Source organism: Spirillospora sp. NPDC029432 (genome assembly GCF_040703975.1).
Classification (GTDB): Bacteria; Actinomycetota; Actinomycetes; order Streptosporangiales; family Streptosporangiaceae; genus Spirillospora.
Genome location: NZ_JBEZWH010000067.1, coordinates 1 through 41121, shown reverse-complemented (window position 1 = coordinate 41121; position 41121 = coordinate 1). Strand labels below are relative to the sequence as shown.

Below are 41121 nucleotides of genomic sequence, written 5' to 3'. Positions count from 1 at the left end.
GACGCGGGCGGCGCCGGCGACGGCCGCGTCCCCGTGCGCGCCGGCGAGCACCCGCAACGCCTCCCCGGTCGCGCGGCGCCGCCCGGCCGCCTTGGCGAGCGCGGCCGGGACCAGCAGCGGCACGGCGTCCAGCCCGTGCCGCTCGAACCAGGCCAGCGCGGCCGGCCGGGCCGCCTTCGGCGTGAGCAGCCATCCGGCCATCAGCGCCGCCGCCTCGGCGTCCAGGTAGGGAAGCAGCGGGCCCGGGGCGTTCTGCCGCACGGCGACGGGCCTGAAGTCGTCCCCGAACCGGGCGATCAGCGGCCGCCACCAGTCGCCCTGGTACGGGAGCGGCCTCTCCTCCTCCGCCCACAGCGCCAGCAGCGGCCGTACGAGGTCGTCGGGGCCGTGGGCGAGCAGGCTGAGCTGGTGCTCGCGGCCGAGCTTCCCGGAGCGGAACCGCGCGGCCATGCCCTCCAGGTCCGCGTCCGGTTCGAGCGGCGCGATCCGGTGCGCGCCCGCCGCCGCCCACTCCTCGCGCTCGCCGGGTGCCCAGCGCATCGACCGTGCGGCGGGCGGCTCCAGGCCGGGCAGGACGATCGGTTCGCGCCGGCGCGTCCACGGCGGCTCGGCCAGCAGCGCCGGGACCGCGTCCGCCGGGGCGTCCGGCCTGCGGCGGACGTCCGGGAGTCCGTCGCCGGACGCCGCTTCCGGGTGGAGGCGCAGGTGGATCTTGAGCAGCTCGGTGGCGAGCGCGGCCTTGCGGGACGTCCCCGCGGTCGCGGGCGCCAGCAGCCGGACGGCGCGCTCGGGATACCGCTCCATCGCCCCCAGCAGCGCGGCCTGCGCGACCTGGAGGTCGATCCGGTCCACCAGCACGGCGAACGCCTCGTCGGCCGGGATCGTGCACAGCGCGTCCAGGACCTCGGCGTGCCCGGCGGGCGCCATGCCCTCCGGGTACGGCTCCAGCGCGGCGGCGAGCGCCGGGACGGCCGCCGTGCCCAGCCCGTCGGCCATCGTGTGGAAGGTCCCCTCCCAGCAGTCGCCGTAGTCGAGCCGCGGCGGGCCGCCGAGCAGTTCCACATGGCGGGCCGTGCTCAGGGAGGCCAGCAGCAGGCGCCGCCGGCGGGGATCGCGTCCGAGCCCGGCGGCGCAGCACTCGTCCACCCAGTCCGTCCTGGTCGGGACGAGGTAGGAGGCGACCAGCCGCTGCTCCAGGGTCCGGCGGCGCCCGGCCAGGCCGTCCACGGCGGCGGCGTACTCCGCGTCCGCACCGGCGGCCAGCAGCGCCCGGACCAGCCACAGCCCCTCATCGCCGGGCGGCCGGCCCCGGCCGGGCCGCACCGCGAGTCGAAGGTGCGTGGTCACGTCGGCCAGCTCGGCGAGCGCGCAGGCGGCGAACGCCGGGCCGTGCCCGGCGGCCCACGCGGCGGCGAACCGTTCCTCGGCCTCGTCGCGGTCGTCCCGCCGGGCGCACAGCACCTCGGCGACCACCGCCGCGCCCGCCGGATCGGGCTCGCCGCCCAGATGGCGGCGGGCCCGCCGGACCAGCTCCGGATCGGACTCCGGGTGCCCGAGGATCTCCTCGATCTGGTCGCCCTTGCGCTCGACCAGCCGGGCGATCCGCGCGGCCGCGTCCGCCTCCACTTCCACGGGCGGGCCGGGGACACCGCCGCGCCGCGGGTGCACGTACATGTTCATCGGGCGGCCTCCGCCGCCCGCTGCCGGGCGGCCGTCGTGATCGTGTGGTGGGTGCCGGAGGCCGCGATGCCCTCCAGCACGGCCCGGGCGCCGGCGGTGCCGATCCGGGCGATCGCGTCCACGGCCTTGACGCCCCTGGCCCGCAGGCCCCTGGCGACCCATCCGGGGATCAGTTCCGCCAGGTCGCTGGCCGTGCGGTCGTCGCCGAGCCGGCCGAGCGCGGGCAGCGCCCACGCGTCGCCGTGCAGGAACAGCGCCCAGCCGAGGTCGGCGAGCGAGCGCCGGTCGCAGGCGTCCCGGACCTCCGCCAGCCGCGGGTCGTCCTTCCTGGCCAGCGCGACGAGGCGCCTGACCGCATCGGCGGGCAGGGCGCCGGCGGCGTCCTTGAGGAGCACCTGCGGCAGCGCGTCCGGGTCGGCGTACGCGGGCAGCCGCGGCGCCCGTCCCGGTTCGGTCAGCACCGCCGGAAGGTCCCCGGCGGGCGCGTCGGGGACGCGCGGCGGCGCGGGCGGCCCGGCCAGCTCCGGGTGGGCCTCCAGGTGCGCGTGCAGCAGGCCGGCGGCGAGCAGGGCCGACCTGGACCCGCTCGCCGCGACACCTGCCAGCACTCGCGCGGCGCGTACGGGGCAGCGCTCCATGGCCGCGCGGAGGTACGTGCGCGCGTGCTCGCGGTCGTACCGCTCCAGCAGCAGCCTGAACGCCTCGTCGCCCGGCAGCAGGGAGATCAGCTCGACGAACGCCTCCCGCCACGGCTTGTAGATCGTCATCCGGTCCCACGCGTCGACCAGCACGGGCGCGATGGCCGCGCCGGCGCCGTCGGCCATCGTGGCGCGCATCCCGGACGAGTACGCCCCGAAGTCCCACTCCTCCAGGCGCCAGTCCCCGAGCAGCTCCAGATGCCGCGGGGTGCTGATGGACGCCCACAGCAGCGCGCGGTACGCGCCCTCGCCGTGGCCTGTGGCGGGCGGTTCGAGGCAGCATTCGTCGACCCAGTCGTCCCGGGTGGGCACCAGGTAGGAGACGACCAGCCGCTGGGACCGGGTCCGGCGGGAGCCGGCCAGCCGTTCCACGGCCCGCTCGTACTCCTCTTCCGGGCCGAGGGCCAGCAGCCCCCGGACCCGGCGCAGGCAGACGCTCTCCAGGAAGCGGAACAAGTCCGCCTCCAGGCGCTCCAGCCTGGAGGTCGAGTTGGCGATGGTGTTGTGCTCGGCGAGCGCGGCGGCGGCGAAGGCGGGCCCGCGGTCCGCGATCCAGCCGTCGGTGAAGATCCGTGTCGTGTCCCGGCCGCGCCGGGCGCCCACGGCGGCGAGGACGGCGGCCGCTCCGGCCGGGTCGTCCGCGCCGGCGAGGTAGGCGCGGGCGTGCTCGGCCAGGTCCCGGTCGCCGCGGGGGGCCGCCAGCACCCGGTCGAGATGCTTCCGGTGCTCCTCGACCAGCTTCGCGGCCTTGGCGCCGGCGGCGGAATCGGCCGTGTCGCCCGACCGCACCTTGCCTTCGGCGCTGTCGTACAGCCTCGATCCGCCGGGGATCGCGCCGCCGCGGCGGGGGTGCAGATCTTCGCGCAGCGGCTCGGGCAGGACCAGGACGTCCTCGTCCGGGGGGAACTGATCTTCCATGGCCGATCACCGTAGGGGACCCCGGTGACAGTCAGCCGGGGTTCGGGAGATCCTTCAGGCCGCGTTCCACCTCGCGGACGGTACGGGCCAGCTCGCGGGCGAACAGCTCGACGCGGTCGCCGCGGAAGCGGGTGGAGGGGGCGGCGATCGACAGGGCGGCGACGGCCGTGCCCTGGCCGTCGTGGACGGCGGCGCCGATGGCCGACACGCCCTCCTCGGTCTCCTCCATGTTGACGCCGTGGCCGTGCGCGCGCACGAGGTCGAGCTCCCTGAGCAGCCGGGTCCGCTCGGCGGCGGGCAGGGCGTCCGGGGCGTACAGCTCGGCGAGCCGGTCCGGGGGCAGCTCGGCCAGCAGCGCCTTGCCGCCCGAGGCGCGGTGCGCGGGGAGGATGGTGCCGCGCCGGTCGCCGACATGCAGGACCCGCACCGACTCGACGCTGGCGATGAAGCGGACCTCCGCGCCGACCCGGACCATCAGGTTGACGGTCTCCTGGACGCGCTGGCACAGGTCCTCCATGTGCGGCTGCGCGACCGCGCGCAGCTCGCGGACGGGGGTGGCGCCGCCCGGCCCCATCGCGAGGAAGGGGCCGGGCAGGTAGTTGTGGTTCCCGTCCTGGACGGCGAAGTCCCGGTAGACGAGCATCGCCAGCAGCCGGTGCGCGGTCGAGCGCGCGATGCCCAGCTCGCGCGCGGCCTCGCTGACCTTGACCTGCCCCTGGTCGCGGAGCAGGTGGATCAGCAGCAGCACGTTGTCGACCGAGGTCAGGGCATAGGGCGGTTTGTTCTTCATCCGGACCGATTCTGCCGTCAGGACGCGCCGGGGAGGTAGGCGTCCTGGCGCAGCAGCTCGGCCCGTACGGCGGTCGCGTCCGTCGCGCCGTGGCCGGCGGTGAGGGCCGCCGCGATCCCGGCCGCGTGACCGGTCGCGAACGCGGTGCCCATGACGCGCAGCGAGCCGCCGGCGACGCGGTCGCCGTCGACGGTGCGGCCCGCCGCGAACAGGTTGGGCGTGTCCGCGCTGCACACCGTGCCGTACGGGATCTCGTAGTAGCCGTCGTCCTTGATGAACCGCCACTCCGAGGGCTCGCCGGGACCGGGGTGGTACTCGACGGGCCAGGCGCCGAGGGCGATCGCGTCGTCGAAGCGGCCCGCGTCCAGCACGTCGGACTCGCTCATCCGGTAGCGGGCCGCGACGTGCCGGGACTCGCGGGTGCCCAGCTCGGGGCCGGTGGCGACGATGTACGCGCCGGCGCAGCCGGGCAGCGAGCGGATCGCCTCCAGGTACGCGCGGGACTGGGCGCGGGCGGAGATCTCGGCGCGGCTGGTGTCGGCGGCGTCGCGGGCGTCGTACCCCTCGTCGGCCAGGAACGTGATCACGTCGCCGGACACCGGCAGCCGCGCGACCAGCCCGCGCTCGGCGGTCAGCGGGGCGACGCCGCGCCCGCGGGCCGCCTGGACGGCCTCGCGGACCAGGTCGCGGGTCACGGGCACGTCCGCGGGGATGCCGCCGAAGCGGACGGCGAGGGTGCCGTTCTGGACCTTGCCCTCGTTGCCGTACCGGACCTCGGCGCCGGCGTGCCAGGCCAGGTCGGCCTCGCCGGACGCGTCGACGAACGCCGACGCGGTGATCTCGTGCAGGCCGGAGTGGTCGCCGACCCGGACGGCGGTGACGCGGCCCGCGGCGTCGCGGCGGGCGCCGAGCACCATGCTGTGCAGCCGGATCTCCACGCCCGCCGCCACGCAGACGCGGTCGAGGACGCGCTTGGCGGTCTCGGGGTCGAACGGCACGGCGACGGCGGTGAACTTCTGCGGCGCGGTGACGGCGTCCTCGGCCCGCAGCCCGGCCAGCACCTGCTCGGCGACGCCGTACACGACCTGGTCGTACGGCTCGGCGCGGGTGTAGAGGCCGCAGTAGGTCACGACGTTGCGGAGGGTGGCGGCGCCGCCGAGGCAGGGCCCGCGCTCGATCAGCAGGGTGCGGGCGCCGGCCCGCGCGGCCCCCACGGCGGCGGCGACGCCGCCGGACCCGCCGCCCGCCACGACCACGTCGTAGTGCTCGGTCATGCCGGTGCCTCCGTCTTCTTCTCGGTGGTGGTGCCTTCGGGATCGGCGGCGTGGGAGGGCCGCTTCTCCCGGACGAAGAACATCAGGACGGCGCCGACCAGCGGCCCGACGGCCAGCGCGAGGAACGCGGCGTAGAACGAGCCGGTCGCGGAGAACACCGCGCCGATGACGACCGGCACGATCACGCTGCCGAGCTGCCAGACGGCGTTGGTGGCGCCGGCCGCCGAGCCCGCCAGCCGGCCGCCGGACAGGCCGGGGATCATCGCGGTCATCAGCGGGCTGTAGAGGTAGGCGCCGATGCCGAGGAAGGGGGCCACGACCAGGAACCCGGCGGGCGTGCTCATGCCGCCGAAGACCAGCAGCGCGATCACGAAGAACAGCAGCACGCCCATCGTCGGGATCCGCCGGCCCCTGCCGATCAGGTCGGTGACCAGCCCGATCAGCGGCTTGCAGAGGACGGCGGCGAAGGCGAAGATCGACACGACCAGCCCGGCGGTCACCGGCTCGATGTCATTGCCCTTGATCATCAAGGTGTTGGACCAGGTGATGAAGCCGTAGGTGCCCCACAGGCCGCCGAACCCGGCCAGGCCGAGGATCAGCAGGTCCCGGTTGCGCGCCAGCGGGCGCAGGTCGGGCAGCGGGGCGCGCTTGACGCCGGCCGCCTCGGGTTCGGCCGCCGTCGCGGGGCGTACCAGCAGGAAGCACAGCACGGCGACGACCATCGAGACGGCGCCGAACGCGTGGTACGAGGTCCGCCAGCCGCTCGCCTCGATCAGCGACGGCACGATCGCGTTGGCGATCATCGTGCCGAGCGAGGTGGCGGTCATGTAGACGCCCATCGCGAGCCCGCGGTCCTTCTCGGCGAACCAGCCGGTGATGAGCTTGACCCCGGCGGAGTAGTCGGCGCCGGCGAACAGCCCGACGACCGCCTGGAACGCGATGCCGATCCCGGCCGAGTGCGTGGAGCCGAACAGGATCATGAAGCCGCCGGCCACGAACAGCGACCCGGCGAGGATGTTGCGGGCGCCGATCCAGTCGGTGAGGAAGCCGCCCGCCGCGTTCGAGACGACGTAGCCGATGTAGTACGCGGTCACGAAGACGCCCAGGCCGCCCAGCGCGACGCCCAGCGACTCCCCGACCGAGGCCGACGCCGGGCCCCATGTGGAACGGTCCACTGAGGTCATCGTGAAGGCCAGCCAGCTCAGGATGAGGATGACCCAGCGATAGGGGGAACTGGACGCCGCTCTGGCGGGCGGCGCGGCGAGAACGCTCATCGACGTACTTTCCGGTGTCGGAGGTGGGAGCGCCCACCGGGAGTGGGCTGCGCCACGCTACAACCGTGTAGCGCTATAGGGAACAGCCTCTCCCGAGCGTTCTTCTATGTGGAACACCCCCGAACGCCCGCGACCCCGCGGTCAGGCGATCTGCGGCCAGTCGAGCACGCCCGCGACGAGATCGCGTACCGCGGCGAGGAAGCCCAGCCGGTTGGCGCGCAGCGCCGGGTCCTCGGCCATCACCATGACGTCGTCGAAGTACAGGTCGATGGGGTGCGCCAGCGGGAACGCCGCCGTGGTGAACTCCGGCAGCGGCGCGCGCTCCGGCAGCACGTCCCCGACCTTCGTGAACGCCTCGTGCAGCCGGTGCTCGGCCGGCTCCCGGAACAGCGCGGGGTCGTACCCGGCGGGCGTGCCTGCCGGGACGATCCGCAGCACCCGCTGCAGCGCCGCCGTCAGCCGCCGGAAGCGGTCGTCGTCCAGCAGCTTGGCCAGGTCGGCGGCGGCCTGCTCGGCGTACGCGGGCGACCCGGCGTGCGGCAGCACGGCCCGCACGACCGCGACCGCGTGGCCGTCGTCCAGCAGCGACCGCTCCAGCCGCCGCGCGACGAACCGGACGGCCTCGCCGGCCGCCTCGGCGGTCACCTCGACCGGCTGGTGGCGGGCCGCGATCGCCAGCCCCGCCTCGACGGTCAGCGGCGCGAGCCGGACGCCGGACCGCAGGATCGCGGTCACCGCGAGCGCGGCGCGGCGCAGCCCGAACGGGTCGGAGCTGCCGCTCGGCGCCGAGCCGACCGCGAACAGCCCGGCCAGCAGGTCGAGCCGGTCGGCCAGCGCGAGCAGCGCGCCGGGCGTGCCCGCCGGGAGCGCGTCCCCGGCCGACCGCGGCAGCTCCATCTCGTACAGGGCGGTGGCGACGGCCTCGTCCTCGCCGGCGCGCCGCGCGTACTCGCGGGCCATCGTCCCGGCCAGCCCGGACAGCTCGATCACCATGGCGGACGCGAGGTCGAACTTCGCCAGCTCCCCGGCCCGCGCCAGCACGGCCGACTCCGCCGCGGTCAGGTCGATCCGGTCCGCCAGCTCGGCGGCGATCGCGCGGATCCGCGCGGCCCGGTCGGCCATCGAGCCGAGCCGCTCGGTGAACGTCAGCTTGCCGAGCCCCTCCCGGATCTCCTCGGGCGTGCTCCGCAGGTCCTGGTGGAAGAAGAACGCGGCGTCCTCGTAGCGGGCGCGCAGGACGGCCTCGTTGCCCGCCCGCACCGCCTCGTGGTCGCACTCGCCGTTGGCCACGGTCACGAAGTACGGCAGCAGCCCGCCCGCGCCGCCCGCGCCCCGCACCGGCAGGTAGCGCTGGTGCTTCTTCATGACGGTGGTGAGGATCTCCTCGGGCAGCTCCAGGTAGGAGGGGTCGAACGCGCCGAGGATCGCCACCGGCTCCTCCACCAGGTTGACGATCTCCTCGACCAGGGCGCGCTCGCCCGGGAAGTCGATCGCGCCGCCGACCCCGACGGCCAGCGGACCGGCCGTCTCGACGATCTGCGAGCGGCGCCGCTCCACGGCCGGCTCGATGCCGTGCGCGCGCAGCGCCGGGATGAGCGCGCCCGCGTCGGGCACCGACACCGATGTCGTGGTGGCCGTGCGATGCACGCGCGTGATGCGGCCCGCGGTCATGCCGGCCACCTCGAACGGGATCTCGTGCTCGTCCAGCAGCGCCAGCAGCCACCGGACGGGCCGCGCGAACGACAGGCCCGGGGCGTTCCACCGCATGTTCTTGTCGGCGCGCAGCCCCTCGACGATCCCGGGCAGCAGCTCCATCAGGACCTCGGCGGCGGGGCGGCCGGTGATCCGCCGGACGTACCCGGCGTACTCGCCGCCGCCGACCGTGACCGGGCGGACGTCGGCGACGTCGATGCCCTGGCCGCGCGCGAACCCCTGGAGCGCCTTCGTCGGCGCGCCCTCCGCGTCGTACGCGGCGGACAGCCGCGGCCCCTTGACGACCTGCTCGGTGTCGGGCTCGCGCGGCTCGACCTCACTCGCCGTGACGATCACGCGGCGCGGGGTGGCGTAGGTGTGCACCTCGCAGGTGTCGCCGTACAGCCCGGCCTCCTCCAGGCCCTGGACGAGGCGTTCGGCCACCGCGTCGGCCGTGCGGGAGACCTCGTGCGGCGGCAGCTCCTCCACCCCGATCTCCAGCGCGAACGAGGCGGGCGCGACCAGCGTCGGCGGGGCGGGCGCGAACGGCCGCTCCTCCGCCGGGGCGGCCGGGCGGGCGGCCGCGTCGCCGAGCGGGTGGCCCAGCTCCGCGCGGCGCTCGACCCACAGGCCCGCCACGTCGTGCGCGAGGCGGCGCATGCGGGCGAACGCGCGGGCGCGCTCGGTCGTGCCGATCGCGCCGCGCGCGTCGAGGACGTTGAACGCCTGCGAGCACTTCAGCACGTACGAGTGCGCGGGGACGGGCAGCCGCGCGTCCAGCATCCGCCGCGCCTCGGCCGCGTACGCCTCGAACAGCTCCCGGACGGTGCCGATGTCGGCGTCGTCCAGGTAGTAGCGGCTCATCTCGTACTCGGCCTGCCCGAACGCCTCGCCGTAGCTGATGCCGGGCGCGTACGCGATGTCCTTGAAGTGGGACACGCCCTGGAGCGCCATGATGATGCGCTCCATCCCGTAGGTGATCTCGACCGCGACCGGGTCGAGGGTCAGCCCGCCGGACTGCTGGAAGTAGGTGAACTGGGTGATCTCCAGCCCGTCCAGCCACACCTCCCAGCCCAGCCCCCACGCGCCGAGCGCCGGGGAGGCCCAGTCGTCCTCGACGAACCGCACGTCGTGGGCGCGCAGGTCGATGCCCAGCGCCTCCAGGCTGCCCAGGTACAGCTCCTGCGCGTCGCCCGGCTCGGGCTTGAGGACCACCTGGAACTGGGTGTGGGTCTGCAGCCGGTTGGGGTTGTCCCCGTAGCGCGCGTCGTCGGGCCGCACGCTCGGCTCGACGTAGGCGACCCGCCACGGCTCGGGACCGAGGACGCGCAGCGCGGTGGCGGGGTTCAGCGTCCCCGCGCCCACCTCCGTGTTCATCGGCTGGGTGATGAGGCAGCCGTGCCCCGCCCAGTGGTCGGTGAGCCGGATCAGGGCGTCCTGCATCGTCAACACGGTCGTTCCTCCGGTACGGGTCTCGGGTGCTCAGCCTACGGCGGTCAGCCCCCGAGACCTCGCCGGATCGCCCCGGCCACCGCAGAGTCCGCGGCGGGCGCGTCGCCCGCGGGCAGGAGCGGCGGCTGCGCCATGAACCGCGGCCGGGTGCCGTGGTGCTTCTGCGCCGCGTGCACCAGGAACGGGTGGCACAGGTACACGTCGCCCGCGCGGCCGGTCGCGTACGCGGTCGGCCGGTGCTCGGTCGCGGGCACCGCCTTCCCCGCCAGCTCCATGAACGGCAGGCCCGCGTCCCCGGCGGGCTCCAGGATCGGCGGCACGTCCAGGTGGGAGCCCACCCGGACCCGGGTCGGCGCGTCCTCCTCCGCCACGTCCGAGAACAGGAACAGCATCAGCAGGGCGCGGCCGCGCGAGGCCAGGTTGACCCGGGCGGACATGAAGTCGGCCGGGTCGTCGCCGGGGAAGCTCGCGTCGATGTGCCAGCCGTCGTCGCCGGGCTCGTCCGGGCTCGGGAACCGCACCGGCCACGTGCCGAGGCCGGCGGCCGGCGCCCATCCGCCCGGGCCGGCGAGGGCGTCGTACGCGGCGGTCAGCCGCGGCGTGTTCGCGGCCAGCCGGAACGGCTCCTGCGCGTAGCCGCCGAGCCGCACGACGGGCCGCGTCCAGGTCGCCGGATCGTCCGGATCGCACCCGGTGTCGCGCCAGAGGATCGCCAGGCACTCCTCGACGAGGTCGCGCGGAACGGCCCCCTCGACGCGGACGAACCCGTTCTCGACGAAAGCGTCGACGTCAATGCCGGTGTCGGTGTCGGTGTGCATCTGCCCAACCCTGCCGGTCAGGGGCGGTACGGGGCCAGCGAATTAACGCCGGACGATGCTCAGCTCGACGCCGCCCACGACCCGCCCCCGCAGCACTTCGGCGAGCCGGTCCGACACCCGCTGGACGACCGCGCGCTCGTCGTGGCCGGGCGCGATCGCGAACCGGATCGCCAGCTCGGCGGCCGTGCCCTCGGCGATCCGCACGCCGCTCACCGCCTCCTCGGGCCCCACCGCGGCCTCGACCGCCGCCAGCACCTCTGGGTCCTCGTGCGGCGGCGGGACCGCGCGGCCCTCGGCCAGCAGGTGCAGCCGCAGCCCGTCCACCGCGAACGGCACCGGGCCGGCCACGTCGACGACCAGCGCGTGCGCGCCCTCGTCCAGCGCGGCCAGGCACGCCTGCCGGGCGTGCACCGCCACCGGGCGGGCGTCCGCGCGCCACGCCTTCATGGTCTCCATCGAGGTGAACCCGAGCACGCCCCGGCGGCCGTCCTCGCCGACGAGCGTCGGCAGCGCCATGTCGCTGGACTTCTCGCGGCGCAGCTCGCCGGGCGCGACCTCCTCCTCTTCGGTGAGCACGGCGACGACCGGCACCAGCAGGCGCGCGTCGTGCAGCTCGCCGAGGACGCGGTGCGCGCCGACGCGGCCGGCCGCGTAGCCGGCCAGGGCCTCGCGCAGCCGCGGGTCGGCGGTGCCGTCGTCCTCGGGGAAGGCGGGTTCGGGAATGGTCAGTCCGGACACGGCAATGAGGCTATAACCTCCCGACCCCGCTTACCGCGCGACTCCGGATACTCTTCGCAACGATCCTGTTACGTTCGGTACACGAACGGCGTCAGGGGGCGACGATCGCGGCGACCGTACCGCCGCCCGAGGGGCCCTGGTGGACGGCCGCGACGGACACGAACACCGCCGGGTCGCCGGTCACCGAGGCGGCCACGCCGCCGACGCACGCCTTGATCTGGCGGTGCCAGTGCACGTCGGAGTCGTCCAGCATGATGTTGCGGCGGCCCCGCACCGATCCGGACGGGTCGGCCTCGCACTTGATGAACGCGTTGACGAGGCGGCCGTCCAGGTCCTCGGCGCGCGGCCGGTCCGGCAGGTCGAGCCCGGCCGACCGGATCGCCGCCCAGATGCCGTCGGCGTCCAGCGCGTCCCGCATCACGCCGTGCCCGGCCCGGTACCGGCCGCCGATGCCGCGCACGTTCCCCACCAGGACGATCTGCGCCCGGTCCAGTTCCACGCCGGACGAGCAGGACGCGACCGACGAGTACAGCGTCAGGTCGCGGTGGATCCGGTCCGCCTCCGGCATCTCGATCTCGCCGAGCGCCACCGCGATGCCGAGCGCCGTCGTCGAGTTGGAGATGTCCATCGACTTGAGGGTGTCCTCGGTGACCACCGTGTTGCCGCGCGACCTCGCGTCGTTGATCGTGTCGAGGGTGAGCAGCGGCGTCTTGGTCTGCACGTAGTGCACGTCGGCCGGGTCCTCGATCCCGGCGGTCTTCATCGCCTCGCGCACGCCCGCCGCGACCGTCTCCACCATCGCGGGCCGGCCGATGTCCTCGGGCAGGATGATCTCGCTCATCGCGACGCCGACCGACAGGCGCGGCTCGTCCGAGGCCGGGACGGTGGCCGGGTCGGCGGTCGCGAACACCGTCGCGTGCGGGCTCAGCACCCCGTCGGTGCCGCCCGACCACACCAGCGGGACGCCCCGCACCTCCTCGGCGGTACGGGTGCCGCGCGCGGTCAGGACCTCGCGGAACGCCCGGTCGGCCAGCAGCCGGGTGTAGTCGTTGACGCCGCCGTTGCCCTCCGTCTTGCCGACCACCGCCAGCACCCGGTCGGCCTCCAGCACGCCGTCGTCGATCAGCCGGGCCAGCCCCGCGGCGTCGGTCACGCTCTCGATGGGGATCTTGCGCACTTCGATCGGATCGGGCACGGTCGCCACTCCTCGCTGTCGGCCGCTCGCTGTCGGCTGCTCGTGTCGGCTGCTGCTGTCGGCTATGCGGTGTCGTCCTCGATGACCGTCCCGGCCGCGCCGTGCGCGGCGGGGACGATGTGCTCCAGCGACGCGATCGCCGCGCGCCGCCCGCCCGCCGCGACGAACCGCAGCGCGGCCTCGACCTTCGGGCCCATGCTGCCGCCGGCGAAGTGCCCGGCGGCGGCCAGCGCCCGCAGCTCGCCCGCGGTGGTGCGGCCGAGCGGCCGCTCCCGGTCCGTTCCGTACCCCGCCATGACGTGGTCGACGTCGGTGGCGATCACCAGGACCTCCATGCCCAGCTCGCGGGCCAGCAGCTGGGCGGCCAGGTCCTTGTCCACCACGGCCTCCACGCCGTGCGGCTCGCCGTTCGCGCCGCGCACGACGGGCACTCCCCCGCCGCCCGCGGCGACCACCACGTGCCCGGCCGCCAGCAGCGCCACCGCGGCCGGGGCGTCCAGGATCTCCAGCGGCTCCGGCGAGGCCACCGTCCGCCGCCAGCCGCGGGCGCCGAACGAGCGCCACGACTGGCCGAGCGCCATGAACCGCTCCGCCTCGGCCTTGGGGAAGTAGCGGCCGACCGGCTTCACCGGATCGGCGAACCCGGGGTCGGCGGCGTCCACCAGCGTCCGCGTCACCACCGTGGACACCGGCCGGGACGCGCCGCGCGCCGCCAGCGCCCGGCCCAGCGCGTTCATGATCAGTACGCCGATGGTGCCCTGGGTCTGCGCGCCGCACCAGTCCAGCGGCACCGGCGGCACCACGTGCGCGGCCAGCTGGTTCTTGATGAGCAGGTTGCCGACCTGCGGGCCGTTCCCGTGCGTGAGGACGACCCGGGCGCCCGCCGCGACGAGTTCGGCCACGCCGTCCATCGCGCTCTCGACCGCCGCCTCCTGCGCCTGCGGGGACGCGCTCCCGTCCGGCGCGGTCATCGCGTTGCCGCCGAGCGCGATCAGCACCCGTCCCGGTCCCCCGTCGCCGCCCACGAGCCGTACCGTACCCACGCGGCCCGGCACCCCTCACCGTCGAAATCCGCCCAACCGGCGCCGTCCCCGTTGGCGAATGGCCGCATGACCTGGTTCGTCCCGTTACACTCCCGCCGTGCAACCGACCACCCCGGCACCGCCGGTCCCCGCCGGCGCCGCCGCCCTGGACGCCTGGCGCGAGCTGCCCCGCGACGTGCGGCGCGGCCTGATGCGCGGCGGCCGTCCGCACCCCGACCCCGCCGTCGCCGTGGTCGCCGTCGGGTACGCCCGCGCGATGCTGGCCCGCCCGTACCCGCGGCATCTCCTGTGGCCGATCGTCCTGCTGCTCCTGTGGGCGGTGGGGGCGGCGGTCGTCCTGGCGATCGCGGCCCCGGGGCTGTCGTCCGGCGGCACCGCGAGCATGCTCGTCGCGGCCCCCGTCCCGGTGCCCCTGGTGGCCTACATCTACTGGCTGCGCGGGCGCTTCCTGGCCTGGCACCGGCTGGAGAGCGTGCACGCCGCGGCCCTGTGGGTGAGCGAACGCCGCGACCCGCCGCCGCCCCCGGCCGCGCCCGCCTCGAACGAGGAGGTCGCCGTCCGGTACGACCTGTCCGCGCTGCGCCGCCAGTCCGTCCTGTGCCTGGGGGTGGTGGCGCTCGCGGCCGCCGTCCTCTCGGTGGCGTGGGGCCCGGTGCCGGGCCTGACCGTGGCGGCGCTCGTCCTCGTGCTCTTCAGCGCGGCGCTCGCCCTGGCCGTGCGCCGCTCCAAGGTCGCCCTCCCGGTGCTGTACCTGCGGCGCGACGGCGTGGAGGTCCCGTCCCTGGAGGTACGGGTGGCGTGGGCGGAGCTCACCGAGCTCCGCGTCGTCCCGTTCCGCGCCCTCGGCGGCCGGCCGCTCACCGGCGGGAAGGGGCGCGGGCAGGTCGTGGTCTTCGTGCCCGCCGACCCGGAGGCGGTCATCGCGCGGACGGGCCCCCGCTGGACCAGGCGCGTACGCCGGGCGTACCAGGCCTACGGAGGCCCGCTCGCCTTCGCCGACATCGGCATGGACCGTCCGGCCGAGGAGGTCGCGGCGGCCGCCGCCGCGCTGAGCGGGCTGCCCGTCCGGCGCTTCGGCCCGGACAAGTACTAGGCGGGGTACTAGGCGAGCCGCCCGAGCCGTTCCACTGCCTCGTCGATGACCTCGTCCTTCTTGCAGAACGCGAACCGGACGAAGTGCGCGCCCGCCTCCGGGTGGTCGTAGAACACCTGCGTCGGGATCGCCACCACGCCCGCCTTCTCCGGCAGCGCCTTGCAGAACTCGATGCCGTCGGTGAAGCCCAGCGGCCTGATGTCGGCCTGCACGAAGTACGTGCCCTGCGGCCGGTAGACCTCGAACCCGGCCGCCTCCAGGCCGCCGACCAGCCGGTCGCGCTTGGCCTCCAGCGAGGCTCGCAGCTCCGCGACCCACGGCAGCTCGTTCCGCAACCCGTACGCCGCCGCCCGCTGCCAGGGGCCGCCCGTCGCGTACGTGAGGAACTGCTTCACCGTCTGCACCGCCCGGACGTACCGGGCGGGCGCCGTCACCCACCCCGTCTTCCAGCCGGTGACCGAGAAGCTCTTGCCGACCGACGAGACGGTGACCGTCCGCTCGCGCATGCCGTCCAGGGTCGCCAGCGGGACGTGCTCGACGCCGTCGAACGTCAGGTACTCGTACACCTCGTCGGTGACGGCGACCAGATCGTGCTCGCGGCAGACACCGGCGATCACCTCCAGCTCGTCCCGGGTGAACACCGTGCCCGCCGGGTTGTGCGGCGAGTTGACCAGGATCAGCCGGGTGCGCGGGCCGACCGCCGCGCGCAGCTCGTCCGGGTCGAACGTGAAGCGCCCCTCGACCGGCCGCAGCATCACGGGCCTCCGGGCGGCCCCGGCCAGCGCGATCGTCGCGGCGTACGAGTCGTAGTACGGCTCGAAGACGATCACCTCGTCGCCCGGACCGGCCAGCGCCATGACGGACGCGGCGATGCCCTCGGTCGCGCCGACCGTCACGTACACCTCGGTCGCCGGATCGAACGCCAGCCCGTACCGGTCGAGCCGCTGCGCCGCGACCGCCTCGCGCAGCTCCGGCAGGCCGGGACCGGGCGGGTACTGGTTGCCGCCCGACCGGATCGCCTCGACCGCCGCCTCCAGCATCGCCGGCGGGCCGTCGGTGTCCGGGAAGCCCTGCCCCAGGTTGATCGCCCCGGTGGCGGCGGCCCGCGCGGACATCTCCGCGAAGATCGTCTCCCCGAACTCCCGCATCCGTTCGACCAGCGGTTCGCTCATTTTCGCCAACCTACCGGGTCTCGAAACGGTGTCCGCTACGTGAAGCGCGCATCAACCGCCCCCATCGTGGTGATCATCCGGCGATGAAGGACTTGCAGGAGACCGCCGCTCCCCCGGCCGGCGAACGCCTCCGCCGCGAACTGCGCCCGCGCCACCTCCGGATGATCGCCCTCGGCGGGATCATCGGGGCCAGCCTCTTCGTCGGCAGCGGCGCCGTGATCAACACGGTCGGCCCGGCCGCCGTGCTCTCGTACGTCATCGGCGGCCTGATGGTCGTGTTCGTGATGCGGATGCTGGGCGAGATGGCCGCCGCCCAGCCCACGCTCGGCTCGTTCATGGAGTACGCCCGCGCGTCCCTCGGCGGCTGGGCGGGCTTCACCACCGGCTGGCTCTATTGGTACTACTGGGTCGGCATCGTGGCGTTCGAGGCCGTGGTCGGCGCCCAGATCCTGCAGAAATGGATGCCAGACGTCCCGCAGTGGACGTTCGCGCTGATCCTCATGGTGGTGCTGACCGCCACCAACCTCGTCTCGGTCCGGTCGTTCGGCGAGGCCGAGTACTGGCTGGCGTCCGTCAAGGTCGCCTGCATCACCGTGTTCCTCCTGGTCGGCACCCTCTACGTGATCGGCTTGTGGCCGGACAGCACCGGCTCGGTCACCCACATCGCGAACGACGGCTTCTTCGCCCACGGCGGCTTCGCGGTCATCCACGGCGTCGTCATCGTCGTCTTCTCGTACTTCGGCGCCGAGATCGTCACGATCGCCGCGTCCGAGTCCAAGGAGCCCGCGAAGGCCATCGCCACCGCCACGGTCACCGTCATCTGGCGCGTCCTGCTCTTCTTCGTCGGCTCGGTGACCCTGCTCGTCATGATCACGCCCTGGGACGAGGTCCCGCACGACGGCACCAGCCCGTTCGCCGCCGCGTTCGATCGCTTCGGCATCCCCGCCGCCGAGACGATCATGAACATCGTGGTGCTGACCGCCGTCGTCTCGGTCCTGAACTCCGGCCTCTACATCGCCTCCCGCATGCTCTTCGCGATGCGCGAGCACGGCTGGGCCCCGAACTGGGTCGGCGACACGTCCCGCCGCGGCGTCCCCTGGAAGGGCATCCTCCTCAGCACCGCCCTCGGCTACGTCGCCGTCATCATGAGCTTCGTCTCCCCCGACCGGATCTTCTACTTCATCATCAACTCGGCCGGCGCCGTCGCCCTGTTCCTGTACGGCATCATCGCCCTCTCCCAGCTCCGCATGCGCGACCGCCTGGAACGCACCGCCCCCGACCGCCTCAAGCTGAAGATGTGGCTCCATCCCTGGCTGAGCTGGGCCACGTTCGTCTGCGTCGTCCTCGTCCTGATCTCCATGGGCGTCGTCGACGACACCCGCTCCCAGCTATGGCTGAGCCTGATCAGCCTGGCCGCGTTCCTCGCGGTGTACGCCGCCATCACCTGGCGCGCCCGCCGTGCCGGCGCCGCCGAACGCTGACGGCCACCACACCACCACCTCCCCGCCCGCGTCCCGCCGGGCGCGGGCGACCTCCCCGAGGTCGACGTACTCGCACCAGGCGCCGAGGGCGACCCGCCGCACCACGCCCTCGGCGCCGGCGGGCGCGTCCCGCAGCGCGTCCAGCAGCCGCTCCGCCGCGACCGCCGCGTCATCGCTCACCCCGCCCGCGCCGAGCTGCGCGACGTCCCACGCGAACAGCCGCGGAAGCCGATGCGCCAGCAGCGCCCGCACCGCCGCGAGCCGAGCCCCCTCCACCATGCCCTGAACCGCCTTCCACCCGCCGGAACACCCTGACGGCAGAACGCTAGGAGGGCCCGAGACGGCCGGAGTTTCCTCGGGGAAACCCAGGTCAGATGAGTTTCATGCGCCATGCCAGGCCGCGCAGGTCGCGGCCTCCGGCGCGGTGCATCAGGTCGGCGACCAGCTCGCGGACCAGCGGGTGATGGTGGACCTGCTGCGGGGACAGGCGTTCCGCCAGGCGCAGCTCGCGGGTGACGGCCTCGGGGCGGTGGCCGAGCATCGCGCGGGCGCGGGCGCGCTCCATCCACAGCGCCGCGCGCCGGTTCTTGGACGCCAGCGCGCGCGGCTCCACCGCGTCGGCGTACCCGAGGGCGGCGGCCGCCTCGCCCGACTCCACGGCCAGGGAGGTGCGCCACACGCCCGCGTTCGCCGGGCCGAACAGCTCGAACGCCTGCGGGTCCTCCCCGAGTTCCTCGGCATGGCGGGCGGCCTCGGCCGCGTTCTCGGCCGCGCCGCGGTCGTCTCCGTCGATCTGGAGGGCCAGCGCGCTGGAAAGGCGCAGCATCCCGTACACCTGATGGGCGAACGGGTCGTCGCCGATGTACGGCTCCACCTCATCTGCGATCCGGGGCGTGAGCATGAGCGCCCGCGGCCGGTTCGCCGAACTGCGCGCGTGCGCCCGCCCGAACGCGGCCGCCGCGCGCCAGACCGGGTCCCCGAGCAGGTCGGCGGCCTGCTGCGCGCGCTCCCCGGCGATCCAGGCCAGGTGCACCTCCCCCAGATGGCGGAGCGTGCAGGTCGCGCAGGATCCGCAGGCCCGCACCACGAGCCGCAGCGCCTCGTCGCGGCCCGGCCCGTCCGGGCCCGCCGCATGAACGTAGAGTTCGCCGATCGCGTCCGGCAGCGTCCGGGCGATGGTCGCGTAGTCGGCGTCGCGGAGCGCGGCGTCCACCCGCTCCACCTCCGCGCGGAGCACGTCCACGGGCCGCGCCCGCACGTCCGGCGGATCATCCGGTGCCGCGTCGAGCAGCACGCGCTGGAGGGCCATCAGGTTGTACCGGCGGCGCTCGGGCTGGACTTCGGGTGCGGGGCCGCCCATCAGGTAGTCGGCCGACACCTCCAGCACGTCCGCGAGGGCCGCGATGTCGGCGCGGCGTTCGAGCCGCGCGTGACCGTTCTCGATCTTCGAGAGCCAGGCCTTGGAACGGCCGACGAGCCCGGCGACGGTCTCCAGGCTTCGCCCGCTCGCCCGCCGGGCGGCACGGACGTTCTCTCCGATGCGGCGGGGGTTGTCGTCGATGGTCATGGCCGTCCCTTACGTTCCGGTGACCGTGCTCACGGTACGCGGCGGGGCGGCGCGCGGCAGCCGGTCGGGAGGGCGCTGTTTCCGTTCGGAAACCCTGTCCTGGGGGTACGGGAGGGGGCATGGTCGGGAGGCTGTACGAGCGGTGGCTGCTGGAGATGTGGGCCGGGGACTTCGGGCTCGCGCGGGAACTCGTCACATCCGATTTCGTCGGGCACTGGCCGGGCCTTGAGGTACGGGGCGCGGACCAGCTGATCGAGACGCTCGCGCAGGGGCACGCCCCGTTCGAAGGGGTCAAGGTCACCCTGGACGTGGGGCCGATCGTCGATGGCGACCGGGTCGCCGCACGCTGGACCTTCAGCGGGAGTTACAAGGGCGGCATGCCCGGGGCGACCGTTCCCGAGGGAACGACGGTGTCGTTCAGCGGGCACGACGTCCTGCGGGCCGAGGGCGGCAGGTTCGCGGAGTACTGGGTGATCTCCGATGTGCAGACCTTCTCCCGCGAGCTGGGGATGGCCTAGATCCAGCCCATCTCGCGGGCGGCGCGGATCGCGGCGAGGCGGTTGGATTCGCCGAGTTTCGTCATCGCCGAGGAGAGGTAGTTGCGGACGGTGCCCTCGGAGAGGTGGAGGAGGGCGGCTATCCGGGACGTCTCGGTGCCGGCGCCGATGAGGCGGAGGATCTCGCGTTCGCGGGCGGTGAGGGGGTTGTCGCCGGCGGCCATGGCGCTGGCGGCGAGTTCGGCGTCGAGGTAGCGGCCGCCGGTGTGGACCTTGCGGATGGCGGTGGCCAGCTCCTCGGTGGGGGCGTCCTTGGCGACGAAGCCGCGGACGCCGGCGGCCATCGCGCGGCGGAGGTAGCCGGGGCGGCCGAAGCTGGTGAGGATGCAGATCGCGCAGGGGGCGCCCGCGGCGTTCAGCCGCTCGGCGACGGTGAGTCCGTCGGCGCCGGGCATGTCGATGTCCAGGACGGCGACGTCGGGGGCGTGCTCGGCGACGGCGGCGGCGACCTCGTCGCCGCGGCCGACCTCGGCGATCACCTGGAGGTCGGGTTCCAGGTTGAGGAGGGCGGCGACGGCGCCGCGGATGAGGTGCTCGTCGTCCGCGAGCAGGATCCTGATCATGCCGGGACGACCGCGCGGAGCAGGAAGCCATCGCGGCCCTGCCGGGTCGCGGTCAGGGTGCCGCCGAGGACCTCGACGCGCTCGGCCAGGCCGGCGAGGCCGGAACCGGGGGCGCCGCCGGACGCGCGGGCGCCGTCGTTGCTCATCTCCAAGACCACCGAATCACCATAGGGCGCGATGGAGATGGCGCAGCGGGCCGCCTCGCTGTGCTTGATCACGTTGGTGGCGCCCTCGCGGATCACCCAGGCCAGCACGGTACGGGTGTCCTCCGCGAGGTCGGGCGGGGCGCCGATCTCGCAGCGGACGCCGGCCGCCTCCAGCACGGCGCGGACGCCGGCCAGCTCGGCGTCCAACTCGACGGCGCGGTAGCCGCGGACGGCGGCGCGCACCTCGCGGAGGGCGTCGCGGGCGGCGCGGCGGACGTCGGCCATCTCCTCGCGGGCGCGGGCCGGGTCGTCCTCGGCCATGCGCATCGCGAGCTCGCTCTTGACGGCGATGAGGGAGAGGCTGTGGCCGAGGAGGTCGTGCAGGTCGCGGGAGAAGCGCAGCCGCTCCTCGGTGACGGCGAGCCGGGCCTGGGCCTCGCGGGCCGCGTCCGCCTCCTGGTGCAGGTCCCACATCCGCCGGTAGTAGACGTTGGTGTAGAGCGCGGCGGCGGAGGCGGCGGTGAAGACCCCGAAGACCAGGAGCGGTACGGTCCAGTGCCCGGGCGGGCCGTCCGCGAAGGAGATGACCGCCGCGCACACGAGCCCCGCGGCCGCGCAGAGCGCGGCCTGCCGGCGCCACGACCGTACCCACAGCGCGACCGTGGAGACCCAGAAGACCGGGACCACGCACCACAGCGGGTGGGTGAGCATCATCAGGCTGAGCACCAGCGCCAGCGCCCCGCTGGCGGCGATGTCGCGGCGCGGCAGCCGCCCCTTCAGGCCGGTCCTGATCAGCCGGGTGTTGTAGCGGAGGAACAGGACGGTCCCCAGCGCCGCCGCGATGGTGATCGGGAGGCCGATCTCTCCCTCGCGGTACGCGCTCGCCAGGGCGGCCGCGCAGGGCATCGCCACGGCCGCGGCGGAGAACAGGAACGTCCGGTACATGACCCGGCGGTAGCTCTCCAGCCGGCCGGCCGCGCGCTCCTCGAGTTCGGCCGTCGTCGCGCCCATCGAGTCCCCTTTCCCCCGGTACGTTATCCGCTCAGGCGTGCCGCGGTTCCCAGCGGAACCGGCGGGCCGCGGCGGCGCGGCCGGCCAGGGCCCACAGCAGCAGGACGGCGAACGGCCGCAGGCAGGCCGTCCAGGCCTCGGTGAAGCCGAGCGGGGCGTGGTCGCCGGCGGAGGTGAAGTCCCGCCCGAGGTACCCGGTCTGGATGATCTCGGTGACCGGGGCCAGCGGGATCCAGCGCACCGCCTCTTGGACGGCCCCCGGCATCGCGTCCACCGGGAGCATCACGCCGAACAGGCAGGCGAACAGGATCGGCAGCACGGTGAGCTGGGTGCTCTCGGCGGTCGGGCTGAGCCCGGAGACGACGAACGCCAGCACGGCGAAGACGGCGACGCCGCCGGCCATGCCCGCGAGCATGAGGAGCGGGTCGGCGGGGAGGCCGCCGCCGAGCGCGATGCCCATGACGGCCAGCAGCGCCAGCGCCTGCACCGCGTACATCCCGGCCGCGGCGAGGACGCTGCCGCCGAGGATCTCGGCGTCCGACAGCGACGTGCCGCGCAGCCGCTTGAGGGAGTGATCCTCGCGGCGGGCGGTGAACACCGAGACCAGGTGGCTGAACACGGCGAAGAGCAGGAACATGCCGAGGATCTCGGCGCCCTGGGCGACGGCGTCGTCGCCGGCGCGCAGCAGCAGGGCCGCGAACATCACCGGCATGCCGACGACGGTGAACATGCCCGTCCTGTTGCGCCACAGCAGGGTCAGGTCGAGCCGCGCGATGCGGGCCGCGTTCTTCATCGTGCCGCTCCTTCTTCCGCAGTGTGCAGGAACACGTCTTCGAGGGAGGCGCTGCGGGCCTGGAGGCCGGGGAGGGCGAGGCCCGCCGCGTCGGCCCAGCCGAGCAGCTCGCGCAGGGCGTCCTGGAGCCCGGCGGCGGCGACGCCGTACGTGGCGACCGGGCGGCCGCCGTTCACCGAGACCTCGGCGGCGGCGCCGCGCAGCACGGGCAGCCCCGCGATCTCGACCCGGTCGGGGACCTGGAAGGTGATGCGGTCGCCGCCGCCCGCGACGACCTCGGCGACCGTGCCGGCGACCTCGATCCGGCCCCGGTGCATGATCGCCAGCCGGTCGGCGAGTTGCTCGGCCTCCTCCAGGTAGTGGGTGGTCAGCAGGACGGTGGTGCCGCCGGCGACCACCTCCCGCACGGTCCGCCAGGTGGCGTGGCGGGCCTCGGGGTCCATGCCGGTGGTGGGCTCGTCCAGGAAGAGGACGCGGGGGCGGCCCAGGAGGGCGAGCGCCAGGTCGAGGCGGCGCTTCTGGCCGCCGGACAGCTGCCGTACGCGGACGCCCGCCCTGTCGTCCAGGCCGACCATGCCGAGCGCCTCGGCCCGGGTGCGGGGGTTCGGGGTGAAGCCGCGCCAGTGGTCGACGGTCTCGGCGACGGTGAGGTCGGGGAACAGCCCGCCCTCCTGGAGCATGATCCCCAGGTGCGGGCGGACGGCGCGGCGCTCGCGGTGCGGGTCGCGGCCGAGCACGCGCACGGTGCCGCCCTGGGCGGGCCGGAACCCTTCGAGGGTCTCCAGCGTGGTGGTCTTGCCGGCGCCGTTGGTGCCGAGGAGGGCGAACAGCTCGCCCTCGCCGACCTCGAAAGACACGCCGGCGACGGCCTCGAAGTCCCCGTACCGGCGGCGCAGGTCCTGCACCTGGATGGCTGCGTTCGTCTGCATGCCCCAAGCCTCGCGAGCGGGCCCGCGCGCCGGTAGAAGCCGCTGTCAGCGGTTCGGCGTGACAGCTGTCATGTGGCGCAGCCGTCAGGTGGCACAGCTGTCAAGTAGCGATCGTGACGATGTGCCGGACCGACCCCTGGTCCTGGACGTGGTCGAGCAGGGCGGTGGCCACGTCGGCGCGGGGGATCTGGAAGCCGCGCCGGACGTTGAGGTCGAGGGCGCGGCGGTACGTGCCCTTGCCGGGCTTGTCGAGCAGCCGCGGCGGCCGGACGACGGTCCAGTCCAGCTTGGTCCCGCCCAGGACGGACTCGGCCTCGCTCATGTCGGCGAACGCGTGCCGCAGCAGCCGCTGAAGGATCATGGGCTTGACCACGTACCGGGTGACGGCGCCGTCCCCGGCGTCGGCGGCCAGGCCGCTCGCGCTGACCATCAGCACCCGCCGGACGCCGGCCGCCTCGCAGGCCGCCGCGATACTGCGGATGCCGTCGGTGCAGATCGTCGTCGGTCCCCGGCCGCGGGGGCCGAGGGCGCTGATCACGGCGTCCCGGCCCGCGACGGCGGGCCGGATCGCCTCGGGGTCCATGACGTCCGCCTGGACGACCTCGGCGCGCTCGCGCAGCTCGGCGGGCAGCCTGGCGGGGTCGCGCACGACGGCGGTGACCTCGTGCCCGGCGGCCAGCGCCTGCCGCACCACCTCGACGCCCGTGCCGCCGGTCGCCCCGAAGACAGTGATCCTCATCGTTCCCTCCCGGGGTTGGTGAATATTCACTCACCCCCTAGCCTGGGTAGGATCCACCCGTCTGTCAAGCTGGGGAGCGATGAGCGCGCGAGAGAAGATCCTGGACGCCGCCGCCGAGGTGATGCGGTCGCGCGGGGCCGCCCGGACCACCACCAAGGAGATCGCCCGCGCGGCGGGCTACTCCGAGGCACTGCTCTACAAGCACTTCCGCGACAAGGAAGAGCTGATCCTGTGCGTCCTGAAGGAGCGGATGCCCGCGTTCCAGGGCGGGCCGTCGCCCGGCGAGCGGGAGGTCGCCGCCAACCTGGCCCACCTGATCCACCGCGGCCTGAACTTCTACCTGCGGGCGTTCCCGATGATGGCGTCGATGGCCGCGCAGCCCCAGCTGATGGCGTCCACCCGCGACTCGATGCGCCAGTACGGCGCGGGCCCGCACATGGTCCCCGAGTCGGTGGCCGCGTACCTGCGCGAGGAGCAGGCGCTGGGCCGGGTGGCGGCGTCCGCCGACCCCGACGCCGTCGCCGCCCTCCTCATGGGCGCCTGCTTCCAGCAGGGCTTCCTGCGCTACGTCGCCGACGGCCCGGACGGCCCCGACATCCCGGCGGCGGAGGCGCGCGCCCTGCTCGCCCCCGTCCTGCCCGCCCTCGGCCTCTAGGCGCGGTCGCGGGCGCGGGTGAAGTCGACGTTCTCCGGGTCGCGGCCCGGCCAGGTGAGGCGGGTCGGCGCGGCCGGGGTCTCGGCGACGAGGCGGCCGCGGCTGACGACGTGCGACGGCCGCGTCTGCCGGCGGACGGCGTCGTACGGCGAGGCCGCGGGCAGCACCACGAACGACGCCGGGCGGCCCTCCGCGATGCCGTAGCCGTCGCCGAGGCCGAGCACCCGCGCCGCCCGCGAGGTGATCATGGCGAACGCCTCGTCGATCTCGGCGGCGCCGGTGAGCTGCGCCGCGGCGATGCCGACCAGCGCGACCTGGAGCGGCGAGGCCGTCCCGAGCGGGAACCACGGGTCCATGACGTCGTCGTGGCCGAACGCGACGTTCACCCCGGCGCCGAGCATCTCCTTGACCTGCGTCAGCCCGCGCCGCTTGGGGTACGCGTCGAAGCGCCCCTGGAGGCACAGGTTCGCCATCGGGTTGCAGACCAGGTTGACGCCCGAGCGGGCCAGGATCCGCTGGAGCTTGTACGAGTACGCCCCGTTGTACGAGCCCATCGCCGTCGTGTGCGAGGCCGTCGCGCGCTCGCGCAGCCCGCCGCGCCGGGCGAGGGTGGCCAGCACCTCCACGAACCGCGACTGCTCGTCGTCGATCTCGTCGCAGTGCGCGTCCAGCCGCAGCCCGTACCGCTGGGCGATGTCGAACGCGATCTCCAGGGAGCGGACGCCGTCCTCGCGGGTGTCCTCGAAGTGCGGGATGGCGCCGATCGCGTCGGCACCGCGCCGCGCGGCCTCCTCCAGCAGCTCCGCGCCGTTCTCGTACGAGACGATGCCCTCCTGCGGGAACGCGACCAGCTGGAGCCCGATCACGTCCCGGACCCGCTCGCGGACCTCCAGCATCGCGTCCAGGGCCACCAGGCCGGGATCGGTGACGTCCACGTGGCTGCGGACGTGCAGGACGCCGTTGGCCGCGTACCAGCGCAGTACCTCGGAGGCGCGGTCGATCACGTCTTCGCGGGTCAGCGTCTCCTTGCGCTCGCTCCAGACCGCGATGCCCTCCCAGAGCGAGCCGGAGGCGTTCCAGCGCGGCTCCCCGGCGGTGAGGGTGGTGTCGAGGTGGACGTGCGGCTCCACGAACGGCGGGCCGACCAGCGCGCCCGCCGCGTCCAGGAACGTCTCCCCGGTGCCCTGCCCGGCCGGCAGGATCCGGCCGAACCGGCCGCCGTCGATCTCGATGTCGAACGGGCCGCCGTCCGGGCCGGGCAGCCGGGCGTTGCGCAGCAGGGTCACGGGCGCTCCTCGAAGGTCACGGATGATCACGATACGACGCGCGCGCCGGGGGGTGATGCACCGGGCACGCCGGGTGCGGGAGTAGCCTCGGGCGGGATGGAGGCACAGGAGACCGTTCCCGAGCCGCCGCGGGGCACCCCCGGGATGGCGGCCGGCGACGACCCGGCCGAGGTCAGCGGGTTCGTCGCCGCCCAGGCGGCCCGCCACGGAGTGATCGGCAACCGGGCGGCGCTGCTGGTGATCGCCGCCGGCGAGGTCTCGGCCCGCCTGCGCGAGCCCGCCGACGTGCGCGTGTGGCGCGCGGAGGACGGCCTGTACTGCGCGTTCCGCACGGCCTCCGGGCGGCCCGCCGAGCCGCGCCCCACGCCGGGCGTCGAACTCGTGACCGCCGGGCCGGTCACGGTGTTGCGGCTCCCCCTCTAGCGCAGCCGGGTCTTGACGACCTTGCCCATCGCGTTGCGGGGCAGGGAGTCCACCAGGTGCACGGTGCGCGGCCGCTTGTGCGCCGACAGCCGCTCGGCGACGAACGCGATCAGCGCCGGGCCGTCCACGCCGTCGGCCACGACGAACGCCGTCACCTGCTCGCCCAGGTCGGGATGCGGGGTGCCGAGCACGGCCGCCTCCCGCACGCCGGGATGGGCCAGCAGCGCGTTCTCGACCTCGCCCGCCCCGATCCGGTAGCCGCCGCTCTTGATCAGGTCGGTGGAGGCGCGGCCGACGATCCGGTGCCAGCCGTCCGGGCCGATCGTGGCGATGTCGCCCGTGCGGAACCAGCCGTCCGGGGTGAACGAGGCGCCGGTGGCCTCCGGCCGGCCGAGATACCCGTCGAACAGCATCGGCGCCCGGACGTGCAGCTCGCCGGGGGTCTGCCCGTCGGCCGGCACGGGCGCGCCGTCCTCGGCGGCCAGCCGCGTCCGCACCCCCGGCAGCGGCAGCCCGACGTGGCCGGGCCGCCGGTCGCCGCCCGCGCGGGCGCTGACCGTGATCAGGGTCTCGGTCATCCCGTACCGCTCGACCGGCTCGTGCCCGGTCAGCGCGGCCAGCCGCTCGAACACCGGGACGGGCAGCGGCGCGCTCCCGGAGACCAGCAGGCGGGCCGGGCGCAGCGCCCGCGCGGCGGCCTCGTCGGCGCAGACGCGCGACCAGACGGTCGGGACGCCGAAGAACAGCGAGCCGCCCGCCGCGGCCGCCGCCGCCGCGTACGCCTCGGGACGCGGCCGCCCGGTGTGGACGAGCGGCGACCCGGCCCGCAGCGCCCCCAGCACCCCGAGGACCAGGCCGTGGACGTGGAACAGCGGCAGCCCGTGCACCAGCACGTCCGCGGGCGTCCACTCCCACGCCTCCGCGAGCGCGTCGAGGCCCGCCGCGATCGCCGGCCGCGAGATGAGCACGCCCTTCGGCGCGCCGGTCGTGCCGCTGGTGTAGAGGATGAGCGCGGCCGCGTCCGCCGGGTGCTCGATCTCGCGGAACGTCCCGGCCGGGACCTCGTCCACCGGGACGAGCGGCGGCCCCTCGCCGCCCTCGTAGGCGCCGCGCGCCGCCAGCAGCAGGTCGGCGCCCGAGTCGGTGAGGATGTGCGCCCGCTCGTCCGGCCCCGAGTCCGGCGGCAGCGGAACGACCGGCACGCCGGCGAGGATCCCGCCCACCACACCCACCACCGTCTCCAGCGACGCCGTCGCGTGCACCGCCACCGCCGCCGCGCCCGCGATCTCGGCGGCCACCCCCGCGGCCCGTTCCATCAGCTCGGCGCGGTGCAGCGTCCGGCCATCGACGGTGATCGTCATGTCGCGTGCCTCACCGAGCATCAAGCGTCCCTCTCGTCCGGCGGTCTTCTCGGGCAGTATGCCGTTCGTGCCGGAACCGACGCCCGACCGCCCTCACCTGCCCGACCATCCTGGCCTGGCCGCCCGCCTGCGCGCGCTGCCCCCGTCCTGCGGGCCCGTCCGCCTGGTCGCCGTGGACGGCCCCAGCGGCGCGGGCAAGTCCACGTTCGCCCGGCGGCTGGCCGCCGCCCTGGACGGCGCGCCGCTGATCGGCTCCGACGACTTCCGCGTTCCCTGGGACGCCGATCCGCTGACCTGGTGGCCGCCGTTCGAGACGGGCGTCCTCGCCCCGCTGCGCGCCGGCCGCCCGGCGCGGCTGCGCCGCTTCCACTGGCACGACGAGGTCTACGGACCCGAGGAGGAGGTCCCGCCCGCCCCCGTCATGATCGTCGAGGGGGTCGGCGCCGCCTGGCGGGGCTGCCCGGCCGCGTACCGGATCTGGATCGACGCGCCGCGCCCGCTCCGCCGCGCCCGCGTCCTGGCCCGCGACGGCGCCGTGTTCGCCGCGGCCTGGGACGCCTGGACGGAGCGCGAGCGCGCGCACTTCACCGCCGACGCCACCCGCCGCCGGGCCGACCTGATCGTCGATGGCGCCGCCCTGCCCGGCTAGTCGACGTCGGCGGCGGCCCGCCCGCCCGACAGCACCGGGAAGCCCGGGCCCCGGTCGAAGAACGCGGGCGCGGGACGGGTCGCGCGGAGCCGCTCGCGGAGCGCCGCGGTGGCCCGCTCGTCGCAGCCGTCCCCGACGATGATCACGCCGTAGTCGTCGCGGGCGCCCGCCGGCGTGACCTTGCCGTCGCGGACGTCGGCGGCGACGCGGGCCGGATCGCGGTCGAGGGGATCGCCCCAGCCGCCGCCCCCGGTGGTGCGGATCCGGATCACCTGCCCGGCGCGGACGGGCCGGTCGTCGACCAGGCCGTCCAGCTCCTCACCGTCGATCTCGACACGGAACGGCCGGCCCGCGCGGCCGCCGTTCACGCCCCAGCACGACAGGATGGACCGGTCGGCGATCGACATGAAGCTCGCGTCGCGCAGCATCCGGATGTGCTTGTCGTAGCCGAGGCCGCCGCGGTGCTCGCCCGGCCCGCCGGAGTCGGCCGCCAGGCCCAGGCGCTCCACGACGAACGGCCAGCGCGCCTCGGCGAACTCGGCCGGGATGTTCCGCGAGTCCGGGACGATGTGGACGGTGTCCTCCCCATCGGCGTACGGGCGGCCCCCGGAGCCGCCGCCGAGGACCTCGCGCATGAGGTACGGGCCGCGGTCGTCCTCGCCGTACACGCCGGTGTAGCGGATCGTCTCCTGGTCTGCGGGCATCCGCCCGCCGGTGGCCTTCGCCAGGACGCCCGCGAGGACGCCGAGCAGCCGCAGGATGACGAACGTGCGGGCGTTGGTCGGCGCCGGGAACACCGGGGTGAGCAGCGTGCCCTTCTCCGGGAAGCGCATCTCGATCAGCGGGACGACGCCCTCGTTGACGTCCAGCTCCGCGGCCCGCTCCGGGGTGTCGGCGAGATTCCGCAGGATCGGCGCGAGCCACTTCTTGAGGAAGACGCCGCCCGCGTAGTCGCCCGCGTGGTTGATGGGCCCCTTGGCCTGCGGGGACGTCCCCGTGAAGTCGATGACCAGCGGCACCTCCGCGGCGTGGTCGACGGTGAGCGTGATGCGCTGCGCGTGCAGGCGCGGCGGGTCGACGCCGTCGTGCTCGGCGTAGTCCTCCCACACGTACGCGCCGTCCGGGATCTTGGCGAGCAGCTCGCGGCGGAACGTCCGGGTGGTGTTGCCGATGATCGCGTCGAAGCACTCCTCGACGGCGGCGCGGCCGTACCTGGCGAACAGCTCGGCGAGCCGGCGGGCGCCCATCAGGCAAGCCGAGCACTCGGCGTCCAGGTCGCCGGCCAGCGAGTCGGGCATCCGCGAGTTGCGGATCATGATGCGCAGCGCCGCCTCGTTCGGCACCCCCTGGTCGTACAGCCTGATCGGGGGGACCATCAGGCCCTCCTCGAACGCGCTGCGCGCATGGCTCGGCATCGAGCCCGGCACCGCTCCCCCGATGTCGTCGTGGTGCCCGAACGCCTGGACGAACGCGACCACCTCGCCCTCATGGAACACCGGCACGGTCACGCACAGATCGGGCAGGTGGCCGATGCCGCCCTCGGACAGGTAGACGTCGTTGTGGAAGAACACGTCCCCGGGCCGCATCGTCTCGATCGGGAAGTCGCGGGCGACCGGCTGGACCAGCGCCGAGTACGAGCGGCCGGTCAGCTTCCGCAGCCGCCGGTCGTGGATCCCGGCCCGGAAGTCGTGCGCATCCCGGATCATCGGCGACCGCGCCGTCCGCGCGATAGCCGTCTCCACCTCCCGCTCGACCGACGCAAGCGTCCCCTCAACAATCTCCAGCAGAATCGGATCTGTAGTCATACGCGGGTCACCACCAGGTTGCCGTGGCCGTCGGCGGCGGCGTGGAAGCCGGGGTGCAGCGGGAGGGTCGAGCCGAACTCCTCGATCACGGCCGGGCCTTCGACGGTGTCGCCGGGGGCCAGCCGTGCGCGGTCGTAGACGGGCGTGTCCGTCCAGTCCTCGCCGAAGTGGACGCGGCGGGTGCCGGTGCGGGCGCGGGACGCGTCCTTGTCGCCGGGCGGGCGCTCGTCCATGCGGGGCCGTTCGATCGGGCCGATGCCGGAGACGCGGTAGTTGACCCATTCGACCGGGTGGCGGGGGTCGTCGCGGTGGCAGTAGCCGTACAGGGCCTCGTGGGCGTCGTGGAAGCGGCGGACCACCTCCGCGCGGAACGCCCCGGTCACCTCGCCGGGCGGGGCGGGGACCCGTACCTCGAACGCCTGGCCGTAGTAGCGCAGGTCGGCCGTGCGGGCGAGGCGCCGCGCCCCGGCCGCGAACCCCTCCCGTTCGAGGGCGGCGGCGGCCTCGGACTCCAGGCCCGCGAACGTCTCCGCGACGGCGGCCAGGTCCAGCTCGGTGTCGCGCATGACGCGGGTGCGGACGTGGTCGTTGCGGACGTCCACGGTCAGCAGGCCGAACGCCGAGACGTTGCCGGGGTTCTCCGGCACGACGGCGGCGGGCAGGCCGAGGACGTCCAGCAGCCGGCAGCACAGCAGCGGGCCGGAGCCGCCGAACGCGACCAGCGGGTAGTCGCGGACGTCCAGGCCGCGTTCCACGGTGATCTGCCGGATGGCGTTGGCCTGGTTCCAGGCGGAGATCTCCAGGATGCCGGTGGCGGCGCGTTCGAGGGTGAGGCCGAGGCGCCCGGCGAGCGCCGCCAGGCCGGTACGGGCCGCATCGACGTCCAGCGGGATCTCGCCGCCGAGCAGGTGCGGCGGGATGCGGCCGAGGACGGCGTGCGCGTCGGTGACCGCGGGCTCGGTGCCGCCGCGGCCGTAGCAGAGCGGCCCGGGGTCGGCCCCGGCGCTGCGCGGGCCGACCTTCAGGGCGCCCTCCGGGGAGATCCGGGCGATGGAGCCGCCGCCGGCGCCCACGGTCACGATGTCGATCATCGGGATCCGGACCGGGTGGCGGCCGATCGCGCCCTCGGTGGTCAGCGCCGGCTCGCCGTCCAGGATCACCGCGACGTCGGTGGAGGTGCCGCCGCCGTCCAGGGTGACGACGGAGCCGCGCCCCGCGCGGGCCGCGACGAACGCGGCGCCGAGCGCCCCCGCGGCCGGGCCGGACAGCACGGTCGTGATCGGCTGGTGCGCGACCTCCTCGGCGGACAGCACGCCGCCGTTGCTCTTCATCACGTGCAGGCGGGCCGGCGCCCGCTCGGCGATCCGGGCGAGATAGCGGGACATGACGGGCTTGACCGCGGCGTCGACCAGGGTCGTGACCGACCGCTCGTACTCCCGGTACTCGCGCAGCACCTCGCACGACAGCGACACCACCGCCTCGGGGTGCTCGCGCCGCAGCACCTCCCGCATCGCCAGCTCGTGCGACGGGTCGGCGTAGGAGTGCAGGAAGCACACGCCGATCGCCGCGATCCCCTGCTCGCGGAACCAGCGGGCCGCCGTCACCGCGCCCGCCTCGTCGAACGGCCGCAGCTCGGCACCGGTGTGGTCGAGCCGCCCGCCGACCTCCCGCACCCGGTGGACGGGCACGATCCGCGGCGGCTTGACCCAGAAGTAGGAGTTGCCGTAGCCGTCCGGGACGCTCTGCCGCGCGATCTCCAGCAGGTGCCCGAACCCCTCGGTCGTGACGAACCCGAGGCCCTCGATCCGGTCCTCCAGCAGCCGGTTCGTCGCGACGGTCGTCCCGTGCGCGAGCCCCGCGACGGCCGCCCCGGGACGCCCCTCAAGGATCTTGGCGACGCCCGCCAGGAAGCCCTCGGCGGGATCGGCGGGGGTGGACGGGGTCTTGGTGGTCGTGATCTCGCCGGTGTCCTCGTCCAGCGCCACGACGTCGGTGAACGTCCCGCCGGTGTCGATCCCGATCCGCAGCCGTGCCGTCATGGTCATCCTCCTGCCCCGCGCCGCCTCGCGGCGAACCGTCGCGATATGCCAATGAGCGCGTCGTTCTTTGGCGACTCGCGACGGGCACTAGGCTGGGGCGATTCTTCCGACCTACATCGCTGGAGCCCGAACGATGGCGCTTGAACGGCCCGAGATCGACTTCCCGGAGGGGCAGCCCCCGGAGTACCTCGACATCACCGACATCACCGTGGGAGACGGCCCGGAGGCCACCAAGGGCCAGAAGGTGTCGATGCACTACGTCGGGGTCGCCTTCTCGACCGGCGAGGAGTTCGACGCCTCCTGGAACCGGGGCGGCACGCTCGACTTCACCCTGGGCTCCGGCCAGGTCATCAAGGGCTGGGACATGGGCATCGCCGGCATGAAGGTCGGCGGCCGCCGCAAGCTGGTCATCCCGCCGCACCTGGCGTACGGCAACCAGAGCCCGAGCCCGCGGATCAAGCCCGGTGAGACGCTGATCTTCGTTGTGGACCTGGTCGGCGTCGGCTGATCCGGCGGCGGCGGTCCGGGGGCGCGCCCCGGGCCGCCGCCTCAGTCCCGCCCCTTGCGCGGGAACGGCGTCACGGCCGGGGCGAACAGCTCCGCCGCGTGCCTCTCGTACAGCGCCAGGTTCCGCTCGGCCAGGTGGTCGAATCCGTGCGGGACCGACGAGCCGGGGGTGAGCGAGCCCAGCGCGGCGTCCGGGTCGAGCCGGGCCGCGGCCCAGCCCTCGTGGCTGGCGGCCCGCGCCACCACCTCGGCGACCGGCGACACGATCATCGAGTTGCCGAAGTAGAGCGTGCCGGCCGGATCGGCGCCGACCGCGTTGGCGCCCACCACGTACACGTGCTCGTCGTACGCGCGGGCGCGGCACGTCAGCTCCCAGATGTCGGCCGAGCGCAGCAGCGCCGACGGGCGGCAGACCAGCTCGGCGCCGCGCACCGCCTGGATGCGCCACAGCTCGGGGAAGTCCCCGTCGAAGCAGATCGCCATCCCGATCCGGCCCAGCTCGGTCGGGACGACGCACACGTCGGAGCCGTGCGTGGTCCAGCCGCCGTGCCGGACGTCCTCCAGCCGGAACGGGTGCGTCTTGCGGTAGACGCCGAGCACCGAGCCGTCCGGGCCGGCGAGGACGGCCGAGTTGTAGACCGTCCCCGGATCCGGGCCGCGCTCGTACGTGCCGAAGCACACGTGCACGCCCTGCTCGCGGGCCGCCTCCTGGAACGGCTCGCTGACCGGCCCGGGGATCGCGGAGACCAGCTCCCACAGCTCCGCCGCGTCCACGCCGGGCGCGAACCCGGTCGTGCACGTCTCCGGAAGGACGACCAGCTCGGCGCCGGACTCCCGGACGCACCGCGCGATCCAGCCGGTGGCGTTGGCGATGTTGTCGCGCACGGTCGCGGGCGTGAGCGGGCCGGGGGCCGGCGCCAGCTGCACGGCCGCCGCGGTGAAGGGCCTCATCGTGACCTCCCGGGTCAGGTTCTCGTCCGGCGTCCCAGGACGTACCCAACGACGACGCCCGCCAGCGCCACCGCCCCGCCCGCCGCGAACGCGGCGACCCCCGGGACCGCCGCCGCCGCTGCGGGCCGTGCCGCCGGATGGACGCCGGGCCTCGCCGGTTCGGCCTCGTGGAGGGGCGTCTCGGCGGGTCCGGCCCCGGTGAGCGACCGTTCCACCGCGGCGAAGAACTCCCCCGCCGTCCGCCGGGCCACCGACCCGATCATCCGCTGCCCGACCCCGCCGATCATGCCGCCGACCACCGCGTCCGCGTCGTAGTCGACCCGCGTGCCGCCCGCGTCCTCCGACAGCCGCACCCGCACGGTGGCGTCGACCGTCCCGGGCGCGCCCTGGCCCCGCGCCCGCAGCGTGAACGCGCGCGGCGGGTCCGGATCGGCCAGCTCGACGCGGCCCACGTACGTCCCCTTGATGGAGGCGACCCCGGCCGTCACGGTCATCTTGTAAGCGTCGCGCCCGGTCTCCTCAAGGGAGCGGCAGCCCGGGATCGTCCGGGCCAGCACGGCGGGATCCTGCAGCGCGTCCCATACCCGAGGGAGGGGCGCCGCCACATTGGCACTGCCGGTGACCTTCATGTGACGACCTTACGGAAGGCGGTCGCGGGGCCGTACGGCAAGTTGTGCCGAGCACACGCCGAGAGTTGGGCAGATACGCCCGGTTCCGCCCGTACAGGTGGAGAATGTTCTTGCATCGGGGCGCGAACCCTCCCCGGCCCCCGCGCGTCAACCGATGCATACCCCCTGGTCTCGACGTACCGAACGGAGAACGCGGCTGATGCGAGGAACGATGCCCGTGGTCGCGACGGTGGCCGCAGGCGTGATCGGCGTAGCCGCGGGAACGTGGCCGTCCGTGCGCGCTCAGGCGTCCGGCGGCGAAGAGGGCCCGTCCATGCGGACCCAGCTCACCTCGGTCCTGCAGGACCAGCAGTGGCCGAAGCCGAAGCCCGGCTCCTGGAAGCCGCCGCAGCCGGCGCCGGACGGGCTGCCGCCGGTCATCAGCCGCATCGACACGCAGGAGAAGGTCGTCTTCCTGACCATCGACGACGGCTACGAGTACGACCCCGAGTTCGTGAACCTGGTGCGCAAGGAACGCGTGCCGATCATGACGTACCTGACCACCCGGTACGTCAAGGGGCAGGGCCAGTACTTCTGGGCGATGCGCAACGCCGGGTCGGTGATGGAGAACCACACCGTCAACCACCTCAACATGGCGCTCCAGCCGCCGGAGAAGCAGAAGCGGGAGATCTGCGAGGCGTCCGACACGATCGCGCAGCAGTACGGCCGCCGCCCGGAGATCTTCCGGCCCCCGTTCGGCAGCATGAACGAGACCACCCGCAGGATGGCCAAGGAGTGCGGGATCAAGTCGATCATGCTGTGGTCGGCGGAGTTCTACAACGGCACCACCGGCCCCGGCGTGGGCTTCAACGGCTTCGCGCGCGGCGACGGCGGCAAGGGGTTCAAGCCGGGCGACATCGTCCTCATGCACTACCGCAAGGGGCTCGCCGAGCAGTTCAAGACGATCCTCGGGTGGATCCAGCAGCAGGGCTTCAAGACGGCGGCCGTGGAGAACTACCTGCCGAAGTCCCTCGGCGGCAACGCCCCCGACAAGCCCCCGGCGTCCCCCGCCAAGCCCTGACCCCGCCGGGTGCGCAGGGACGCGTCGGAGGCGGCGCGCAGGCGCAGGTGGAAGAGGTCGTCGGGGGCGAGCGGCATCGCGTCGATCCGGAGGCCCTCGGCGTCCTCGACGGCGGAGGCGATCACGGCGGAGACCGGGATGACGCCCGCCTCGCCGGCGCCCTTGATGCCCAGCGGGTTCAGCGGGGACGGCGTCTCCAGGTGGTCGGTCTCGATCCGCGGGATCTCGCTCGCGTACGGCATCAGGAAGTCCATGAACGAGGCGTTGAGGAGCTGCCCGGACGCGTCGTAGGCCATCCGCTCGTACAGGGCGCCGCCGATGCCCTGCGCGACCCCGCCGTGGATCTGGCCCTCGACGACCATCGGGTTGATGAGCCGGCCGCAGTCGTGCACGACCGCGTAGCGGAGGATCGCGATCTCGGCGGTGTCCGGGTCGACCTCGACGATCGCGGCGTGCGCGCCGGCGGCGAACGTGGAGCGGACGGGCGAGTAGTAGTCGCGGCCCTCCAGTCCGGGCTCCTCGCCGCGCGGGACGGGCGGCTCGGTCGGCGGCGCGCCGACGGCGAACTGCGTGGCGCGCGCCGTCTCCTCGTCGAACGCGTAGCGGAGCGGGTTGGACAGGACCGCGACCGTGCGGAGCGGGACCGCTGAGGTCCGGTCGCCGCGGACGTGCACGACGCCGTCCGTGATGTCCAGGTCGTCCGGGTCGGCCTCCAGGGCCTCGGCGGCGATCCGCAGCGCCTTCGCGCGGACCTTGCGGCAGGCGAGCGCGATCGCGTTGCCGCTCATCACGGCGGCCCGGGACGCGAACGTGCCGACCGCGTACCCGAAGCGGCGCGTGTCGCCCGTGGTGACCCGCACGTCCTCGATCGGCACGCCCAGCTCGGACGCGGCGATCTGGGCGAAGACGGTCTGGTGGCCCTGCCCCTGCGAGGTGAGGCCGGTCGAGACGTGCACCCGGCCGGCCGAGTCGATCTCGACGTGGCCGCCCTCGTACGGGCCGACGCCGGTGCCCTCGACGTAGCAGCCGAGGCCGATCCCGATGCGGCGGCCGGCGCGCGCCGCGGCGGCCCGGCGCTCCTCGAAGCCGTCCCAGCCGATCAGCTCCTTCACCTTGCGCAGCAGCTCGGGGTAGTCGCCGGAGTCGTAGATCAGCGGGCGGCCGTCCTGGAACGTGAGGCCCTGGTCGTACGGGAACTCGTCGGGCCGGATCATGTTCGCCTCGCGCACCGCCGCCCGGTCGAGGCCGAGGTGGTCGGCGATCCGGTCCATCGTCCGCTCCATGCAGAACACGCCCTGCGGGCGGCCCGCGCCGCGGTACGGGGTGACGATCAGCGTGTTGGTGTAGAGGCTCACCACCTCGGCCCGGTACGCGCCCGGCTTGTACGGGCCGAGCAGCTGCGTGGACGTGACGATCGGGATGATGATCCCGTACGGGGTGTACGCGCCGTGGTCGTGCAGGATCCGCACGTCCAGGCCGAGCAGCCGCCCGTCGCCGTCGAAGCCCGCGCGGACGTGCTGGACCTGGCCGCGCTCGTGCGCGGCGGCGACGAAGTGCTCGCGGCGGTCCTCGGCCCACTTCAGCTCCCGGCCGAGCAGCCGCGCCGCCCACGGGACCAGGATCTCCTCCGGCCACGGATGGACGATCTTCACGCCGAAGCCGCCGCCGACGTCCGGCGCGATCACCTCGACGCGGGACGGCGGCAGCTCCAGCTTGGCGGCGATGGCGGCGCGCACGCTCGTGGACGCCTGGGTCGAGGTGTAGACGCGCAGCGACGCGTCGTCGGCGTCCCAGCGCGCGTACACCCCGCGCCCTTCGAGCGGCATGGACGCGCTGCGCTCGATGTCCAGCCGGAACTCCAGGACGTGCGGGGCCGCGGCGAGCGCGGCCTCGACGTCGCCGGTGTCCTGGTGGAGGACGGCCGCGACGTTCCCCGGCACGTCGTCGTGGACGAGGTGCGCGGCGCGTTCGGCGTTCTCGATGCCGACGACGGCGGGCAGCGGCTCGTACTCGACGCGGACGCGTTCGGCGGCGTCCTCGGCCAGGTAGCGGTCGCGGGCGACGACCATGGCGACCGGCTCGCCCACGTGCCGGACGACGTCGCGGGCGAGCGGGTAAGCGGTACGGCCGTGCGTCAGCGACGGGTGCGGGATGAGCAGCGGGAGCGGCTCGCCCACGCGGCCGGGGAGGTCCTCGTGCGTGTAGACGGCGACGAGGCCGTCCACGTCGAGCGCGTCCGACACGTCGATGTCGGTGACGCGGGCGTGGGCGTGCGGCGACCGGACGAACGCCGCGGCGAGCGCGCCGCGGCCGAGGTCGTCCAGGAAGCGCCCCTGGCCGGTGAGCAGCCGCGGGTCCTCGCGGCGCGGGACCGGCTCGCCGAAGTCGCGCGTCCCCATCACGACTCCCTGGTGATCTCGGCGGCGCGGTGAACGGCCTTCACGATGTTCTGGTAGCCCGTGCAGCGGCACAGGTTGCCCGAGATGCCCTCGATGACCTCGTCCTCGGTCGGGTCCGGGTTGTCGCGGAGCAGCGCGGTGACCGTGCAGAGGAAACCGGGCGTGCAGAAGCCGCATTGCAGGCCGTGGCACTCCTGGAACGCGCGCTGCACCGGCGACAGCCCGCCGTCCGGCCCGGCCAGCCCCTCCACCGTGGTGATCTCGTGGCCGCGGGCGGTGGCGGCGAGCGTCAGGCAGGAGCGGACCGGCTCGCCGTCCATCAGGACGGTGCAGCAGCCGCACACGCCGTGCTCGCAGCCGACGTGCGTCCCGGTGAGGCCCAGATCGTGCCGGAGCAGGTCCGACAGCAGCCGCCGGGCGGGGGCGCGGGCGCCGCGGTGCACGCCGTTGACGGTCAGCGCGATCTCCAGCATCTCCTCCGGCTCGGGCATGTCAGGGCTCCCGTCGCAGTGCCTCGCTCGTCGCGGCGCGCAGCGCGCGCTCGGTGAGGACGCCGGCCAGGTGGCGCCGGTACGCGGCGCTCGCGTGCAGGTCGGCGTCCGGGTCGAGGCGCTCGCGCGCGTACGCGGCGACGGCCGGCCAGTCGCCGGTGCGGACGGCGGGCGCGGCGGCCTCGGTCAGGTCCAGGACCAGCGGGGTCGCGGCCACGCCCAGGTAGCCGGCGCGGGCGGACGTCACGCGCAGGTCGTCGTCCAGCTCCACGACCGCGGCGACGCCGGCGAGCGCGTAGTCGCCGTGCCGGCGCGCGATCTCGGCGAACGCGGTGCCGGTCAGCGGCGGCGCGGCCGGGAAGAACGCCGACACCGCCAGCTCGTCCGGGCGCAGCGCCGACTCCAGCGGCCCGGTGAAGAGCTCCGCGGCCGGTACGGTGCGCCGCCCGCGCACGGACGCGGCCTCGACCGTGCCGCCGAGGACGGCCAGGACGGCGGGCAGCTCGGCGGCCGGGTCGGCGTGCGCGAGGCTGCCGACGACCGTGCCGCGGTTGCGGATCACCGGGTGCGCGACGTGCCGCAGCGCCTGCCGGAGCAGCGGCTGCACGGACGCGGCGGCGGGGTCGCGCTCGACGCGGGCGTGCCGGGCGAGCGCGCCGATCCGCACGCCCGCGCCGGTGGCCTCCACGGTGTCCAGCTCGGCCAGCCCGTTGACGTCGACGAGCCGGGCCGGCGCGGCGAGCCGCATGTTGAGCAGCGGGATGAGGCTCTGCCCGCCCGCGAGGACCTTGGCGTCGCCGTCCGCGAGGGCGCGCAGCGCCTCGGCGGCCGTCTCCGGCGCGGCGTACTCGAAGGGAGGCGGCTTCACGGCCGGGCGCCGCCGCCCGCGCCCGCCGGGCCGCCCGCCGCGGGGGCCGGCTCCCCCGCCCCGGGACCGGCCACGCGCCGGGAGATCCAGCGGAGCAGGTGGTAGCCCGCCAGGACGACGATCGTGCCGAACGCGATGCCCTCCAGCTTGAAGTCGTCGCCGATCGTGTGCACGACCGGGCCCAGCGCGAGGATGATCCCGGCGCCGATCGGGACCATGTTGACCGGGTCGGCGAAGTCCACCCGGTTCTCCACCCAGATCTTGGCGCCGAGCAGGCCGATCATCCCGTACAGGATCACCGTGACGCCGCCCAGCACCCCGCCGGGCGTGGCCGCGACCAGCGCGCCGAACTTCGGGCACAGCCCGAACGCGATCGCGATCAGCGCGGCCACGTAGTACGCGGCGGTGGAGTAGATCCGGGTCGCCGCCATGACCCCGATGTTCTCGGCGTACGTGGTGGTCGGCGAGCCGCCGACCGACGTGGTGACGACCGTCGCGGCGCCGTCGGCGAAGATCGTCCGGCCGATGAGCGGGTCCAGGTCGGTGCGGGTCATCTCGCCGACCGCCTTGACGTGCCCGGTGTTCTCGGCGATCAGAGCGATCACGGCGGGCAGCACCAGCAGGATCGCCGACATCTTGAAGTCGGGCGCGTGCATCTGCGGCAGCCCGAACCAGTCGGCCGACTTCACGGCGTCGAAGCTCACCCGGTCGTGCGGGAACGCGGTCGCCACGCAGTACGTGCCCTCAGGCTGGCACGTCCGCCCGTCCGGCCCGATGAGGTTCTGGCCGGGCAGCACGGCGGTGACCGGGCCGGCGACCCGGTCGAGCACCCACGACAGCGCGAACCCGAAGACCAGCCCGAGCAGGATCGCGATCCGGCCGAGGAAGCCGCGGAACAGCACCATGACCAGGAACACGAACGTCATCGTGACGAGCGCGACCCAGTGGTCCTGCGGCCAGTACGTGTCGGCGACCACGAACGCCAGCCCGAACCCGATCAGCATCACCACCGCGCCGGTCACCACCGGCGGGAACACCCGGTGGATGAGCCCGCCGCCGAGGACGTGGATCAGGATGCCGCACAGCGCCAGCACCACCCCGGCGACCAGGATCGCCCCGGTCACCCACGCGTCCGCCTGCGCGCTGTCGACGCCCGCCCGGATCGCGAAGACGCCGCCGACGAACGAGGCGCTGGTGCCCAGGTAGCTCGGCACCTTCCCCTGCACGATCAGCAGGAACAGGATCGTCGCGACGCCGGACATCATCACCGCGAGGTTGGGGTCCAGCCCCATCACCAGCGGGAAGACGAACGTCGCGCCGAACATCGCCACCACGTGCTGCGCGCCGATGCCCGCCGTCCGCGGCCACGACAGCCGCTCGTCGGGCGCGACGACCTCACCGGGCGGCGGGGTCTTCCCGTCCCCGTGCAGCCGCCAGCCCCATCTGCCCGGTCCAGACGCCATGCGCACCCTCCCTGGGTGTCCTGCCGGGCCCGCTGGGTGACGGGTCGTCCACGGCCTTGCGCGCAACCTAGAACGACCCTGGTCAGCAGGCATCGGCGACTCTTGCCAAAGGACCGCCCCCGGGTTGGGAGACGGGCACGGTTCCGGCAGGATCAGTTATCACCCGGCGGGCCGGGTCTCACTCGTCAGGTCACTCGTCAGGTCACTCGTCGGGTCACTCGTCAGATGCCGCGCATGCGCAGCACGTGCAGCGCCAGCGTCAGGTTGAGCCGCAGGTGGGCGTCCTCGGTGAACGGGCCGAGCATCCGTTCCAGCTTCCCGATGCGGTAGCGCAGCGTGTTGTAGTGGAAGTGCAGCCGGCGGGCCGTCTCGGCGACGTTGAGGTTGGTCTCCAGCAGCACCTGGAGGGTGCGGCGCAGGTCGACCAGCTCGGGCTCGTCGTCGCCGGCCAGCTCGCCGAGCGTCTCCCGGACGAACGCGTGCAGCTCCGCCGGATCCGACACCAGGCTCAGCAGCCGGTAGACGCCGAGCTGGTCGAAGTGCGCGCGGGCCCCGGCGCCGTGCAGCTGGCGGCCGACCCGGACCGCCTTGACGGCCTGCTCGTACGCCTCGGGCAGCCCGGCGGGCGTGTCGACCGTGCGGCTGACGCCGGTGGAGAACGTCCGGCGGTGCTCGGCGAAGACGGCGGCGGCCTCCTTCACGATCGCTTGGACCGGTCCACCGGACATCGGCCCGGAATCGTCGCCGTCCGCTCCCACCACGGCGACGACCTCGTGCGCGAACGTGGCGACCGCCGCGCCCCGGTCGTGCCGCCGCACGGTGGTCGTCCACGCGGCGGCGAGCCGCTCCTGCGCGGCGCGCACCACGGTCCGCCGGCTAGCGCTCCCGGAAGCGCTCCAGCAGGCGGAGGCG

Annotated in this window: 37 protein-coding genes; 8 read left to right on the top strand and 29 right to left on the bottom strand. The window is 74.5% G+C overall.

Features of this window, described 5'->3' with window-relative positions:
* The 10 genes from AB0881_RS34265 to AB0881_RS34220 form a co-directional block, all read right to left on the bottom strand.
* The coding region (locus AB0881_RS34265) for a hypothetical protein (RefSeq protein ID WP_366623809.1) at window positions 1-1680 on the bottom strand (1680 nt) is incomplete at its 3' end.
* On the bottom strand, window positions 1677-3296 hold the full coding sequence (locus AB0881_RS34260) for a hypothetical protein (RefSeq protein WP_366623807.1): 1620 nt from the start codon (window positions 3294-3296) through the stop codon (window positions 1677-1679). The genes AB0881_RS34260 and AB0881_RS34265, both read right to left, overlap by 4 nt.
* Before the next feature lie 31 nt (window positions 3297-3327).
* Entirely contained in the window at window positions 3328-4086 is a 759-nt protein-coding gene (locus tag AB0881_RS34255) for an IclR family transcriptional regulator (protein ID WP_366623805.1), read from the bottom strand.
* Window positions 4087-4103: 17 nt separating this feature from the next.
* A complete protein-coding gene (locus tag AB0881_RS34250) occupies window positions 4104-5360 on the bottom strand; it encodes an FAD-dependent oxidoreductase (RefSeq protein ID WP_366623803.1) in 1257 nt (418 codons plus the stop codon).
* Window positions 5357-6634, bottom strand: a complete 1278-nt coding sequence (locus AB0881_RS34245) for an MFS transporter (protein ID WP_366623801.1) — start codon at window positions 6632-6634, stop codon at window positions 5357-5359. Before AB0881_RS34245 ends, AB0881_RS34250 begins: the two co-directional genes overlap by 4 nt.
* A 141-nt stretch (window positions 6635-6775) precedes the next feature.
* A complete protein-coding gene (locus AB0881_RS34240) occupies window positions 6776-9769 on the bottom strand; it encodes a glycine--tRNA ligase (RefSeq protein WP_366623815.1) in 2994 nt (997 codons plus the stop codon).
* A 53-nt stretch (window positions 9770-9822) separates the two neighbouring features.
* Window positions 9823-10596: a phytanoyl-CoA dioxygenase family protein gene (locus tag AB0881_RS34235; protein ID WP_366623799.1), complete on the bottom strand. Its 774-nt coding sequence runs from the start codon at window positions 10594-10596 to the stop codon at window positions 9823-9825.
* A 42-nt stretch (window positions 10597-10638) separates the two neighbouring features.
* Complete coding sequence (locus AB0881_RS34230) at window positions 10639-11334, bottom strand: SseB family protein (protein WP_366623797.1); 696 nt, start codon at window positions 11332-11334, stop codon at window positions 10639-10641.
* 91 nt (window positions 11335-11425) lie between these two features.
* Window positions 11426-12529, bottom strand: coding sequence for a ring-opening amidohydrolase (locus tag AB0881_RS34225; RefSeq protein ID WP_366623795.1), 1104 nt, complete (start codon window positions 12527-12529; stop codon window positions 11426-11428).
* Window positions 12530-12591: 62 nt separating this feature from the next.
* Window positions 12592-13554 (bottom strand): carbamate kinase, encoded by a 963-nt coding sequence (locus tag AB0881_RS34220; protein WP_366623793.1) that lies wholly within the window; start codon window positions 13552-13554, stop codon window positions 12592-12594.
* Between the two features lie 115 nt (window positions 13555-13669).
* Between AB0881_RS34220 and AB0881_RS34215 the strand changes: the two genes are divergently transcribed.
* Window positions 13670-14665 (top strand): hypothetical protein, encoded by a 996-nt coding sequence (locus AB0881_RS34215; RefSeq protein WP_366623791.1) that lies wholly within the window; start codon window positions 13670-13672, stop codon window positions 14663-14665.
* Between the two features lie 8 nt (window positions 14666-14673).
* On the opposite strand, the gene AB0881_RS34210 is transcribed toward AB0881_RS34215, so the two are convergent.
* Window positions 14674-15837, bottom strand: a complete 1164-nt coding sequence (locus tag AB0881_RS34210; protein WP_366623789.1) for a pyridoxal phosphate-dependent aminotransferase — start codon at window positions 15835-15837, stop codon at window positions 14674-14676.
* Window positions 15838-15920: 83 nt separating this feature from the next.
* Between AB0881_RS34210 and AB0881_RS34205 the strand changes: the two genes are divergently transcribed.
* Window positions 15921-17318, top strand: coding sequence for an amino acid permease (locus tag AB0881_RS34205; protein WP_366623787.1), 1398 nt, complete (start codon window positions 15921-15923; stop codon window positions 17316-17318).
* Here AB0881_RS34205 and AB0881_RS34200 read toward each other — a convergent pair.
* Both AB0881_RS34200 and AB0881_RS34195 read right to left on the bottom strand, forming a co-directional pair.
* Window positions 17226-17597: a hypothetical protein gene (locus AB0881_RS34200; RefSeq protein ID WP_366623786.1), complete on the bottom strand. Its 372-nt coding sequence runs from the start codon at window positions 17595-17597 to the stop codon at window positions 17226-17228. The two genes, AB0881_RS34205 and AB0881_RS34200, sit on opposite strands and share 93 nt — an antisense overlap.
* Before the next feature lie 91 nt (window positions 17598-17688).
* Window positions 17689-18885, bottom strand: a complete 1197-nt coding sequence (locus AB0881_RS34195; protein ID WP_366623784.1) for a helix-turn-helix transcriptional regulator — start codon at window positions 18883-18885, stop codon at window positions 17689-17691.
* A gap of 119 nt (window positions 18886-19004) precedes the next feature.
* Between AB0881_RS34195 and AB0881_RS34190 the strand changes: the two genes are divergently transcribed.
* Window positions 19005-19403 (top strand): ester cyclase, encoded by a 399-nt coding sequence (locus AB0881_RS34190; protein ID WP_366623782.1) that lies wholly within the window; start codon window positions 19005-19007, stop codon window positions 19401-19403.
* Here AB0881_RS34190 and AB0881_RS34185 read toward each other — a convergent pair.
* The 5 genes from AB0881_RS34185 to AB0881_RS34165 form a co-directional block, all read right to left on the bottom strand.
* Window positions 19400-20005 (bottom strand): response regulator transcription factor, encoded by a 606-nt coding sequence (locus AB0881_RS34185; RefSeq protein WP_366623780.1) that lies wholly within the window; start codon window positions 20003-20005, stop codon window positions 19400-19402. The genes AB0881_RS34190 and AB0881_RS34185 overlap by 4 nt on opposite strands.
* Window positions 20002-21162, bottom strand: coding sequence for a histidine kinase (locus AB0881_RS34180; RefSeq protein WP_366623778.1), 1161 nt, complete (start codon window positions 21160-21162; stop codon window positions 20002-20004). Before AB0881_RS34180 ends, AB0881_RS34185 begins: the two co-directional genes overlap by 4 nt.
* Window positions 21163-21193: 31 nt before the next feature.
* Window positions 21194-21955, bottom strand: coding sequence for an ABC transporter permease (locus tag AB0881_RS34175; RefSeq protein WP_366623776.1), 762 nt, complete (start codon window positions 21953-21955; stop codon window positions 21194-21196).
* The gene (locus AB0881_RS34170) at window positions 21952-22884 is read right to left on the bottom strand and encodes an ABC transporter ATP-binding protein (protein ID WP_366623774.1); all 933 of its coding nucleotides are present in this window, start codon (window positions 22882-22884) and stop codon (window positions 21952-21954) included. Before AB0881_RS34170 ends, AB0881_RS34175 begins: the two co-directional genes overlap by 4 nt.
* A 100-nt stretch (window positions 22885-22984) precedes the next feature.
* The gene (locus AB0881_RS34165; protein ID WP_366623772.1) at window positions 22985-23623 is read right to left on the bottom strand and encodes an SDR family oxidoreductase; all 639 of its coding nucleotides are present in this window, start codon (window positions 23621-23623) and stop codon (window positions 22985-22987) included.
* A 79-nt stretch (window positions 23624-23702) separates the two neighbouring features.
* On the opposite strand from AB0881_RS34165, the gene AB0881_RS34160 reads away from it, so the two are divergent.
* Window positions 23703-24278, top strand: a complete 576-nt coding sequence (locus tag AB0881_RS34160) for a helix-turn-helix domain-containing protein (protein ID WP_366623770.1) — start codon at window positions 23703-23705, stop codon at window positions 24276-24278.
* Here AB0881_RS34160 and codA read toward each other — a convergent pair.
* Window positions 24275-25564: a cytosine deaminase gene (gene codA / locus AB0881_RS34155; RefSeq protein WP_366623768.1), complete on the bottom strand. Its 1290-nt coding sequence runs from the start codon at window positions 25562-25564 to the stop codon at window positions 24275-24277. The two genes, AB0881_RS34160 and codA, sit on opposite strands and share 4 nt — an antisense overlap.
* Before the next feature lie 96 nt (window positions 25565-25660).
* Between codA and AB0881_RS34150 the strand changes: the two genes are divergently transcribed.
* Window positions 25661-25987, top strand: coding sequence for a hypothetical protein (locus AB0881_RS34150; RefSeq protein WP_366623766.1), 327 nt, complete (start codon window positions 25661-25663; stop codon window positions 25985-25987).
* Here the strand turns inward: AB0881_RS34150 and AB0881_RS34145 are convergent.
* On the bottom strand, window positions 25984-27348 hold the full coding sequence (locus AB0881_RS34145; protein ID WP_366623813.1) for an acyl-CoA synthetase: 1365 nt from the start codon (window positions 27346-27348) through the stop codon (window positions 25984-25986). The genes AB0881_RS34150 and AB0881_RS34145 overlap by 4 nt on opposite strands.
* 67 nt (window positions 27349-27415) lie before the next feature.
* Between AB0881_RS34145 and AB0881_RS34140 the strand changes: the two genes are divergently transcribed.
* Window positions 27416-27997 carry a hypothetical protein gene (locus AB0881_RS34140; protein WP_366623764.1) on the top strand — a complete coding sequence of 194 codons (582 nt, stop codon included), beginning with the start codon at window positions 27416-27418 and terminating at the stop codon, window positions 27995-27997.
* Here AB0881_RS34140 and AB0881_RS34135 read toward each other — a convergent pair.
* Complete coding sequence (locus AB0881_RS34135) at window positions 27994-29802, bottom strand: hydantoinase B/oxoprolinase family protein (RefSeq protein ID WP_366623762.1); 1809 nt, start codon at window positions 29800-29802, stop codon at window positions 27994-27996. The genes AB0881_RS34140 and AB0881_RS34135 overlap by 4 nt on opposite strands.
* Window positions 29799-31841 (bottom strand): hydantoinase/oxoprolinase family protein, encoded by a 2043-nt coding sequence (locus AB0881_RS34130; protein ID WP_366623760.1) that lies wholly within the window; start codon window positions 31839-31841, stop codon window positions 29799-29801. Before AB0881_RS34130 ends, AB0881_RS34135 begins: the two co-directional genes overlap by 4 nt.
* Window positions 31842-31974: 133 nt before the next feature.
* Between AB0881_RS34130 and AB0881_RS34125 the strand changes: the two genes are divergently transcribed.
* Window positions 31975-32349, top strand: a complete 375-nt coding sequence (locus AB0881_RS34125) for an FKBP-type peptidyl-prolyl cis-trans isomerase (protein WP_366623758.1) — start codon at window positions 31975-31977, stop codon at window positions 32347-32349.
* A gap of 41 nt (window positions 32350-32390) precedes the next feature.
* Here AB0881_RS34125 and AB0881_RS34120 read toward each other — a convergent pair whose 3' ends face one another.
* Together AB0881_RS34120 and AB0881_RS34115 are read right to left on the bottom strand one after the other, a co-directional pair.
* Window positions 32391-33299, bottom strand: a complete 909-nt coding sequence (locus AB0881_RS34120) for a carbon-nitrogen hydrolase family protein (protein WP_366623756.1) — start codon at window positions 33297-33299, stop codon at window positions 32391-32393.
* Window positions 33300-33313: 14 nt separating this feature from the next.
* Window positions 33314-33928, bottom strand: a complete 615-nt coding sequence (locus tag AB0881_RS34115; RefSeq protein WP_366623754.1) for a carbon monoxide dehydrogenase subunit G — start codon at window positions 33926-33928, stop codon at window positions 33314-33316.
* 274 nt (window positions 33929-34202) lie between these two features.
* Between AB0881_RS34115 and AB0881_RS34110 the strand changes: the two genes are divergently transcribed.
* A complete protein-coding gene (locus AB0881_RS34110) occupies window positions 34203-34988 on the top strand; it encodes a polysaccharide deacetylase family protein (RefSeq protein ID WP_366623752.1) in 786 nt (261 codons plus the stop codon).
* Here the strand turns inward: AB0881_RS34110 and cutA are convergent.
* The 5 genes from cutA to AB0881_RS34085 form a co-directional block, all read right to left on the bottom strand.
* On the bottom strand, window positions 34922-37387 hold the full coding sequence (gene cutA, locus AB0881_RS34105; protein ID WP_366623750.1) for an aerobic carbon-monoxide dehydrogenase large subunit: 2466 nt from the start codon (window positions 37385-37387) through the stop codon (window positions 34922-34924). The two genes, AB0881_RS34110 and cutA, sit on opposite strands and share 67 nt — an antisense overlap.
* Window positions 37387-37860 (bottom strand): (2Fe-2S)-binding protein, encoded by a 474-nt coding sequence (locus AB0881_RS34100; RefSeq protein ID WP_366623811.1) that lies wholly within the window; start codon window positions 37858-37860, stop codon window positions 37387-37389. The genes cutA and AB0881_RS34100 overlap by 1 nt, the downstream gene beginning before the upstream one ends.
* A 19-nt stretch (window positions 37861-37879) precedes the next feature.
* On the bottom strand, window positions 37880-38746 hold the full coding sequence (locus AB0881_RS34095; protein ID WP_366623748.1) for a xanthine dehydrogenase family protein subunit M: 867 nt from the start codon (window positions 38744-38746) through the stop codon (window positions 37880-37882).
* Complete coding sequence (locus AB0881_RS34090; protein ID WP_366623746.1) at window positions 38743-40209, bottom strand: solute carrier family 23 protein; 1467 nt, start codon at window positions 40207-40209, stop codon at window positions 38743-38745. Before AB0881_RS34090 ends, AB0881_RS34095 begins: the two co-directional genes overlap by 4 nt.
* Before the next feature lie 221 nt (window positions 40210-40430).
* Window positions 40431-41121: helix-turn-helix domain-containing protein (locus AB0881_RS34085; protein ID WP_366623744.1), on the bottom strand; the 691-nt coding region annotated here is incomplete at its 5' end.

Coding starts and splice junctions, on each gene's coding strand:
- AB0881_RS34260 (WP_366623807.1), bottom strand. CDS start 3,296: ATGGAAGATCAGTTCCCCCCGGACGAGGACGTCCTGGTCCTGCCCGAG.
- AB0881_RS34255 (WP_366623805.1), bottom strand. CDS start 4,086: ATGAAGAACAAACCGCCCTATGCCCTGACCTCGGTCGACAACGTGCTG.
- AB0881_RS34250 (WP_366623803.1), bottom strand. CDS start 5,360: ATGACCGAGCACTACGACGTGGTCGTGGCGGGCGGCGGGTCCGGCGGC.
- AB0881_RS34245 (WP_366623801.1), bottom strand. CDS start 6,634: ATGAGCGTTCTCGCCGCGCCGCCCGCCAGAGCGGCGTCCAGTTCCCCC.
- AB0881_RS34240 (WP_366623815.1), bottom strand. CDS start 9,769: ATGCAGGACGCCCTGATCCGGCTCACCGACCACTGGGCGGGGCACGGC.
- AB0881_RS34235 (WP_366623799.1), bottom strand. CDS start 10,596: ATGCACACCGACACCGACACCGGCATTGACGTCGACGCTTTCGTCGAG.
- AB0881_RS34210 (WP_366623789.1), bottom strand. CDS start 15,837: ATGAGCGAACCGCTGGTCGAACGGATGCGGGAGTTCGGGGAGACGATC.
- AB0881_RS34205 (WP_366623787.1), top strand. CDS start 15,921: ATGAAGGACTTGCAGGAGACCGCCGCTCCCCCGGCCGGCGAACGCCTC.
- AB0881_RS34200 (WP_366623786.1), bottom strand. CDS start 17,597: ATGGTGGAGGGGGCTCGGCTCGCGGCGGTGCGGGCGCTGCTGGCGCAT.
- AB0881_RS34195 (WP_366623784.1), bottom strand. CDS start 18,885: ATGACCATCGACGACAACCCCCGCCGCATCGGAGAGAACGTCCGTGCC.
- AB0881_RS34190 (WP_366623782.1), top strand. CDS start 19,005: ATGGTCGGGAGGCTGTACGAGCGGTGGCTGCTGGAGATGTGGGCCGGG.
- AB0881_RS34185 (WP_366623780.1), bottom strand. CDS start 20,005: ATGATCAGGATCCTGCTCGCGGACGACGAGCACCTCATCCGCGGCGCC.
- AB0881_RS34180 (WP_366623778.1), bottom strand. CDS start 21,162: ATGGGCGCGACGACGGCCGAACTCGAGGAGCGCGCGGCCGGCCGGCTG.
- AB0881_RS34175 (WP_366623776.1), bottom strand. CDS start 21,955: ATGAAGAACGCGGCCCGCATCGCGCGGCTCGACCTGACCCTGCTGTGG.
- AB0881_RS34170 (WP_366623774.1), bottom strand. CDS start 22,884: ATGCAGACGAACGCAGCCATCCAGGTGCAGGACCTGCGCCGCCGGTAC.
- AB0881_RS34165 (WP_366623772.1), bottom strand. CDS start 23,623: ATGAGGATCACTGTCTTCGGGGCGACCGGCGGCACGGGCGTCGAGGTG.
- AB0881_RS34160 (WP_366623770.1), top strand. CDS start 23,703: ATGAGCGCGCGAGAGAAGATCCTGGACGCCGCCGCCGAGGTGATGCGG.
- AB0881_RS34150 (WP_366623766.1), top strand. CDS start 25,661: ATGGAGGCACAGGAGACCGTTCCCGAGCCGCCGCGGGGCACCCCCGGG.
- AB0881_RS34145 (WP_366623813.1), bottom strand. CDS start 27,348: ATGACGATCACCGTCGATGGCCGGACGCTGCACCGCGCCGAGCTGATG.
- AB0881_RS34135 (WP_366623762.1), bottom strand. CDS start 29,802: ATGACTACAGATCCGATTCTGCTGGAGATTGTTGAGGGGACGCTTGCG.
- AB0881_RS34130 (WP_366623760.1), bottom strand. CDS start 31,841: ATGACGGCACGGCTGCGGATCGGGATCGACACCGGCGGGACGTTCACC.
- AB0881_RS34125 (WP_366623758.1), top strand. CDS start 31,975: ATGGCGCTTGAACGGCCCGAGATCGACTTCCCGGAGGGGCAGCCCCCG.
- AB0881_RS34120 (WP_366623756.1), bottom strand. CDS start 33,299: ATGAGGCCCTTCACCGCGGCGGCCGTGCAGCTGGCGCCGGCCCCCGGC.
- AB0881_RS34115 (WP_366623754.1), bottom strand. CDS start 33,928: ATGAAGGTCACCGGCAGTGCCAATGTGGCGGCGCCCCTCCCTCGGGTA.
- cutA (WP_366623750.1), bottom strand. CDS start 37,387: ATGGGGACGCGCGACTTCGGCGAGCCGGTCCCGCGCCGCGAGGACCCG.
- AB0881_RS34100 (WP_366623811.1), bottom strand. CDS start 37,860: ATGCTGGAGATCGCGCTGACCGTCAACGGCGTGCACCGCGGCGCCCGC.
- AB0881_RS34090 (WP_366623746.1), bottom strand. CDS start 40,209: ATGGCGTCTGGACCGGGCAGATGGGGCTGGCGGCTGCACGGGGACGGG.